The organism is Mycobacterium sp. 1245801.1, from assembly GCF_001673055.1.
Taxonomy (GTDB): Bacteria; Actinomycetota; Actinomycetes; order Mycobacteriales; family Mycobacteriaceae; genus Mycobacterium; species Mycobacterium europaeum_A.
On record NZ_LZKY01000006.1, the window covers coordinates 57672 to 110883 of the forward strand.

The following is a 53212-nucleotide window of genomic DNA, read 5'->3' on the forward strand; positions in this document are numbered from 1 at the left end:
CATCGAGGTAATCGGTGGACGCTTCGTATTCCACCTCGCAAGCAATCAGATCACTCAGCGATCCAAAGAAGACGGGGGGAATCGGTGCCCCCGAAGCCAGGGCGTTGTAGACCTCTCCGATCCGATGACAAATAAGGGCAAGGCCGATTCCATCCGCCACTATGTGGTGGCAGCAGACGAAAAGATAAAACTCATCCGGCCGCGTTTGCAATAACGCAAATTTGAACAGCGGGCCATCAAGCGGCATCACCGTGCTCTGAATCGAGGCTGCCAGCCGATAGGCTTCCTGGACCGGGTCCTGCGAGCCCATGTGCTCATAGCAGGCGAGCTCGACATCCGGGTAATCGACCGCCTGTTGGAAGACCTGGCCATCCACCTGGAAGAAGGCAGCTCTGATCGGTTCGGCCTCGCGCACCACTTGCCGGATCGTGTGCTCAAGCAGCCACGGGTCGACCGTGCCCTCAATTCGCAGAAGATAGCCCAGCTGCCACCTCGCACCTTGGTGGTCCGTTTGCTGCGCAAGCCAAATGTCTAGCTGTCCGCGCGTCAGCGGGAATGGGCCACCGTCAGGTTCCGTCAGTTGTTCGCGCCCAACCTGCAGCGCCCGGTCATCAATCGTCATCGGATTTCCTTCGCGGTTTACTCGCCAGAACCCCGGCGCTCTGTCGCCAGCCTGGTTCGTAGAGTCTTCGGCCGGATATCGGGCCAGTTCTGTTCGATGTAATCCAGGCACGCAGTGCGATCCGCTTCGCCGTAAACCATCTGCCAGCCGGCCGGAATGTCGGCGAATGCCGGCCACAGGCTGTGTTGCTCTTCGTCATTGATCAGCACGAGAAAGCTGCCATTGTCGTCATCGAACGGATTGATACTCACTAGTCCTCCAAGTTCTCGAATTGCGCACTTGCTGGTCCCGACCGGGAGCTCGGGGGCTTAACCGAGCAACGGTCTACACATGATCGGGAGCGTATGGGTTTGAATCATGTTGTAAGGCTTATCAAGCCGGGTAGCGTAGTAACTGCACACACATAGAGTGGTCAGCGCACGCCAACGCAGCAGCTTGCGTAGTGGCAGACAAATGTTCACCAAAGATGCACGTGTCAGCGTGGGATTTATTCTGCAACAGCGTTTTCCGTCGCGGCCGCGGGTCTGGGCTGTCAGCAAACACCCGGTACCGATTAGATGGCCACAGAGGACTACCTGACGCCGACTAGACAGCCGTGCGCCGAGTCCGACATGCGCGGATACAGCCACCCCCACCCGGGGGCCGGGTCGAGACCTGTGTCGAGCGCTCCCTATCTAGGCTGATGTACGCATTGAAACTGCCATCGCGCCGATACCGGCGGGTGATGCCGTCACGCGCTGAAGACGATATCGGTTCTGTTCTCCGTCGGGACACTCTGGCAATCAACAGATTTCGGTGTCAAAGACCCGAGAAAAGTCGAGAGAGGCGGAATTTCGTCGGCGGCGCATTCGACGCTGATCACCGACGGCCCGTCGACCTCTAGCGCTGAATGCATGGCGGCGCTCAAGCTGTTGACGTCATCGACATCGACCGATGGAAGGTCCGGAAACATCGCGGCGAGACCGGCCCCCAGCCGACTCGTTGTGAAGGTGTTGTAACTATGCCGATTCCCGTAGAACAACTTTTCGCTCATCGCGCACATGGCGTGGGCGTTGTTGTTGAACAAGACGAACGTCACCGGTAGCCCGTACTGCACAGCGGTATGCACCTCCATGCCGTGTGTGAAGAAGGCACCGTCCCCGGCTATCACCACGACGCGCTCGTGCCGCGGCCCGAATCTTCTACGGCCGAAGGCCATTCCGATCCCGGCGCCAAAGCTGTAGCCCATGCCGGGGGCGACGGCGAACCGGCCCCCGCGGCGAACCGGCAGATAGTGGACGGCCGCCGCGCCGCTATTGCCGACGTCGACGACAACATCGACCCCGTCGGGCAACACGCGGTCGAGCATGCTCATCGCGTCGCGATAGCGCACCCCGGGACCGTCGAAGTTCGGCGGATTCAACTCGCTGCTCGACACCGCGTCGGGAACTCGAATTCCGGTCGGCCGCTCGCGCCCGGTCAGCGCGCTCGTCAGCATATGCAGCGATGCCTGCAGATCGTCGGTGTGGACGTGGGTGCATGCGACGTATGGCGGTACCGATCCGATTGAGAGGGTGGGCACCGCGGCCAGCGCATCGTCCAAACCTGCGCGCGCTGTCACAGGCAACCGCGTGCCCACCACCAGGCACAACGCGCTGCCGGCCACCGCTTTCGCCACACCCGGGTGGCCCATGACACCGGTGACGCCAAGCGCCGAAGACAACCCAAAACCCGGTGTGCCGGCGGCATCCTTGGCGTGAGGCACGCACGCCACCCGGGCGCGGAGCACCGCCCGCAACGACGCCAGTTCGGCTCGCGCATCGTCACGGACCACCTGTTCACCGGCGATGATTGTCACCGGCCCCCTCACCCGGCGCAGCATTTCCACGATCAGACGCGGATCACCGATGTCCCGTGGACTATCAATTCCGCGGCCGGGCATGAAGCCGTGGATGCACACGTCAGCTTGCTGAACGTCTTTGGGCAGCAACAACACCGCAGGGCCGCCCGCTCGCGCCGCCGCCACGGCGGCGGGCAGCGCCGAGGCGATGTCCGCGGGGGCCCGCACCCGTCGGCAGAACACCGACACCTCGGAGAACAGCGCCTCGGCATTCAGTGAACCGTTGCGGCCGCTCGTGTCCTGAAAGCTGCCACAACCATCCATCGCGGTGGCCGGCTGACCCACCAACGCCAACAGCGGCACGCGGCTGGTCGACGATTCCTCGAGGCAGGCGACAAGGTTCAGCGCGCCCACGCCGGAGGCCGCCACCACGCCCAAGCCACCGCCGCTGCGCCTATATCCGTCGGCCATCGCCGCGGCCGAGAATTCGTGTTTGGCCAACACCGCGCCGACGTCCGAGTGTGAGAATGCGGCGTCGTACAGGTCTTCGATGTTGCCGCCGTCGACGCCGAATATGTAGTCGACTCCGATTGACGCGAGATACCCGACGATGTGGTCGACCACCCGGTGGCTGTGAGACATGATTTCAACCTCTTAGAAACGGCGTAGGTGTGTTGCGTGCTCGCCCCAGCCCGATGGAGGAAGTTACAAGTGGGTGTGCGTCCGGGCTGCAGGCCCGCGCTCGCGGAGATGAGAGCCGCTCGCGTGCACCATGCGGCAGTGAGCAGCATCGGTACGGTTGCGGCAACCCCGCCGCGGACCCCAACATCCGTCCGGTGTAACGACTTTCGCGGGTTTTGTGACATCCTGTAGCAATCGACAACCACAGGAGTCCAACCGGCCATGCCCGCCACGCATGATGTCATGTGCGCGAGCTTATGTTTGCTCGAACAACCCACACGAACCGATTCAATCGACTCAAGTGGTACGCGCGCACAGATCGAGTGGTACCCCGGCAGGTAGTGCGCGACGGCTCGGTCGCGGCCGGCTTGACCGGTGGTCACAGAGTGCTCGGACCGTCGCCCGCCAGCGGAAAGATGGATTGCCTGCGCCGAACCCACCGCGTGCAGCGCCCGCGCTATCGGCTTGCGCGGGAGACTCTTTCGGATTGTGAACGATGCGGGCCGGTGCCGGAGGCCTGCGCGAACTACACAGCAGCCGCGGGGTTGGCTACCGGTGGGCCGATCCGAACGTCCGAATGGCATGTCGGTCAAGACGCGTCTCGGCTCATGAGGCGGATGAGCTCGTCGCGATTGTTGATGCCCAGTTTGGTGAATAGACGGTACAAGTGTCCCTCGACCGTTCGTACCGAGATCACCAGCCGGTCGGCGATCTGCCGGTTGGACAGCCCGGCCGCGACCAGCAGCACGATCTGACGCTCACGGCCGCTGAAGGGCAGGGGACGTGCCGCGGCCTCGAGGGCGGGGGTACGCAGCCCGCATTGGCTGGCCAAAGCATGCGCCCACGTCGACGACTCGACCTCCCTGCGACGGTCACCCGCGCGGGCGTACTCGCCGGCGGCCTGAGCCGATGCGTCGGCGGCAAAAGCCAAACCGCCGAGGTCAGCGAACCGATGTGCCGCGGCATCGAGCAGATCGCCGTCGTGTTGCGCCAGTCCGCGGGCATGGTCGGCGACCGCCCGCGCCGAGGGCGTGTTCAGCGTCTCGACGAGCTCCGCCACGCGCGCGGCCTGCGAACGGTCGCCGAAGCGCACCGCGGCATGGCGTGCCCGAATCTCCGCCACGTGCATCCCGGCCTCTCGTGCGATTTCGGCTGCTTGCAGCGCGTGCGTCTGGGCGGCCGCTGGGTCGCCGGCGGCCGCCCGTTCCCAGGCCCGGGCGAGCTCGAGCTCGGGCAAGAACACCGCGACATGCGGGCCGTAGGCCTTCTCCGCACGCCGTAACGCCGCTGCGGCCGCCGCGCTCTCGCCGCGCGCCCCTTCCGCCTGCGCGTGCAGGGCGGCCACCACCAGCAACCAGGGCGACGGAAAACCTTGGGACAGTTCGGAGATCGAGCGGTCGAGGGTGGCGCAGGCTGTCGGTAGCTCACCGCGCGTGACCTGTAGGAGCCCCAACATGGCGTCGACCATGGCCTCGGCCGCCGGGATGCCGATCGCCATCGCGGCATAGCGCTTGTAGATCCGCTCGGCCGCGGGATAGTCGCCGGAGGCGGTCGCGACCATGACCTCGGCCACCCCGATGGCGAACCGTTGTGATCCCGCCTTGCAGAGCGCCGCCGCCCGTAGGCCCGCCTCGGCTATTCGGCCGACTTCAGAGAATCGTCCGACGGCCATCAAGGCGCCACATGTCGCGATGGCCGCCCACACGGTCGCCATCGGTATGACATCGGACTCGCATAGTCCCGGCCCCAGTTCGAGCGTCGTCGCAACGTCACCGCAGAAGAACCCGATGGAAACCTCCAAGGCATTGATCAGATGGATGCCCCCCTCGGACGCAACGCGCTGTTTCACATCGCTCAGTACGCGCCGCGCTGTTTCCGCGTCACCGCACCCCCATGCCAAGTTGGCGGCCCGCAGACACGCCCACCGCGCGATCATCCACTCGTCACCATCGATGTCGACGTCGAGCAGGATGGCTTCGGCTTCCTCGCCGCGCCCTTGCCAACTCACCGCCTCGGCAAGCACCAACGCGGCCGGCAGGCCACCACCACGATCGACCGCGAACCTCGCCAGCTCCTCGCCCAGCGCCACGTTCGACATCGCCAGCGCGTCGGCGGCCGCCTTGACGGCCACATCCAGGTCGGGCTCGAGGTCGCTGCGCATCATGAACCTGGCCAACTGGATCCGGCCCCGTAGGTCGGGCAATTGCGAGCGCCGCCCCGTTGTCCGCAGGTGCCTTCGAAGAGTTTTGGCCAGTAGACCGTTGATTTGCCGCGAGCGCACCATCCCGGCGCGCCGGATCGCAGCTTCACCGAGCATGGGGTGATTCAGTTGCGCCAGGGTGTGGGATCCGTCGGCGACCAACTGGATCAGACCACGGCGCTCCAGGTTCGCCATCGCGTCGGCATCGCAGATTTCGCGCAGGATCTCCAACTCCAGCAACTCGGCGGTGGCCAGAATCTCCACCACCTCCAGCTCCGCCGGACTCAGCGATTGCAGTCGAAACTCCAACGCGTCGTGCAGCTCCCGGTCGGCGCGCAACGGGCCCCGGAGTTGCCAACCCTCCTCGGTGTGAACCAGCGCACCGCTCTCCCGCCCGGCGGCCAGAAAACCACGCAGCAGCAGTAGATTTCCCGAGCTGCGTTCGAACAACTCGTCGACCAGTCCGGGCTCGACCGGACCCCCCAACACCGCGCCCGCCAATAGGGCGGTCTGCTCGCGGGTGAACGGATCGATGTGCACCGTCAGCAATATGCGTTCTTTCAGCAACGCGGTCACCGCATCCGAGACCGGTTCGCCGGACCGGATCGTCACGATCAACCGCGCACTGCGGCCGGCCGCCAGCTGATTGACCAGGGTGGCCGACAACGGATCGAGCAGCTGCGCGTCGTCGACCACCACCACCAAGTTCTTGTCCTGGCCCAAGGTGTTGTGCGCAGCGGCCAGCATGATCGCCGGTTCATGTCCCACTCCGAGACTCACCACGCGAGAAAAGGCGCCCAGCGGCAGAGCGCAACCAGTTTGCGTGCCCAGCGCGAATCGCACCGTGCGGCCGGCCGACTCGAGCGTCTTCGCCAGCATGCGAGCCAGCGTCGACTTGCCCACTCCGCTGTCGCCGACCAAGGCCACTCCGTTGAAGTCCCCGTTGCTGAGCGCCGCCAGTGACCGCCGAAACTCGGCGTCGCGGCCCACGATGGGCCACGTCGATTCATTCGCCCGGTGCGTCAAAATTTCCCCACTCCCGCCGACGCCGGCGACAAGCGCTCGTCGACTACCGCGAGCCAGCGCCGTTCTCGTCTGCCCGACAAGACGGCCCGAGCTCGCCGTTCGCTACATGAAGGCCGAACTCGCTGCCGCCAGATAAAGCCTGAAAGCGTCAAGCGGCGCCGAGGTCCCGCCCACGCGGCCCGATGCGAGTCGGCCCTCGACTGTGAGCGGCTCCCGTGGCAAAACCGTCACCGCGGGTCCGGACGGGTCAACATCGTGGTCAACGATCGCGACTTTGCGCTTCCGAATGCCTCTCATGGGCGGGAGCGTATGGCCCCTCAAGCAGGCATCATTGGAATCCACAGCTAAGTCGAGTGGTGAGCGCGCAGAGATAGAGTGGCGGGACGCCGAACTTCATAGGGTACCTATGAAGAGTCAGCCCGTCCGGGGGTGGTCGCGGCTCCCGTAGCCCAGGGACTCGTCGTCACGAAGTGACAACTCCCCTCGTTTGGGCGGCTCCTGCCGGGTAAGGCAGATGAGTTGGTCGCGATTGTTGATGCCGAGCTTGGTGAAGATCCGGTACAGGTGTCCTTCCACCGTGCGTACCGAGATGACCAGCCGGTCGGCGATCTGCCGGTTGGACAGCCCGGCGGCGACCAGCATGACGATCTGGCGTTCACGGCCGCTGAACGGCAGCGGGCGAGCCGACGCGTCGACCGACGGGGTGCGCAAACCGCATTGGCTGGCCAGCGCGTGTGCGCGGGTGGACGAATCGAATCCCTTCGCGCGGTCGCCCCGGCGGGTGTGTTCGGCGGCGGCCTGGGCCGATGCGTCGGCGGCGAGAGCCAACGCGCCGAGGTCGGCGAACCGGTGTGCCGCGGCATCGAGCAAATTGCCGTCGTGCCGTGCCAGCCCGCGGGCATGATCGGCGACCGCCCCGGCCAACGGCGTGTCCAGTATGCGCGCCAGCTGCTCCAGCCGCGCCACCTGCGAACGATCGCCGAACCGCACGGCGGCATGGCGCGCCTGCATTTCGACCGCGTGCATCCCGGCCACTCGCGCGTTTTGCGCCGCGCGCAACGCATGCGTCTGGGCGGCCGTGGTGTCACCGGCGGACACCCGCTCCCAGGCCCGGGCAAGCTCGAGTTCGGGCAAGAACACCGCGATATGCGGTCCGTAGGCTTTCTCCGCGCGGCGCAGCGCCGCCGCTGCCGCGGCACTGTCGCCCCGCGCACCCTCGGCCTGGGCATGGCGGGCGGCCACCAGTGCCAACCACGGCGACGGAAAACCCTCGGTGAACACCGCCCCCGATTTGACGAACGCGGCGCACGCCGACGCGAGCTCGCCGCGCGCGAGATGCACGAGTCCCAGCATCGCGTCCACCATGGCCTCGGCTTCCGGAAGGCCGGTGGCCATCGCCGCGTAACGCTTGTAGCTGCGTTCGGCCATGCGATCGTTGCCGGTGGCGGTCGCGGCGATGACCTCCGTCATCCCGATGTTGAACTGATGCGGCCCCAGTCCGCACAGTGCGGCCGCGCGCAGCCCGACGTCGGCGACGCGGCTTACCTCCGACGGTCGACCGGCCACGGCCAGGGCACCGCAGGTGGGGAAAGCAGCCCACACCGTCGCGATCGGTAATAGATCGGATTCGCAGAGCGCCGGCCCAAGTGCGATGGTCGTCTCGACGTCGCCGCGGAAGTAGCCCATCGACAACTCCAGCGCGTCGATCAGCTGCACACCCGCCTCGGCCGCCACCCGCTTCTTCACGTCATCGAGCGCCCGGGTGGCGGCTTCGACGTCGGCGCAGCCCCAGTACAGGTTGGCAGCGCGCAGACAGCCCCACCGCGCTATCAGCCATTCGTCGCCGCCGTCGGGTTCGGCATCGACGAGCACGGTATCGGCCTCCTCGCCGCGGCCCTGCCAACTCACCGCCTCGGCAAGCACCAACGCGGCGGGCAGACCGCCGCCCCGATCGACGGCGAACCTCGCCAGCTCCTCGCCCAGCACCACATTCGACATCGACAACGCGTCCACCGCGGCCGCGGTGACGACCTCGAGGTCGGGCTCCATGTCGCTGCGCATCATGAACTGCGCCAGTCGGATTCGGCCCTGTAACCCGGGCAACTTCAGCACGCCGTCCCCGGCCCGCTCGTGCTTTTGCAGGGCCCGCACCAATTTGCCGTTGACCTGCCGCGAGCGCACCATTCCGGCGTGCCGGGTAGCCGCTTCACCGAGCATGGGTTGGTTCAACTGCGCCACCGCGTGCGACCCGTCGGCGACCAACTGGATCAGACCACGGCGCTCCAGGCTCGCCACCGCCTCCGGATCGCAGATATCCCGCAGCACCTCCCATTTCAGCCGTTCGGCGGTGGCCAGGATCTCGACCACCTCCAACTCATCCGGACTCAGTGATTGCAGCCGGAACTCCAACACATCGTGCAGTTCGCGATCGGCGCGCAGCGGTCCCCGAAGTCGCCAGCCCTCTTCCGTGCGAACCAGCGCCCCAGTCTCTTGCCCCGCCGCGAGAAAACCGCGCAGTAGCAACGGATTTCCCGCGCTGCGCTCGAACAACTCGTCGACCAACTGGAAATCGACCGGACCGCCCAGAACCGCGCGGGCCAATAGGGCCGTCTGCTCGCGGGTGAACGGATCGACGTGAACGGTCAGCAAGATGCGTTCCTTGAGCAGCGCGGTCACCGCATCCGAGACCGGTTCGCCGGACCGGATCGTCACGATCAACCGTGCGCTGCGACCGGCCGCCAGCTGATTGACCAAGGTGGCCGACAACGGATCGAGCAGCTGCGCGTCGTCGACCACCACCACCAAGTTCTTCTCTTGAGCCAGCGTCTTGTGCGCTGCGGCCAGCATGACGGCCGGTTCGTGGGTAACCCCGAGGCTGACCGAGCGCGAAAACGCGCCCAGCGGCACCGCGTAGCCCGTTTGGGTCCCGAGCGCGAACCGCACTGTCCGGCCTGCCGATTCGACCGTCTTGGCCAGCATGCGCGCCAGCGTCGACTTGCCCACCCCGCTGTCACCGACCAACGCCACCCCGTGGACATCCCCGCTACTCAGGGCCGCCAGCGATCGCCGCAACTCCACATCTCGCCCCACAATGGGCCACGTCGACCCGACTTCCCCCGACACTTGTAAACCCTAATTTTTAGCGAGCGAGCACAGACACCTTGGCGTTTGGCAAAGCCAGGAAGGTAGCCAGTGGGCAGCGTTCCAAATTCCAGATGGGCCGGCGACCGGCCCAATCGGTAACGGCCACATGACGCTCCTGTGGCCGACGATGATCACGACGCAGCGGCCGACGGGGGTGACCGTCTATCGACAGTCGCGCGGGCTCGCTCGTCATGTGCACCGGACTCATCCCTTCTGCAGTCCAGTAAGTATTGAAAATGCTACCCCGATTTGCACCTAACAGCAAATTATTCCGACCCGCTGCGATTCGACGCATGTGTAAATTAATACCCAGGTTATACAGGTGTTTCATAGGTACGCACGTCGGATCCCAGGTAAGTTCATAGCAAACATCACTACACTGCACGGCTCGCCGCCGGCCGGCAATGGCGCCGCTGCGCAGAACAAATCTTTGGCTTCAAATCGTGGCGTTGGCTAACACCAACAGCGGGCGTCGTCGCAGGTGAGGATTCACCTACAAGTGGCGCTTCTGCATCTGGATAGGGCCGTGTTACCCGATGGCGACAATGGCCATCAAACCGGAATTCGAGTTTGCTGTGCTGGGCGGCGATCTCCCGCCCTCGTGGTGAATTGCGCGGCGCATTGTTTCGCCGACAAAAAAGGCCTGTTAAGGCAGGATGGCCACGGCGAGACATCCCGGGCCGCCCCGCGCGAAGCCGGACCCGGCGCTCTGGCGTCCGCCCCTCGTCGTTCACCAGCAAAGCCGCGCCCGGACGCGCAGCGCGCGGCATGTCGATCGCCCTATCGGAAGGAAAAGGCGCCGCGCCGCACCGTACACCACAGTACACGCCGGAAATTCAACCGTACGCTGAAGAAAATGTAAACCCGCGCGCCGCCCCCTGTGCATAACGAGGTGAAGCGCTTCACCATCCACAGACACCGAGGTCACAGCCGCGCACCGGAGCGTCTTCGCGAGTAGTGTTTCGAGGCCGTCGAGAAGGGCCTACCTGTAACATGAGTACACACCGCGAGAGATCTGATGAAACGAGAGTGCATTGGCAGCCGATGGCGCCCCAGCCAAAGGGTCCGACGACGGCGTGTTGGCAGCCCGCCTGAACAAGCTGTTCGAACTCATGCGCAAGGCGGGCACGCCTCCGCTGTCCAACGCCGCGGCCGCCGCGGCGATCACCGATAAAACCGGCGTCCCGATCAGCCCGGCTTACCTCTGGCAACTCAGAAGCGGCATAAAGACGAACCCCACTGTCGCGCACCTGAGGGCGATCGCCGATTTTTTTGGGGTGCCGCCGTCATACCTGATCGATCGCGGCACCGACCCGGCGATCGACGCGCAACTGAATCTTCTGCAGGCGTTACGTGATAACGGCGTGCGCGATCTTGCGGCTCGCGCCTCGGGGCTCACCCCCCAGGCCCTCAACAGCCTGGCGGCGATCGTCGACCACCTCCGCGAGCTTGAACGGCTGCCCCCGATTTCCTCCCAGAGAGATGACCAACCCGATGGCGGCCTCGAACGCTGAGATACTCGCGCTGACGCGCGAGCTGCCGATCCCGGTGCCCTGGGACCGGAACGTCTTCATCGAGAACCTGGGCCAGCTGCGCGGTCGGCCGATCAGGCTGGTCCCGACGGACACCGCGGCGCTGGCAGACAGCCCCTGCGGAATCTGGCTGGCCTGCGACGACGAAGACCTGATCCTGCACGAGGCCGGCACCACCGACTACCACATCGACCAGATCGTGGGCCACGAGATCGGACACATCTTGCTGGGCCACGGCCGAAGTGGCGGTCACAGCTTCGAAGAGGCACCGGAATACAAGGTGTGCCGGCAAGCCTTGCCCGACATCGATCCCGCCACGGTGCGCGCGATATTGGGACGCGGCGACTACGCCAGTGATCAGGAGCGCGACGCCGAGATGTTCGCTTCCCTGTTGCTGATCGCCGCCGCGGAGGCCGCCGAACGTCGCTCGATGATGCGCAGCGCCTTCTTTCGTCGCCAATGACGTCCACCATCCCGGGTATCGTCGCGTGGCCCGTGATCGCGATCATGGCGATGCTTCTTGCTGCCCGGTTCCGGTGGTGCAGGGCCAACCTGTACCAGACCTACTTCAACAACGTGATGGCCTGGCTGCTGCTGGCGCAGCTGTTGCGCGAGCGCCGCGTGCAAGCGGTGTTGTCGAAGAGCGCCCTCATGAACGTGACAACCGCCCAGCAATTGTCCTGCGTTGCAATGATTTTGGCGTGCGGTGAATTCATCGGTTTCACCATGCTGTGGAACCGGATCTCACCGGAGGCAACGCGTCGCAGTCACCGCTATTACCGCCTGGCCGCGATCGCGCTGTCCGCGGCCTTCCTGGCCACGGGCACGCGTGCTCGCGTGGCAGGCCAGCCGTTCGAGGTGTCCGGCGGCTGGGATGCGGTGTTGGCGTTGAGCCTGTACCTGACCATCATCGTCATCTTGGTGGTGCGGTTGCTGTGGATGTTCGGCTCGGAGTTGCTAAGGGCCACCGACACTCGCGAATTGCTGCTCGCGGCCGCCGGGGTGCTCGCGGTTGTGCTGACGGTCGCGGCCTGCCTGGAGGCGCTGGTGCTGGCGGTGAGCGACCAGCTCGGCTGGAGCAATACCGTGGCATTCCGGGTGCGGGTGCACGGATTCGAATTTTTGTGGATGGCCGTCATCGTCTATCTCTTCGGCGCGGTTCCGCTCGCCGTGCGCCTGCATTCCTACCTCGGACTCGACCGCGTCAGCCGCACCTGGAGAGGTCTGCAGCCGCTGCGGCTCAGCATGACAGCCGTGGTCCCGGAAAGCAGTTTCAACCTCGAACACGACGACCTCGAACACGACGACCGGCGGTTTCGAAAGTCGACGCTGCAGCTGCACCAGACGGTCATCGAAATCCGCGATGCGATCCTGCAGCTGCGCCACTATGTCCGTGCCACCGCTCCAGACGAGCTGGCCCGATTCTTCCAGACATACTCCGTGCCGGCCGACGAACGCGATTCGGCGACAAACGCTTTCGAGCTGGCGCACGCCGCCAAGGCCAAGGCCGCGGGAGACCGACCCGAGACACCCGACCAAGCCGTGGTGGTCAATTCCCGGTCAACGAGCCTCTACGAGGAAGCGGCCGATCTGTCGGCACTGGCGAAATGGTGGCCGGCCGCCTTGGCGGCGACCGAACAGGTCATTCCCGAGGGACCCAAGACGGGAAGCGGCCTGCCGGCGTGACCGAGCGCATGCTCTCGCTAGACCGCCACGCCCAATAGCGCATCGATCGCCGTCGCCACCCGCCTGGGCGCCTCGGCGTCGTGGCCACCGTATTCCAGCGCGTCGGTGACCCAACCATCAAGGGCGGCAAGGGCTTTGGGCGTGTTGAGGTCGTCGGCCAGATATTGGCGCACCCGCGCGATCGCGTCGCTGGCGTCCGGCCCGACGGCCAGCCCCGTAGCGCTACGCCAGCGGTGCAGCCGGGCGACGGCGTCGTCGAGCACCTGGTCGCTCCAATACCGGTCCCCGCGGTAGTGCCCGGCGAGCAGCCCCAAGCGGATGGCCGCAGGCTCGACACCCTGCGCGCGCAGCGCAGACACCAGGACCAGGTTGCCCCGGCTCTTGGACATCTTGTGCCCGTCCCAGCCGATCATCCCGGCGTGGACGTAGTGGCGGGCGAATCTCCGCTCGCCGCGCACACATTCGGCGTGCGCGGCGGTGAATTCGTGATGCGGGAAGATCAGGTCGCTGCCCCCGCCCTGAATGTCCAGGCCGCTGCCGATGCGGCTGAGCGCGATCGCCGCGCACTCGACGTGCCAGCCGGGACGGCCCGGACCGAACGGCGAGTGCCAGCTGGGCTCCCCCGGCCGCTCGGCCCGCCACAGCAGCGCGTCGAGCTGGTCTGTTTTGCCGGGCCGTTGCGGGTCGCCGCCGCGCTCGGCGAACAGCCGCAGCATGGTGTCGCGGTCATAGCCGGATTCGTAGCCGAACTGCATCGTGGCGTCGGCGCGGTAGTAGATGTCCGGGTATTCGCCGTCCACGACGTAGGCCGCTCCGGACGCCAGCATCTTCTCGACGAGTTCGACGACCTCGGCGATGGCCTCGGTCGCCCCGACGTATTCGCGGGGGGCCAGGATGCGCAGCGCCGCCATGTCTTCGCGGAACAGCGACACCTCACGCGCGGCCAGCTCGCGCCAGTCGATGCCGTCGCGCTCGGCGCGCTCCAGCAGCGGATCGTCGACGTCGGTGACGTTCTGCACGTAGTGGACGTCGTGCCCGAGATCGAGCCACTGCCGATGGATCAGGTCGAACGCCAGATAGGTTGCCGCGTGGCCCAGATGGGTCGCGTCGTACGGGGTGATGCCGCAGACATACATCGTGGCGGTCGAGCCGGCCGCCACGGGACGCACTTGCCGGTCGGACGTGTCATACAGCCGAAGCTCCGGGCCGCGCCCCGCCAACACGGGGACCTCTGGGGAAGACCACGACTGCATGGCAATCAGCCTAAGCGCGCCGACGATGCGGCCCGCGCGGCGGGCCGGGAAGGCGGCGCGCGACGAAAAACACGCGATGAAAGGAGCCGCTCTGGCATCCCTGCGGCACCAGGAAGGGCAGCTTCATCGAAAACATGGTGCGGATGCTCTCGGCGAACGACTTGCGGCGCCGGCTCGGCTGCTGACGGCCTAACGGCCTACGTGCCGCGGATGGCGCTCAACAGGATGGGCGCCAGCTCGGCGCGACACATCACGAAGTCGGGCAGGTACGGGTCGAGCTGGTTGTAGCGCATCGGCGATCCGTCGAGCCGCGACGCGTGCATGCCGGCGGCCATCACCACCCCGGCCGGGGCCGCCGAATCCCACTCCCACTGGCCGCCCGCGTGCACGTAGGCGTCGACCTGCCCGTCGATGATGGCCATCGCCTTGGCACCGGCCGAACCGATCGCGACGGGCTGAATGGGCAACGTCTGGCGCATCCGGTGCAGGACCGCGGGGGGCCGGGTGGCGCTGACGGCGATGCGGATGGTGTCGCTGACGCCGACGCGCGCGGCGTCGGCGGTCACGGTGTCGCTGCGGTAGACGATGTTGCCGCGGGCCGGCAACGACACCGCCGCGTCGGTGATTTCGCGCTGGCCGTTACTGGGGCGCTGCCACAGCGCGATGTGTACCGCCCAGTCGTCGCGGCCCGGCGTGGAGAACTCCCGGGTGCCGTCCAGTGGGTCGATGATCCACACGCGGTCATGGTTGAGGCGGGACAGGTCGTCGTAGGCCTCCTCGCTGAGCACCGCGTCGTCGGGCCGCTCCGCGTGCAGCCGCCGCAGGATCAAGGCGTTCGCCAGGCTGTCACCGGCATCACCCAGCGCCCAGGGATACCCGAAGCCGACTTCGTCGCGGACCTTCAGCAGCAACTCCCCGGCTTCGGCGGCGAGATCGGCGGCCAGGGCGGCATCGGTTATCTCGTCGGCGGTTATCTCGTCGGCGGGGCTCACCGCTTCAGTATCGCCGACGGCGTACCGCGGCCTTCACCGATGGCTGCGCCGCGCTTGCGATCACCGCTAGAAAGCCGGCCAGGGAATGGGGCGATGCCGGTTCGGCCCGGGCATCACCGGACGGTCCAGCAGCGCGTGGGCGCGCCTGCGCAGCGCTGCGACTTCGGCCCGGGTGATGTGCTCGGCCAGTTCGTCACCGAACTGATCCTCGAGCGCGTCCGCCAGGCCGGCCACGGCTTCCAAGGTGTGATCGTCGATCGGCTTGCCGGCCCATCCCCACAGCACCGTGCGCAGCTTGTCCTCGACGTGCAGGCACACGCCGTGGTCGACCCCGAAGATGTGGCCGTCGAGGTCGCGCAGCACATGGCCGCCCTTGCGGTCGGCGTTGTTGACCAGCACATCGAACACCGCCATCCGCCACAGGCGAATGTCGTCGGCGTGCATCAGGACGACCTCGTCGCCCGCATAATCGAGGGCGCGCAGCACCGGCAGGTAACCGGGCTGCTTGCTGCCGGCGGGAAACAGGTCGACCAGGTCCGGCCCCGGCCGCGGCTCGGTGTCCACCGCGTCGCCGGGTTGCTGCACCCATTGCTGCAGCATGCCCGGGCCCGCTGGTCCGTGCCGAATGATGGTGTAGGGCACGATATTCCAGCCGAGCTTCGCCGACACCAGATACGCCGCCCGTTCGCGGCCGGCCAGCGTCCCGTCGGGAAAATCCCACAGCGGCGCCTCCCCCGCGACGGGTTTGTAGACGCAGTGCACGCTGGACTCGCCAAGCGTCGATTCGCAGAGAAAGGTGCCGTTGCTGGCCGAGCGGATCCGTCCGATGACCGTCAGCTCGCCGTCGCGCAACACCTCACGGTCGTCAGACCTCGGGGTCATCGTCAGGCCCGAGCAGCGCACTGCGCCGATATCCGTTGGCGCGCGCGCAGATATGGCCCTCCGGGTCCAGTGGTTCGTCGCACAGCGGACACGGCGGCCGTCCCGCGGAGATGACGCGATTGGAGCGGGTGGCGAACTGGCGCGCCGACTCCGGCGTCAAGAACACGCGGACCGCGTCGGGACCCTCCTCGGTGTCGTCGAGCACCACCGACGCGTCGAACTCGGCGTCGGTGACCGCCAGCAGCTCGACCACCACCGTCTGGGCCTCCGAATCCCAGCCCAGGCCCATGGTTCCGACCCGGAACTCGGCGTCGACGGGGGTGACCAACGGATCGAGGTCCTCGATCTCGGCGGGCTCGGGGGGAACCGGCGTGCCGAACCTGCGGTTCACCTCCAGCAGCAGCGCACCGATGCGCTCGGAGAGCACCGCCACCTGCTGTTTCTCCAATATCACCGACACCACTCGGGCGTCGTGCACAGCCTGGATGTAAAACGTGCGATTTCCGGGCTGGCCAACGGTCCCGGCCACGAAGCGGTCGGGTGTGCGGAAAACATGAATTGCGCGGGCCATGGCACTTCCCAAAATACCGGCAGTTGCCGTCGCCGTGCGATCCGATGGACCCACCCGCCGAATTAATCCGCGGAACCGCCGACCACCGCGTCGCTGGACGGCACTCCCGCACCCGGCCGCTGTGCTTCTCCGTTGGATTTGGGGTCGGTGTCGGGCGTCGTGTCGTGCTTCGAGCCTTCCTTAGCCTCTTCCTTCGCCGGAGGGCCGGCGCGCAAGGATGCCGCCAGCCGCGCACCGGTGTGGTTGACATGCAACACAAACGGACGCAACTCGGTGTACCGGATCACACTCACCGACGCCGGGTCGGCGGTGACGCGTTGGAAGCCGTCCAGGTGGATGCCGTACGCGTCGGCAATGACGGCCTTGATGACATCACCGTGAGTGCAAGCGACCCACAGCACGTCGCCGCCGCTGTCTGCACCGGCCTCGGCGGCCAGGCGGCGGTCGTGCTCGCGCACGGCGGCCACCGCCCGGGCCTGCACCTGCGCCAGGCCCTCGCCGCCGGGGAACACCGCCGCGCTGGGGTGAGCCTGCACGACCTTCCACAGCGGCTCGCTGACCAGGTCGCCGATCTTGCGGCCCGTCCATTCGCCGTAGTCCACCTCGGCAAGCCGGTCGTCGACGAGCGGCGTCAGGCACAGCGCGTCGGCCAACGGTTCGAGGGTGCGCCGGCAGCGCAGCAGCGGCGAGCTGACCAGCGCCCGGATCGGCAGCTCGCCGATCCGATCGATGAGCCCCTCGGCCTGTTCACGGCCCTTGTCATCGAGGTCGACGCCCTCGGAGCGACCGGCGAGAACGCCCGCCGTGTTCGAACTCGAGCGGCCGTGCCGTAAGAGGATGACGGTCATATCGACCACGACGGTACCCGCTGGCCGGGTCACCGCTAGCGCGAAACGGGCACCGCATGCGCGATGGAGTCGCGCACCGCAGCGCTCAGGCTGCGCTCGTCGGTCAGGTCGATGTCGACCACGTCGCGGACCGCCGTGGCGACCACCTCATCGGCCTGCGGCACGGGCCCCGCCAGCCGCGGCCGGTAAACCTCGACGACCAGGGATCGGTTCTCGATGTGGAACGAAAAGCTCCGTCCATCACCGACTTGTCCGTATCCGCTTGCGGCAATGCCTGTCGACATGTCCTCGACAGCAAACTCTTTCTGCGTCAAATGACGGTCAGCGGTGACGGCCATGAGCTGACCATACCTCGCCGGTAGGGTCGGATGCAGGCGGCATGGCCCGGTGGAGGCGAAAGCGTTTCATAGAATCTGTGTTCCGCGTGCTTCTCGCCGCCAGACCACGAGGGAAATGAATTGCTGCCACTACCGTCGCGCCGGAAACGGGCAGTTCGGGGCGGTTTGACGAGTCTCGCGGTTTTGCTGCTGGCGATAGCCGGATGTTCGTCCAATTCGCTCGGTGGCGCTCCGCGCACCATCGAACCGGCACGCGCCGCCGTGTCGCCGCCCGCGTCACAGCAGCCCGCCGGCGCCGTGCGGCCGCTGCCCGGTCACGCCGCGGCGGCGGTCTTCGACGACGGCACGCATCAGCTGGTGGTCCTGACCCCGGGGGCCGACGCGGCCTCCCCCGCCAGCGTCACCGTCTTCGGTGATGCGCAGGTCACGCCCCGTGTCGTCGAGTTGCCGGGACCGGCCACCGCCTTGGCCGACGACGGCCACGGAACCGCCTACCTCGCCGCCCGCGGCGGCTACTTCACGGTCGAGCTGTCCACCGGCCGGGCGACTCAGGTGGCCGTCGCCGACGCTTCCCAGACCGATTTCACCGCGGTGGCCCAGCGCGCCGACGGCAAGCTGGTGCTGGGCAGCGCCGACGGCGCCGTCTACACCCTTGCCTCCCCGACGCCCGGCGCGGTCACCAGCGCGACCGTCGCCAACCGCAACAAGATCTTTGCGCGCGTCGATGCCCTTGCCACACAAGGCAATACGACGGTGGTGCTGGACCGCGGCCAGACGTCGGTGACGACGATGGGCGCCGACGGTCATGCCGAGCAGGCGCTGCGCGCGGGCCGGGGCGCCACCACCATGGCCACCGATCCGGCGGGCCGGCTGCTGGTCGCCGACACCCGCGGTGGCCAGCTGCTGGTGTACAGCGTGGACCCGTTGATTCTGCGGCAGGCCTACCCGGTTGCGCAGGCGCCGTACGGCCTGGCCGGCTCCCGCGCGTTAGCCTGGGTTTCGCAGACCGTTTCCAATATCGTCATTGGTTACGATCTGTCCACCGGAATTCCCGTCGAAAAGGTGCGTTACCCGACCGTGCAGCAACCGAACTCGCTGGCCATCGACGAAGCGTCAGGCACCCTGTACGTGGTGTCGGGTTCCGGTGCGGGAGTTCAGGTCATCGAGCACGCGGCGGGTACGCGTTGACCGCGGCGCGGCGCAGCCGCCTGCCCGCGGGATGGGACACCGAGATGTCCGACGAATACGAATGGGCGCCGCTGCGTCTGCCGCCGGACGTGACCCGGGTCAGTGCGTCCACCCGATTGTCCATCGAGGCCGAATACCGCGGCTGGGAGTTGACCAGGGTGCGGCTTTACACCGACGGTAGCAGACGAGTGTTGTTGCGCCGCAAGAAGTCTCGCATCGAGGGCGCGGCTTCCGAGGGGCGACGGCCCGACCAGCCGGAACTGTGACGGCCGCCCGGCCACGCGAGGGCGGACACCGGATGTACGGCGTGGCGCGACGGCTGCTTTTCGTGATCCCGCCCGAGCGGATTCACACGCTGGTGTTCGCCTTGCTGCGTGGTGTCACCTCGGTCGGCTGGACACGGCGGTTGCTGCACCGGCTGCTGGCCCCGACGGATCCGGCACTGGCGAGCACGGTGTTCGGGGTGCGCTTCGCCGGGCCACTGGGACTGGCCGCCGGCTTCGACAAGGACGGCCTGGGGCTGCTCACGTGGGGGGCGCTCGGATTCGGGCACGCGGAGGTCGGGACGGTCACGGCCCGCCCACAGCCGGGCAACCCGGCCCCCCGGATGTTTCGGCTGCCGGCCGACCGGGCCCTGCTCAATCGGATGGGCTTCAACAACCTCGGTGCCGGCGCGCTGGCGATGCGCCTCGCGCGGCAGCGGCCCGAGGTGCCGATCGGGGTCAACATCGGCAAGACGAAGCTGACGCCGGCCGCCGCGGCCGTCGACGATTACCGGGCGAGCGCCCGGCTGGTCGGCCCCCTGGCGTCCTACCTGGTGGTGAACGTCAGCTCGCCGAACACCCCCGGGTTGCGTGATCTACAGGCCGTCGACACGCTGCGGCCCATCCTTTCGGCGGTGCTCGCCGAGACGTCCAAACCGGTGCTGGTGAAGATCGCGCCGGACCTTTCCGATGCCGACGTGGACGAAATCGCGGACCTGGCAGTGGAACTGGGCCTGGCCGGCATCGTGGCCACCAACACCACGGTGTCACGGCAGGGTCTGCGGACGCCCGGGGTCGACGAGCTGGGTCCGGGTGGCATCTCCGGGCCGCCGGTGGCACGCCGCGCGGTCGAGGTGCTGCGCCGGCTTTACGGCCGGGTCGGTGACCGCCTGGTGCTGATCAGTGTGGGGGGCATCGAGACAGCGGACGACGCCTGGGAGCGGATCACCGCGGGCGCATCGCTGCTGCAGGGTTACACCGGCTTCATCTACGGAGGAGGCTTGTGGGCCAAGCAGATTCACGATGGCATCGCGCAGCGGCTACGCGACGGCGGCTTCGCGTCGCTCAGCGATGCCGTCGGCTCGGCGGCCCCCCCGCCGGATTGAGTCGGGCCGCGCGGTCGGGCAGAAGCTCATCGGCCTAGCAATTGCATTTTCATCGGACCCGCTTGACGCCTGGCTAGGCTGACTACCAGTTCGGCATAAGGAGCGGCTGATGATTACGTTGGACCGCTTGGTGAACGTGCTGGGTGGTTATGGGGTCCGCTTGCGGTGGTCGTCGGTGCCCAGGTCGACCGAACTGCGCAGCGTGGTGATCCACGAAGCCGCGCCGGATCGTGTGGTAGTAGGCGATGTATTGCTGGCCATCGGCGCGGGCTCCGTTCGCGAAGCGGTGCGGTGGCCGGCTTCGGCGCGCGCCGTCGTGGTGTTGGTACGCGACGGTGAGCCGATCGCGCTCGACAGAGAGGCGTTCGACAGCGAGGCCGAGGTCGGCGCCGTCCTGGTGGTTGACGAGGCGGTCACCTGGAGCGAGGTGAGTGCGGTCGTCTACGGTCTCGTGCTGGAGGGCCGCGAGACCGAATCCGGTCGTGGCCCAACGGATTTGTTCGCGCTGGCCGATAGCCTGGCGGATGCTGTCGGCAGTTCAGTCGTCATTCACGACGCGCTGTTGCGAGTGTTGGCGTATTCGAAACTGCAGCAGCACGCTGACCCGGCGCGGGTGCAGACCATCCTGGAACGACAGACGCCCGAGCAGCTGCGCGAATCGTTCGATGCGCGGGGCGTATTCGCACACCTGGGGGCCTCCGACGAACCGCTGTTCGTCCCCGAGGATCCCGAACACGGTTTGATCGGGCGTGAAGTGGTGGCGGTGCGCTCCGCGGGAGAGCTGATCGGGTCGGTATGGGTGGCGTGTTCGGCGCCTCTCGACGAAGCGGCGCGCACCGCCTTGGCCGCGGGTGCGCACACCGTAGCCCTGCATCTTCTCCGGTCCCGCGCGAGCGCGGATTTGGAACGTCAAGTCGAATCCGAACTCGTGCTTCGGCTGCTGGAGGGCACTGCTGATGCAGCCATGGTGGCGAGCAGGCTGGGTCTGCCGCACGATGGCCTGAGAGTCATTGCGCTGCAGGCGTTTATCGCCGATGAACGCGATGCCGCTTTGTTGTTGTCGTTCGAGCGTGCTACCACCGGATTCGGCTGGTCACGGCCGGGGCGCAGCGCTTTGGCGGGCAAAATCGTGTACACGCTGCTGCCCGCCGAGCAAGCGGCGACGGCGCGACGCTGGGTAACCGGTCTGCGGGCGGCCCTGCCCGAACAGGTGACGGTGTTGGCCGGTGTAAGTGGCGCGGCTGAGGTGACAGACCTTGCCGCTGCACGCCAGGAAGCCGAGGAATGTCTTGCGCTGCATGAGATATCATCCGGGGCCGCGCCTCCGGTCTATGACGAGTCATGGGCTGACATCCTGCTGCAGCGGTTGCGCGCCGCGGCGCGCTCAGGCCGTTCCCCATCCCGTGGGCCGGTGGCCGAGCTGGGCCGTCATGACCGTGCCCACGGGACCGACTACGTCGCCACGCTGCGAGCATGGCTGGAGGCCCAGGGCGACCCGGCCGAGGCCGGAGAACGGCTCGGAGTGCACGAAAACACCGTGCGTTACCGGCTGCGCAAGATGGCCGAGATCACCACTTTGCCGTTAGACGATGCCAGAAAGCGGCTGGCGATGATGATCGAACTCGCGGCTATCGACACCGATTGACCACGCGCTGTCGGAACCCGACAAAGTGGGTCGGCGACATTGTCCGGCTGCGGCAAAGCTTGCGGCGAACATCCGCACCATCATGAAGGTTGCCCAGTCAGTGGCCAGGCTTGACTCACGATTGGTTTCCGCCCGCATTGCGCGACCTCAAGCCTGGGTCGAACCCTCCGATAGGAAATGCGATGTCCACCCCAGAGCCCGATCATCAACGGATGGCCAACCGCCGACCAGACGATGACGCCGCGATGGAAACATTCACCCTGCCCGTGCCCCGAAGGCTATTGGCGCGACTGTTTGGTCGTAACCCGCTGATACGCAAGACAGACCGAGTGGAGGCACTGATTCTGGTACTAGCCGTTGCGATGTCGTTGATCGCCGTACCCATCGGTGCCGCCGTGGGCACGGTGGTCCATGATTCTCGAAGCCGTCTCTATGCCGAGCAGGTCCAAACTCGCCGCCCGGTGACCGCGACTGTCACCGGGGAGAGTCAGCGTCGCAACCTTGACAGCCCGACAGTGACGGTTCCCGCTCGATGGTTCGCCGCCGGGACCGAACGCACCGGCGACGTTACCGCGCCGCTGAAAGCCAAACCCGGGGACGAGATCGAGATCTGGGTCGACGACCGGGGCCTTCCGGTGGCAAGACCGGTAAACACCGCCCGCAACGACGCGCTGGTCTTTGCAGTAGCGACCTGGTGGGGGGTGAGCCTCTTGGCAGTCGCCCTGTTCGCCCGCGCGCGCATCACCCTTGACCGACTCCGCTACGCCCGATGGCAGCAGAGCTTCGACCGCCTGGTCGAACGACGATAAGCAGCGCGCCCCACTCTATTCCGACCCAGCCCCGCGGGGGTTGAGTTTTGGTATTTAGCAGCGCGCTCCCCTGTGGTGTGTTGGGACGCTACCAGCCACAGCGTTGTCGGGGCCTGACAATGCCGCGCACCGCGGTTGTCGGTGTCCGGCAAGCACCCTCGTACCGATGCAGGCACCATGGAATTAGAGCGCTACACGAAAAACTTTGAACCGCATCAAAATCTCGCCCACCACGGGCCTCCGAGTCGTCAGTGGCGGCTGCCCACTTCGGCCCGCCCCTGACGACGCTCCCCTACAAACGAAGGGACACCGCTGAAATGACCAGCTCCGAACCCATCTGGATGACACGACAGCAATACACCCGTCTGCGGAACAGACTCAACGCGTTGCGCTCGGGGCTCATCGTTGAAACTCCCGACGACATAATGGACTTCGACGCGAATCGCGTAGCGCGACAACGACGCATCCGCGAGATTCAAAAGCTGTTGTCCAAGGCGGTCGTTGACGAGAATCCGGCCAGTGACTCCATGGCCGAACCCGGCATGGTTCTGACCATCCGTTACGGCGTCACCGGCGAGACCGAGACTTTTCTGCTCGGCAGACGCGGCAGCGAGGGCGCCAATATCAAGGTCTACTCGATGGCGTCGCCCTTGGGCCGCGCGATAGCCGGCGCGCGTCCCGGCGACCAGCGCATCTACTCAATTCCCGATGAGACGGGACGACTGGTGACGCTACTCAAGGCCGTGCCCTATGACATGTATCTGGCGGAAGGTAGCCGCGGAAAACCAACCGCATCAACGACGTTCGCATCACAAAGGGCAGCGGCCCGGACTCGCACTACGGCATAACGAGAATGACAAATATGATTAGCACGCAACGTATCCCGCTAGGCGTCGCGATCGCATGATGCCCGGATGTGTTGAACTACGGCCGGTTACACCAGTTCTCGACGCCCCGCTGATCCAGGGATGATCACATGATCTTCGAAGTGATCGACCCGGTCGCAATCATGTTTCTGTTGCTGGCGGGTTTGGGTCTAATCATGGCCGTCGCGTACGGACGCATGTAAGTCGCCGCCTTAAGCCGCCCCCACTGAGTTGTCGTTCTCGCCGTCTTCTCCCTCGCTCAGCAATTCCTCCGGGTGATGGAACGTGTTGGTCCGCGGTTGCCGCCGATCGAGATGCGGCGGGGGTATCCATTCGGTGTCGCCGTTCGCCCGTTTTCGGGTGGTCCAGCCCTTCTCGAGAAGCCGGTGGTGCGGTCCGCAGGCCAAGGTGAGTTGGTCGATGTCGGTGCGGTATGTCTTGGCCCAATCTTCGACGTGGTGCACTTCGCAGTAATAACCGGGCACGTCGCAGCCGGGATGGGAACACCCTCGATCCTTGGCGTACAGCACGATTCGCTGGCCGGGTGATGCCAGTCGCTTGGTGTGATACAGCGCCAGCGCCTTGCCCTTGTCGAAGATCGCCAGGTAATGGTGGGCGTGCCGGGCCAGGCGGATCACATCCGACATCGGCAGCAGGGTGCCGCCGCCCGTCAAGCCCGTTCCGGCGGCGGCTTCGAGTTCCCTGAGCGTGGTGGTCACGACGATGCTGGCGGGTAATCCGTTGTGCTGACCCAACTCTCCGCTGGCCAGCGCAGCTCGCAACGCCGCGTTGAGCCCGTCGTGATTGCGCTGACCGGCGGTGCGGGTGTCATGTTGCACAGCCTCTTCCGGCGGGGCGCCGTCCACTATCGGCGTGTCGTCGTCGGGATTGCACATGCCCGGCGCGGCCAGCTTGGCCAGCACCGCCTCCCAGCTGGCTCTGGCTTCGGGCGTCAGCCATCCACTCAGGCGCGACATGCCGTCGGGTTGCTGATTGCCGAGTACGAGCCCGCGCATTCGTGCTCGATCCTCGTCGGTGTAGTTGCCGTCGGGATTGAGGCAGTCCATCAGGCGGCGGGCGAGCTTGGCGAGCTGATCGGGCCGGAATTCGCGCGCCTTGGCTGCCAGCTGCCGCTCGGCGTGCTCACGCGTTTCGATGTCGACGGACTCGGGCAGCTGGTGGGAAAGCCGACGGATCACCGCCACGTGGTCTTGCCCGATCGCCCCGTCGCGCTGGGCCGCCGCAGTGGCCGGCAACGCCGGAGCCAACGGCTCACCCGTCAGCGCCCGGCGGGGGCCCAGATCGGCGGCCTCAGCGATCCGGTGGCCGGCCTCGGCGCGGGTGATGTGCAGCCGATCGGCCAACACCCAGGACAGCTTGCCGCCAAACTCCGTTGAATCCCCTTGCTCACCAAGCTGATTGATGAGCTGATGACTTGGCGTTCGAAGCTTGCGTGTTACGCGTTCGAGTGTCTCCAAGATTCCGAGGCGTTCCGGGTTGGTCAAAGCCTCGTAGGAATGCTCCTGAAAGCGAGCGGCCGCAGCGCACAATGCCTCAACGTCGTCCTGAAGCTGCTCGCGGTTGGTCAAAGTCATGGGCGCGTCCCACCCAGCCGTGCGAAAGGGCTTCGCAGCTCATATATGAGGGCATCCAGCCGGCCGATAAAACACGCGTATCTCTCCAGCGCGTCAACCAGCTCGGCAGGCGTCAGAGCCTCCCAGGAAAGCGCCTGGAAGCGCGAGACGGCCGCGCTCAACGCGTCAACGTCGGCCTGAATCTTTTCCCATGCACTCGAACACATGTTCGAATGCTACGACAGCCCACCGACAAAACGCGCCGCCGAGAAACCACCGGGACGAAACTGCGTACGTGACTTGGGATGCCGCGCGGCCGGAGCGTGCCTGGCGCCGGAGCCCTACCAGCGCCGGGAACCTTCCCGCGCGGAACGCCGTTGGCCGTAAGGCCCGCCCCTACTTCTGTTCGTAGGTTGCGTGGATGACCGCTCGCGCGATGGCGTGCTGGAACAGATTGAACCCGAGGAAGGCTGGGCTGGCGTCCTCGGGCAGATCCAGCTTCTCGGTGTCCACGGCGTGCACGGCGATGTAGTACCGGTGCGGGCCATGGCCCGCCGGCGGCGCGGCCCCGATGTAGCGGCGCTGCCCGGCGTCGTTCACCAGCGTCAGCGCATCGCCGGGCAGGTTGCTGCCGTCGCCGGCGCCAGCGGGCAGCTCGGTGACGTCGGCCGGCAGGTTGGCCACCGCCCAGTGCCAGAACCCGGAGGCCGTCGGGGCGTCGGGGTCGTAGACCGTGACGGCGAAGCTGCGGGTCTCGTCCGGGAAGCCCGACCAGCTCAGCTGGGGGCTGACGTCTTCGCCGCCCGCGCCCATGATTCCGCTGACTTGCGGCTTGGCCAGCGGTTGGCCGTCGGTGACCGACTGGGAGGTCAGCGTGAAGGTCGGCAGCTTGGGCAACGATGCGTACGGGTCGGGAGCAGTGCTCATGGCGGTCCTCTCGTGTGATCGGCTTGCGTCTGATCTAGCAGTGGGTCAGGAAGTGGGCCAGCACGTCGGTGCCGAACCGCAGCGCATCGATGGGTACCCGCTCATCCACGCCGTGGAACAACGCCGTGAAATCCAAGTCCGGCGGCAACCGCAGCGGGCTGAAGCCGAAACAGCGAATACCCAAGCGCGCAAACGACTTTGCATCGGTGCCGCCGGAAAGCATATACGGCACGGTACGGGCGCCCGGGTCGAACGCCAGCACGGCGGCGTTCATGGCATCGACGAGGTCGCCGTCGAAGCTGGTCTCATAGGACGACAGATCCTGGATCCACTCGCGCGTCACGTCCGGTCCCAGCAGCTCGTCGACCTCGGCCAAGAACGCCTCCCTGCGGCCCGGCAATATCCGGCAGTCCACCACCGCCTCCGCGACGGCCGGTACGACGTTGGCCTTGTACCCCGCCTTGAGCATGGTGGGGTTCACGGTGTCGTGCAGCACGGCCTTGAGCATGCGGGCCATCGGGCCCAGCTTGTCGATCGCCCCGCGCAGGTCCCCCGATTCGGTGTCGAAGGTGAGGCCGGTCTCCTCGCTGACCGCGGCGAGAAACTGCGCGACGGCGTCGTTCAGCACGAGCGGAAACTGGTGGCGGCCCAGGCGGGCAACGGCCTCGGCGACGGCGGTGACGGCGTTCTGGTCGTGCACCATCGACCCGTGTCCGGCCGGCCCCCGGGCGGTCAGCTTCATCCAGGACAGCCCCTTTTCGGCCGTCTCGATCAGATAGAGCCGACGTTCGCCCCCGTCCTTGCGCGGCACCGTCAGCGAGAAGCCGCCCACCTCACCGATCGCCTCGCTGATGCCGGTGAAGAGCTCGGGGCGATTGTCGACCAGCCACTGCGCGCCGAAGGTCCCGCCGTGTTCTTCGTCGGCGATGAACGCGAAGACCAGGTCGCGCGGCGGCACGATGCCCGCCCGCTTCAAGTGGCGGGCCACCACGATCATCATGCCGACCATGTCCTTCATGTCGACCGCGCCGCGACCCCAGACGAAGCCGTCTTTGACCGCGCCGGAGAACGGGTGCACGCTCCATTCGGTCGGCTCGGCCGGCACCACGTCCAGATGCCCGTGAATCAGCAGGGCGCCACGCGAGGAGTCCGCTCCCGGCAGCCGGGCGAACACGTTGCCGCGGCCCGGGGCGCCGGATTCGACGTAGTGCGGCGCGTAGCCGACCTCGGCGAGCTGCTCGGCCACCCACTGCGCGCAGTCGGCCTCTCCCTTGGTCGTCTCCGGTTCGCCGGTGTTGGTGGTGTCGAACCGGATCAACTTGCTGACAACCTCGACCACGTCGTCGCTCGGGTTGGTTGGCCCCTCGGTCGCCCCGCTCTGAATGGTCACAACCACCTTTCCTACCATTGCCGAGGCCGGACGGCTCGATGCCGATCGTCGACACGTCTCGAGGAGCTGGATTGGGTTCGCGGCCCGCGATCCGATAGCCTTAGCTGCCAACCCATGCTGGTTTGGCCTTGTCCGAGTGGCGGAATGGCAGACGCGCTAGCTTGAGGTGCTAGTGCCCTACTAATGGGCGTGGGGGTTCAAGTCCCCCCTCGGACACGCGACTGAGGCGAGCGAAATGGACGCTTGCGTTCATTTCCGAGCCGATGGAGTGTGTTGAGCCGCGCAGCGGCGCGCACACGCGACTGAGCCGAGTGAAATGGATGCTCGCATTCATTCCTGAGGCGATGGAGTGTGTTGAGCGGCGAAGCCGCGAGCACACGTCCGGCGACCCGACTGAGCCGAGCGAAATGGATGCTCGCATTCATTCCTGAGGCGATGGAGTGTGTTGAGCCGCGAAGCGGCGATCACGCCCGTACCTGGTCACGCCGCCTGGGTGGCGCGGTCTCATCTCGCGCATCCTCCCCTTTGCGACCGCACGTAGCCTGGAAGCAGGCCCAGTAGCCGGGAGTGTGAACGCATGAACCGATCGAGTGGCTTTGTCCGGCGGACATCGCCGAAGACGTTCGTCGACCGACGCGAGGCCGGACGCGCGCTGGGACTGCAGCTGGCGGCCTATCGCGGCCGCGGTGACGTGCTGGTATTCGGTCTGGCGCGTGGCGGCGTGCCGGTGGCCTGGGAGATCGCCGCGGCCCTCGGTGCTCCGCTCGACGTCTTTCTGGTCCGCAAGCTCGGGGTGCCGCAGTGGTCGGAGCTGGCGATGGGCGCCTTGGCCAGCGGTGGCGGCGTGGTGATGAACGACGATGTGGTGGCCAGCCTGCACATCACCGACGAGCAGGTCCGCGAGGTGATCGACAGCGAGGCGGCCGAGCTGCTGCGGCGCGAACACGCCTACCGGGGCGGTCGCCCGATGGCCGACCTGCGCGACAGGATCGTCGTCCTGGTTGACGACGGAATCGCAACGGGCGCAAGCATGCTCGCCGCCGTGCGCGCCATCCGGGCCGCCGGGCCGAAATCGATCGTGATCGCCGTGCCGGTGGGTCCGGAGTCGACCTGCCGCGACCTCGCGCGGGAAGCCGATGACGTGGTGTGCCTGACGATGCCGCCCGGATTCGAAGCGGTCGGACAGGTCTACGACGACTTCCACCAGATCAGCGACGACGAGGTGCGCGAGCTGCTGGGCACGGCTACCGACTGAGCGCCGAGCCGTCGAGGCAAAGAATTACTTGGCGGGCTCGTCGCCGTGGCCCTCGGCCGGGACCCTGGACTCCTCGGTCGGCGCGGTCTCCCCCGTCGCCGTTTCGCCCTCGCCCGGGACCTCCTCGGGGTAGTCGACGTAGCCCTCCTCGTCGACCTGCGCCTCGTCGGGGTGCTGGGCTTCGTCGCCGCCCAGGTCGCGCCGCTGGCGTTCCCGCAGCGCGTCGAGGATCAACAACACCACGCCCACCACGCTGGCGGCGATGCAGACCCAGGCCACCAGCTCGTTGCTGGTGACGACCGCGAACACCAACGCGACGAGCCCGATCAGGGCCAATACCAGCGCAATGATGAGCATCAGTCATCCTCCAAGCGACGAGCGGGACCGCGGTTTCATGACCTAGTGTGCCAACCCCGAAGCTCGGCGAGCGACCGGCACGCCCGAACGGCTAGTTGTTGCCCCGGTTGAACTGGTCGAAGCTGCCCGCGTCGGCGCTGGAGTCCACGGGTGCCGCGGATCCGCGCTGGCCGAGTTCTTCCAGCTGGGACTCCAGGTAGGTCTTGAGCCGGGTCCGGTACTCGCGTTCGAACGTGCGCAGCTGCTCGAGGCGGCCTTCCAGGACGGTGCGCTGCTGGTTGATGGTGCCCATGATCTCGGAATGCTTGCGCTCGGCGTCGGCCTGCAGGGCGTCGGCCTTCTCCTGGGCCTGCCGCAACTGGGTCTCCGAACGGGTCTGCGCGTCGGCGAGCATCGCGTCGGCGCGCTGCCGGGCCTCGGTGACGGTGGTCTCGGCGGTGCTGCGCGCCTCGCTGAGAATCTGGTCGGCATTGGCGCGGGCGTCGGCCAGCATCTTCTCCGACTCGGCCTTGGCGGTCGTGGTCAGGCGGTCGGCGGTGTCCTGCGCCAGCGTCAGCACCCGAGCGGCCTTCATGGCCTGTTCCTCGTTGTTGGCCGCGGCGGTCGGGGCTGCGGCCGGCGCCGGCTTGACCGGTTCCGGTTCGGGGACCGGCTCACGCACAGGAATGGCCTGGGTGGGGGCGGCGGCCGCGGCCGGAGTGGCCGAGCCACCGCCGGAGGCCAGCTCGTGGTCCAGCTCCTCGATTCGTTGGCGCAGATCGCTGTTCTCTTCGATGAGCCGCGTCAGCTCGGCTTCCACCAGATCGAGGAAGGCATCCACCTCGTCTTCGTTGTAGCCCCGCTTGCCGATCGGTGGCTTACTGAACGCCACATTGTGGACGTCGGCTGGTGTAAGCGGCATTGTTTCGTCCCCTCAAGTTCCTTCTCGAACGTTCTGAAAAGTGTAGAACGCAGTGGTAGCCGTAGTGCAACTGCCGTCCATCCTGTCACACCAGGCGCGACCGTTGCTGATTAGCCCAATAAATAAGGACCAATTTCAAACATTGAGGGCAATAAAATCCGAAACCTTAGAAATTTTAAATCGGGGGAACCAAACCGACGCTAAAACGTGTCCGAACCGTCTCCGGGGCGGAATGCGTTAGCTCCGACGGTCCGCCCGGCGGGCCTCCGGGCGCCCTATGCGGCGGCGCCGAAGGCCAGTTGCATGCCGATGAACGCGACGAGCAACAGCACCATGATCGACAGGTCGAAGCGGACCGCTCCGATGGTGAGTTGCGGGATGAGCCGGCGCAGCAATTTCACCGGCGGATCGGTGATCGACAGGATGATCTCGAGCACCACGACGGTGATGCCGGTGGGATGCCAATCCCGGCTGAACGAGCGGATGAACTCGACGACGACCCGAGCGATGAGCAGCAGCCAGAAGATGAACAGCGCAAACCCGAGGATCTGAAAGAACAACACCAACTGAAGTGCCCCGACCTTACCCATGAGATGACAAGCGATGCTCAGCGATGGCCAAGCGCCGCGGACCAGCGCGGCGCCTGCCAGCCTACCGACTCCGAGTAAGAGCCCCTATCTCACGTCACCCTTGCGGTGGCTCGGGTGACCGAGCCGCCGCTGCGGATCGGGGCGGCGGATGCGCCTATTGGTAAGCGTAGAAACCGGTTTCGGCGATCCGGCGGCGCTCCTCCGGGGACACGTCGACGTCGGCGGGCGACAGCAGGAACACCTTGGTGGCGACTTTGTCGAACGAGCCGCGCAAGGCGAAGGCCAAGCCGGCCGCGAAGTCGACGAGCCGCTTGGCGTCGGCGTTGTCCATCGACACCAGGTCCATGATCACCGGGGTGCCGTCGCGGAAACGCTCGCCGATGGTGCGGGCCTCGCTGTAGTCCTTGGGCCGCAGCGTGGTGATCTTCGACAGCGGGTGGCCCTCTTCGAACATCATCGCCATCCGGCGCGGGTCCATCGCCAGCGCGCCGCGGGTGGAGTTGCGCAACCACGACCCGAAGCGCGGGCCGCCGCCGCGCTCGGCGCGGTCGAACTCGCGGGGGTGGACGGCGCCGTAGCGCGGCTCGTCCCCGTAGCCGCCGCGGTAGCCGGCGGGCGGCGGGTAGTCGGCGGGTTCGCGGCGCGGATCGTCGTAGTCGTCTTGCTCGTAGCGACCGTATCCGTCGTCAAATCGCGGGCGCGGGAAACCACGGGACGGCGCGTGGTCGTCGTAATACTCGTCCTCGTAGTCGTCCATTGGGGCCATACCGAAATAGGCCTTGACTTTGTGCAGTGTGCTCATTGCGTTGACCCTTCTAGCCCCTGGGAGTACTGGTGTTAGTGATAAAGCTGTTACTGCAGTGACTACTTACGGTGACGGTAACCGCCGCGGGCCCATTAGCGCGGTACCGACACGCACACACGTCGAACCGTGTTTGACGGCGATTTCGAAGTCGTTCGACATGCCGGCGGACAGCCCGACGGCGTTGCGGTGGGATTCGAGAACCCGTCGATGCTCGGATCGGAGCCGGTCAAAGGCCTCTTCGGGGTCCGAGTCCAGCGGCGGAATCCCCATCAGCCCCACCAGGTCCAGGTTCTTGGACTCCTCGACCTGGTCGCACACCTGATCGACGGCTCCCGGCCGGGATATGTCGACGCCACCGCGAGACTCGTCGCCGTCGAGGCTGACTTGGACATAGATCCGCATCGGGAAGGTGCGACGGCCGTCGGAAAGCGCCGCGGCCACCCCCTTGTCCAGCGCGGTCACCAGATGAGCGCTGTCGACGGAGTGAGCGGTGTGCGCCCAGCGCGCCACCGACCGTGCCTTGTTCCGCTGGATGTGACCGACCATGTGCCAGCTTGGATTTCCCACGCCCGCCCGCGCGGACGCCGCCAGCAGCCGGGTGACTTCGGCCACTTTCGCCGTCGCCTCCTGGTCCCGCGATTCGCCGACGGCGCGACAACCCAATCGGGACAAAGTCACAACGTCGGTTGCTGGAAAGTATTTGGTAATCGGCAGAACTTCGATTTCGCCGACGTTGCGGCCCGCCGCTTCCGCTGCGGCGGCCAGGCGCGAGCGCACCGACGCCAACGCGTGGGTCAATTCCGATTCGCGGTCGCTTCGACTGTTCGGGGCCGCCATCGCAATCACTCCATCCAGACCAGTGAGGCCAGCCGCCCGGTCGGCGCGTCCCGGCGGTGACTGAACAAGGCCGGGTCGTCCACCGTGCAGCGCGGATCGATGTCGATGGCCGTCACGCCTAAATTCCTTAGCTGCCAAGCGATTCCGGCACGCAGATCCAGCCCGGGCGTGCCCGCCCCGGTGGTGGTCCGGCTGCCCGGCAACGCCGCCTCGACCTCGTCGGCCATCGCCGCGGGCACTTCGTAATTGCGGCCGCTGACCGCCGGACCCAGGAGCGCCGAAATGTCTTCGGGCCGCGCGCCGAGCTCCACCATCGTCTCCAGCGTGCGGGCCACCACCCCGCGCTGTGCGCCGACCCGACCGGCGTGCACCGCCGCGGCCACACCGGCACGCGCGTCGGCCAGCAACACCGGAACGCAATCGGCGGTCACCACCGCCAGCGCGAGACGCGCGGTGCGGGTCACCAACGCGTCCGTGTCGTCGACCGCGGTGTCGCGCGCCCCGTCGACCACCTCGACCCGATCGCCGTGGACCTGGTTCATCCACACCACCCGAGCGCCGCGCAGCCCGATGGCCGCGGCCAGCCGGGCGCGGTTGTCGGCCACCGCCGCGGGGTCGTCCCCGACGTGGTCGCCGAGGTTGAAGCTGTCGAAGGGCGGCTTCGAGACACCACCGGCGCGGGTGGTGGTCACCCGTCGAATGCGAACGCTCACGTGACCAGTATCGGAGATGCCCTGTCTAACAGGCGGCCCCGACCGTCGCGGCCGGGGATCCAGGGTCACCGGCATATCTCAGCGACGCATGAAGGGCGGCACGTCGACGTCGTCGTCATCGCCGCCGATATTCAAGGTCGAGCCGTTGGTGTGAACCGGCACGCTGACCGCGTCGACCGGTTCGAACAACGTCGAGGTGAGCTTGCCCGCCTTTGCCGACTCGATCCGGTGCGCACCGCCCTTTTCCTCCTTGTCGGCGCTGCCGCCGATGACGGGTTTGCGGCCGGCGCCGGCGGCATCGAAGCCCGCGGCGATGACGGTGACGCGCACCTCGTCGCCCAGCGAGTCGTCGATCACGGTGCCGAAGATGATGTTGGCGTCCTGGTGGGCGGCGTCCTGCACCAGCGAGGCCGCCTCGTTGATCTCGAACAGGCCCAGGTCGCTGCCGCCGGCAATCGACATCAGCACGCCGTGCGCGCCCTCCATCGAGGCTTCCAGCAGCGGCGAGTTGATGGCGATCTCGGCGGCCTTGAGCGAGCGGCCCTCGCCGCGGGCGGAGCCGATACCCATCAGGGCCGTGCCCGCGCCGGACATGATGCCCTTGACGTCGGCGAAGTCCACGTTGATCAGGCCCGGGGTGGTGATCAGGTCGGTGATGCCCTGCACACCGTTGAGCAGCACCTCGTCGGCGCTGCGGAAGGCGTCCATCAGCGAGACCGCGGCGTCGCCCATCTGCAGCAGCCGGTCGTTGGGGATCACGATCAGCGTGTCGCAGCTCTCGCGCAGCGCCGAGATGCCGCTCTCGGCCTGGTTGCCGCGCCGCTTGCCCTCGAACGAGAACGGGCGGGTGACCACGCCGACGGTCAGCGCGCCCAGCTTGCGCGCGATGCTGGCGACGACGGGCGCGCCGCCGGTGCCGGTTCCGCCGCCCTCGCCGGCGGTGACGAACACCATGTCCGCGCCGCGCAGCAGCTCCTCGATCTCGTCCTTGGCGTCCTCGGCGGCCTTGCGGCCGACCTCCGGGTCCGCCCCGGCGCCCAGGCCACGCGTGGATTCGCGCCCGACGTCGAGTTTGACGTCGGCATCACTCATCAACAGCGCCTGCGCGTCGGTGTTGATGGCGATGAACTCCACGCCTTTGAGGCCTTGTTCGATCATCCGGTTGACGGCGTTGACGCCGCCGCCACCGATACCCACGACCTTGATCACGGCCAGGTAGTTGTGCGGGGGGGTCATCATTCGTCTTCCTCCCTGATGGGCTTGGCTCAGCTCTCCCGGCGGTGGGCTCCTCCGGACGTCGCGGCCCCTCCCTGGCAAACCCTCAACCTCAACCATAGAGTTAGAGTTATGTCAAGTAGTGGCGCGCAACCAGAACGGTATGGGTAGGGCGCGCCCTAACCCCGCAGGCGCGCCGACACGCGCCCCGCAAATTTTGGGCAATTTTGGTGCGTCGCGGCGGCGTGAGCGCTGCTCGACGGCGGATCGGGGCGGACGACGTGACGAAGATCGCTACTTGACCGTCGGCAGGTCCGGGCTGGACACGTCGTAGGTCTTGCCGGGCTGCGTCAACAGCGCGGCCAGCTTCTCGGCCTTCTCGTCGGTGCGGTCGGTAGTGCCCCAGATCACCACCCGGCCGTCGCCGAGTGTCAGGGTGATCGAGGCGACCGAGGGCGCCGCGATCCGGCCGACCTGGCCTCCGACCTCGGGCCGCAGCGCGGTCAGCACCTGCAGGGCGGCCTTGGTGGCCGGGTCGTTCGGACCCGGGTCGGCGACGTCGAGGTACGGCAGGGCCGGGGGCGGCGGGCCGGTCGCGAAGTCCACGCCGTCGCGGTCGAACAGATGCGGGCCGTCGGGAAAGTCCTTGACCGCCACCGGAACTCGCTCCACGATGGTGATCCGCAGCGCCGACGGGTACTGGCGCTGCACCCGCGCGCTGGCCACCCGCCGGATCGCCGCCACCCGGTCGGCCACCTGGCTGGTGTTGATCTGCAGCAGCGGCGTTCCGGGCCGCACGTGCGCCGCCTCCAGGACCTCTTCCCGGGTGACCACCCCGGTGCCGACGACCACGATGTTGCGGGCCGACATCGCCGGCGTGAAGTAGAGGATCAAGGCCAGCCCGATGCCGACGACCACCAGCAGGATGGTCGCCAGCAGCATCTTCAGGCCCCGAACGACCCCGCGCGCAACGGGTTTGGGCTCGGTGACCAGCCGCCCGCTGGCCCGGCGCTTGGCCTCGCGGCGCGCCTCTTCGATGGCGGTGGCGCGGGCCTGCGCGGCGCGGCGTTCGGCGCGTTCCCGGCGGGCACGCCGGCGTGGTCCCTCGACCTCGGCCTGATCGGGCTGGGGGCCGGCGTCACCCCGCTCCGCGCCTGTACCGGTGACGAGCGGTTCGGTGACCGCGATGTCGTCGGCGCCGGACGGCTGACCGGCGGCCCGTGCCCCGGCCACGTCGGTCGGGACCGGGTCGTCCGGCTCCGTCATCGCAACGCCCCGGGGGCGCCGCGGTTGGCCCGCACCCGCAACGCCGTCACGATCTCGGGCCCGAGCAGGGTCACGTCGCCGGCTCCCATGGTCACGATGACGTCGCCGGGCGCGGCGACCGCGGCCACCTGCTCGGCGGCCGCGGAGAAGTGCGGCAGGTAGCGCACCGGCACGCTGACATGCTCGGCGACACTGGCGCCGCTGACACCGGCCAGCGGTTGTTCGCGCGCGCCGTAGACGTCGAGAACGAACACCTGGTCCGCCGCGTCCAGCGCCCGCCCGAACTCTTCGGCGAAAGCCTTTGTCCGCGAATACAAATGGGGTTGGAACACCGCGATACTGCGGCCGTCACCGCTTTGCTCGAGCAGGGTGCGGACCGCCGCCAGCGTGGCGACGATCTCGGTGGGGTGGTGGGCGTAGTCGTCGAACACCCGCACCGAGGCCGCGCTGCCCACCAGTTCGAACCGGCGGCGCACGCCCTCGAAGCCGGCTAGGCCGTCCAGCACGGCGTCGGCCGGGGCGCCGATCTCGAGCGCCGCCAGCAGCGCACCCATCGCGTTGAGCGCCATGTGGCGGCCGGGCACCGACAACCGCATCACCCGCGGGTGCTGCTCCGGGTCGAGTTCGGGGGCCAGCCGGATCTGCGCGACGGCCTCGGTGCCCTGCTGCTGCCACGAGAGCAACGTCGCGGCCAGCTCCTCGCCCGGGCGCGATGACCCGTCCTGCGACACCGATCCGTACCGCAGCACCCGGATGCCCAGCTCGGCCGTACGTCTGGCCAGCGCCTGTGCCCCCGGATCATCGACGCACACCACCAGCGCGCCGCCGGGGGCCAGTCGCTCCACGAAGGCGTCGAACACGGCGACATAGGCGTCGGCGCTGCCGTAGAAGTCCAGGTGGTCGGTCTCGATGTTGGTGACCACGGCGACGTTGGGCGTGTACTCGAGCAGCGAGCCGTCGCTTTCGTCGGCCTCGGCGACGAAGCAGTCGCCGCTGCCGTGGTGGGCGTTGGTGCCGGCCTCCCCCATCTCGCCGCCGACCGCGAAGGACGGGTCGCGTCCGCAGTGCTGCAGCGCCACGATGAGCATCGACGTCGTCGTCGTCTTGCCGTGCGTGCCGGTGACCATCAGCGTGGTGCGCCCGTCCATCAGCTTGGCCAGCACGGCCGGCCGCAGGATCACCGGGATGCCGCGCCGGCGGGCCTCGACCAGCTCCGGGTTGGTCTTCGGGATGGCGGCGTGGGTGGTGATGACGGCGGTGACGCCGCCGGGCAACAGGTCCAGCGCGGCGGCGTCATGCCCGATGTTGATCTGCGCGCCGCGGGCGCGCAGCGCGTGGATGCCGCGTGACTCCTTGGCGTCCGAACCGGATACCAGCCCGCCGCGGTCGAGCAGGATGCGCGCGATGCCCGACATGCCGGCTCCCCCGATGCCGACCATGTGCACGCGCTGCAGCTCGGGCGGCAGCTGCGGGGTGTTCACCGGGTTCTCCCGGCCCACCGGCCACTCTGGCGGCCGAGCTGCGCCTTCCTGGCGATGTCCAGCGCCGCCTGGGCCACCCGCCGGGCCGCGTCGGGGTGTCCGACCAGCGCGGCGGCGGTGGTCATGGCCGCCAGCCGCGGCGGGTCGCCCATGAGCCCCGCCACCTCGCGGGCCACCAGCTCGGGCGTCAGGTCGGCGTCCGCGACGATCATGCCGCCACCGGCGTTGACCACCGGCAGCGCGTTGAGCCGCTGCTCGCCGTTGCCGATCGGCAGGGGCACGTAGATGGCCGGCAGGCCGACCGCCGACACCTCGGCGACCGTCATCGCACCGGATCGGCAGATCACCAGGTCGGCGGCCGAATAGGCCAGGTCCATCCGGTCCAGGTAGGGCACCGCCACGTAGGGCGGGTCACCGGGGTCGGGTTCGCGCAACTCCAGCGTGTTCTTGGGGCCGTGCGCATGGAGGACCGCCACGCCGGCGGCGGCGAACTCGGCGGCCGCGCCCGAAACGGCCCGGTTCAGCGAGGCCGCGCCCTGCGAGCCGCCGAACACCAGCAGCACCCGGGCGTCGTCGGCGAAGCCGAAGTGCCTGCGCGCCTGCGCACGCAGCGCCGCGCGGTCCAGCGAGGTGATGGCCATGCGCACCGGCACCCCGACCACCTCGGCGCGCGGCAGGCCGCAATCGGCCACCGCGGACAGCACCCGCTCGGCGCTGCGGGCGCCGACCCGGTTGGCCAGCCCGGCGCTGGCATTGGCCTCGTGGATCACCACCGGGATCCGCGGCTTGCGCGGCGAGACACCGCGGGCGGCGAGATAGGCCGGCAGGGCCACGTATCCCCCGAAGCCGATGATCACGTCGGCGTCGACCGCCCTGAGCACGGCGCGGGTCTCGCGAACGGCCCGCCACACCCGCGAGGGCAGCCGCGCCAAGTCGCCGCTGGGCTTGCGCGGCAGCGGCACCGGCGTGATCAGCTCGAGGTCATAGCCGCGCTCGGGCACCAGCCTGGTTTCCAGCCCGCGCGCGGTGCCCAGCGCGGTGATGCGGACCTGCGGATCGAGCGCGCTGAGCGCGTCCGCGACGGCCATCGCCGGCTCGACGTGACCGGCGGTTCCCCCACCGGCCAGCACGACCGACAGGGGCTTTTCGGGCGTAAAAGAGGGCAACGCGGCACCGGCGGGCAAGGGGTTTGCCCCCCGCCCGCCGGTCGGCTTGTTGACCGTGTCGTTCACCCGTAACGCTGACCTTCCAGTGCGCGTGCGCGTCGTGGCTGACGCTGGCCTGCCGCCTGGCTGACGCGGCGCTGGCCAGATCCATGATGCCTGGCCCGCGATCGGGCGGTACCTCCAGTCTGGCGAGCCGGCCGGCCGGCCGTTCTCGGCAGCGCCGGCCGCTGCGGACCCTCTACCTTCGGGGAGGCCTTGCGGGCGGGCTTGCGGCCGGGCGCCCCGGCGGCCTTGCGTGGGGCTTCGCCCGATTGCGAGGCGGCCTTCGGGCGGGCCCGCTTGCGGTCGCGGAACGCCTCCAGGCGCGTCGGCGAGTAGGGCTCGGGCAGCGGCAGCCGCAGGATCCGGTTCACCTTGTCGTCGCGGCCGGCCCGCAGAGCGGCCACCGCTTCCGGCTCGTGACGGGCAGCGTTGGCCATGATGCCGATCATGAAAAGTGTTGCCGCGGTGGACGTTCCACCGGCGGAAATGAGTGGCAGCTGAATGCCGGTCACCGGCAGGATGCCGATGACGTAGCCGATGTTGATGAACGCCTGCCCCAGCACCCACATCGTCGTGGTGGCCGTCAGCAGCCGCAGGAACGGATCGGCCGAGCGGCGCGCGATCCGCATCCCGGTGTAGGCGAACAGCCCGAACAGCACCAGCAGCGCGAAGGCGCCGATGAAGCCGAGCTCCTCGCCGATGATCGCGAAGATGAAGTCGTTGTGAGCGTTGGGCAGGTAGTTCCACTTGGCCACGCCCTGGCCCAGGCCGTCGCCGAAGATGCCGCCGTGCGCGAGCGCGAACTTCGCCTGCCGGGCCTGGTAGCCGGTGTCCTGCGGGTCGTTCTCCGGGTTGATCCAGGACCGTACCCGGTCCGACCGGTAGCCGGCCGACATGGCCAGGATCGCGCCGGCCACGAACACGGCCAGCAACGAGGTGACGAACACGCGCAGCGGCAGGCCGGCGTACCACAACAGGGCCAGCAGGATGATGCCCAGCGACACCGTCTGCCCGAGGTCGGGCTGCGCCACGATCAGCGCGAGCGCGATCACCGCCGCCGGCACCAGGGGGATCAGCAATTCCCGCAGGGTCGCCCGCTCCAGGCGGCGGGCGGCCAGCATGTGGGCGCCCCAGATGGCGAAGGCGATCTTGGCCAGCTCGGAGGGCTGCATCGAGAAACCCGCGACCACGAACCATTTACGAGATCCGTTGGCCAGGTTGCCGATACCGGGAACGAGCACCAGCACCAGCAGGATGACGGTGACGACGTAACCGGTGAATGCGACCCGCCGGATGAACCGCACCGACATCCGCAGGGAGGCGTAGCAGGCGATGAGCCCGACCACGGTCCACAACACCTGCTTGCCGAAGATCACCCAGGCCGACCCGTCGGCGTCGTAGGACCGCACGCCCGACGCCGAGAGCACCATGATCAGCCCGAGCGTCGTCAGTAGCCCCGCCACGGCGATGATCAGGTGAAACGACGTCATGGGCCGGCCCAGCCAGGCGCCGAACCTGCCGTGCGCACCGCCGTCTTTGGCGGGCTTGTCCTTCGTCTGCGGCGCGTCGGCCTTCTTGTCGGCCTTCCTGTCGGCCTTCTTGTCGGTCTCGGCTGCCGGGGCGTCGGCGGCATCGGCGTCGGCATCGTCGGCCGCATGGGCCTCGGCCGCGGCCGTCTCGGTGGTGTCTTTACCCCGGCGCAGCCGCCGGGTCAGTGCGTTATCCACGCCCGCCCTACCGGAGCGCCGCATGCACGGCGGCGGCGAAGGCGTCGCCACGGTCGGCGTAACCCGCGAATTGGTCGAACGATGCGCCCGCCGGAGCCAGCAGGACGGTGTCACCGGGCTTGGCTACGGTACGAGCCGCGGCGACCGCCGCGTTCATGACCGCCGTGCCCACGTTGTCCCCGGGATGTTGCTTGTCGCCGAATTGTTTCACTTCTGTCACATCTGCCCCAAAAACCACAGCAGTCGCATCCATATCAGCATCCTCGCCTGTCACAACGTGCAGGACGGGGACATCCGGCGCGTGTCGCGATAACGCCTCTGCAACCAATTGCCGATCTCGGCCGATGAGCACCGCCGCGACCAGCCGCGACGCCATCCTGGAGACCTCGGCGTCGACCGACGCGCCCTTGAGCAGGCCGCCGGCGATCCACACGACCCGGGGGTAGGCGAGCACGGACGCCTCGGCGGCGTGCGGGTTGGTGGCCTTGGAGTCGTCGACGTAGGTGATTCCGTCGGCGACGGCCACGACCTCGGCCCGGTGCCGGCCCACCCGAAACGTGGCGATCGCGGCCGCGATCGCCTCGGCCGGCACGTCGACGCTGCGCGCCAGCGCCGCGGCGGCCAGCGCGTCGAGCACCCCGACCGGCCCCGGCACCGGGATGGAGTCGACCGGCAGCAGCGCCAGGTCGTCGGCGAACGCGCGGTCCACCAACTGGCCGTCGCGCACGCCCAGCTCCCCCGCGGCCGGTTCACCCAGCCGGAAGCCGACGCGCACCGGCGCCGCGGCGGTGTCCAGCAGCGCCGCCGCCCGGCGGTCGTCCAGGCCCACCACCGCCACCCGGCCATCGAGCACCCGCGCCTTCGTCGCGGCGTAGGCGGCCATGCTGCCGTGCCAGTCGAGGTGGTCCTCGGCGATGTTGAGCACCGCGCCGGCCTCGGGCTTCAGCGAAGGCGCCCAATGCAATTGGAAGCTGGACAGCTCGACGGCCAGCACCTCGGCGGGTTGCTCCAGGACGTCGAGCACCGGGTCGCCGATGTTGCCGCACAGCAGGCTGCGCCGCCCGCCGGCGGTCAGCATGGCGTGCAGCATCGACGTCGTGGTCGTTTTGCCGTTGGTCCCGGTGACCACCAGCCAGCGCCGCGGCGGCCCGTACCGGCCCGCGGCGTCGAGCCGCCAGGCCAGCTCCACGTCGCCCCAGATCGGCACCCCGGCGGCCGCGGCGGCCACCAGCAGCGGCGTCGTCGGCGAGAAGCCGGGACTGGTGACCACCAGCGCGAAGCGGGAGATCTGCTCGGTGGCCGTCGCGGTGGACGCGGTCGCCACGCCGGCGTCGGCGTAGCCGCGCAGCGTGGCCGGGTCGTCGTCGCACACCGTGGGCACCGCGCCGAACCGGGTCAGCACCGCCAGCGCGGCCCTGCCCGTGACCCGGCCGCCGGCGACCAGCACCGGCGCGCCCGGCGCCAGGGGGTCTTGCACTGGATCAGAGCCGCTCATCAGGCACCGATCGCGCCCAGCCACTCACCGTAGAACAGGGCCACGCCCAGGCCGCAGGCGATCGCGGTGAGCAGCCAGAAGCGGATGATGACCGTGGTTTCGGCCCAGCCGGCCAGTTCGAAATGGTGATGAAAGGGTGCCATCCGGAACACCCGGCGCCCGGTGGTCCGAAAGGTCAGGATCTGCAACACGACCGAGCTGACCTCGGCGACGAACAGCGAACCCAGCACGACGGCGAGGATCTCGGTGCGGCTGGTCACCGAGATACCCGCGATGATGCCGCCCAACGCCAGCGATCCGGTGTCGCCCATGAAGATCTTGGCGGGCGCGGCGTTCCACCACAGAAAGCCGATGCAGGCGCCCGCGGTGGCGGCCGCGACCAGCGCCAGGTCCAGCGGATCGCGCACGTTGTAGCAACCCAGCCCCGGCGCAGTGACGCAGGCGTTGCGGTACTGCCAGAAGGTGATCAGCACGTAGGCGGCGGTGACCATCGCCATGCAACCGGCGGCCAGCCCGTCCAGGCCGTCGGTGAAGTTCACCGCGTTGGACCACGCGCTGACGACGATCACGCAGAACAACACAAACAGCCCCGGCGCCAGGGTGACGGTGGCGATCTCGCGCACGTAGGACAGGTCGGCGCTGGCCGGGGTCAGGCCGTTGTTATTGCGGAACCGCAGCGCCAGCACGCCGAACAGCACCGCGGCGGCGACCTGCCCGATCGTCTTGGCAGTCTTGTTCAGGCCGAGGTTGCGCGACCGGCGGATCTTGATCAGGTCGTCGAGGAATCCGACGACGCCGAGCACGGTGGCCAGCCCGAGCACCAGCAGGCCCGACACGGTGATGCCTTCACCGTCGAAGGCCAGCCCGGCCAGGTGGGTGCCCAAATAGCCCGCCCAGATGCCGGCCAGGATCGCCACGCCGCCCATCGACGGCGTGCCCCGTTTGGCGTGGTGGGTGGGCGGGCCGTCCTCGCGGGTGTGGTGGCCGAAACCCTGCCGGGTGAACAACCGGATCAGGGCCGGGGTCAACAGGATCGACACGGTCAGCGCGACGGCCACCGCGATCAGGATCTGCCTCATGCGCGCGTCCCGCGGTCGTCCGAGCCTTCTGCTGGTGACGACCCGCTTCGCCCGGCTTCGCCGCCCTCGCGATCGTCACGGCTCGATGGTGACGACCCGCTTCGCCCGGCTTCGCCGCCCTCGCGATCGTCACGGGCCAGCACGTCCGCCAGCGCGCCCAGCCCGGCCGAGTTCGACGCCTTCACCAGCACCACGTCGCCGGGTTGCAGCTCGGCTCGCAGCAACTCCAGGGCGGCGTCGCTGTCGGCGACGTTGACGGCCCCCTTATCGGCGGCGCCCCACGAACCCTCCATGACCGCTCCGTGGTGCATGGCGCTCATCGACCTCCCACTTCCCACGACAACGAGTCGAGACACATCTAAGCGCACGGCCAGCCGGCCGACGCGATCGTGCTCGAGGATGGCGTCCTCGCCGAGCTCGGCCATCTCGCCGAGCACCGCCCAGCTCCTGCGCTTTTCGGCGGGGCCGCCCTCGCCCCCGCCGTGGGCGATCCACGCCAGCGCCTGCAACCCGGCCCGCATGGAATCGGGGTTGGCGTTGTAGGCATCGTCGATCACGGTAACGCCGTCTTCGCGGGTGGTGACGTGCATCCGGTGCCGCGACACCGGGCCCGCCCCGGCCAGGGCGGCCGCCACCTGTTCGAGGTCGGCGCCGCATTCCAGGGCGACCGCGGCGGCGCTCAGCGCGTTGCCGACCTGGTGATCGCCGTAGACGCCGAGCTGCACCGCCACCTGCGCCACCCCGGCGGCGTCGCGCCGGTGCAGCGTGAACCGCGGCCTGGCCAGCTCGTCGAGCGACACCGGCCCGGCCCACAGGTCGCTGGGGCCCGCGTTGGTGTGCTCGGCGCGGCTGACCCGGACCACCCGGGCCGCGGTCACGTCGGCCATGGCCGCCACGGCCGGATCGTCGGCGTTCAAGATCACCACGCCGGAAGCTGGAACAGATTGTGGCAGTTCGGATTTCGTTTGGGCAATGGCCTCGCGCGAGCCGAACTCGCCGAGGTGAGCGGTGCCGACGTTGAGCACCACGCCGATGGAGGGCGTGGCGATGTCGGCCAGCGCGGCGATGTTGCCGGGGTGGCGGGCCGACATCTCCAGAACCAAATAGTCGGTGTCGGCCGTCGCGCGCAGCACCGTCCAGGGGTGGCCCAGCTCGTTGTTGAAGGACCCGGGCGGGGCCACCACCTGACCCAGCGGCGCCAGCACGGCGGCCACCAGGTCCTTGGTCGAGGTCTTTCCCGACGACCCGGTGATGCCGACGATCGTCAGCCCGCCCGCCACCAGTTCGGCGGCCACCGCCATGGCCAGCCTGGCCAGCGCGGCCAGCACCGCGGCACCCGAGCCGTCCGGGTCGTGCTCGAGGACCCCGGCCCGCGATCCCGAAACCCCCGCGGGTGCGACGACGATGGCGGGGACCCCGACCGGCCGCGCTGCCAGCACCGCGACCGCGCCGGCCGCCACCGCCGAGGCCGCATGGTCGTGCCCGTCCGAGCGTGCGCCGGGCAGCGCCAGGAACAGCCCGCCCGGCCCGACGGCACGCGAGTCGAACTCCACCGTCCCGGTGACGTGGCGGTGCGCGGCGTCCTCGGGCGAGATGTCGGACAGGGTGCCCCCGACGATGTCGGCGATCTGGGCGACGGTCAGGTCGATCATGCGCGATCCTCCAACGCCCGCGCCAACTCGACGCGGTCGTCGAAGGGGCGGACCACGTCACCGGCGCGCTGCCCGGTTTCGTGGCCCTTGCCGGCGATCAGCACCACGTCGCCGGGCCTGGCCCAGCCGACCGCGTGCCGGATCGCCTCGCGCCGGTCGGCGATCTCGACAACTTCTGTCGCGCAGCCACTTTCGGTCACCCCGGCCAGGATCTCCCGGCGAATCGCCGACGGGTCTTCGCCGCGCGGATTGTCGTCCGTGACGACCACCAGATCGGCCAGCTCGGCGGCCGTCGCGCCCATCGGCGCCCGCTTGCCCGGGTCGCGCTCGCCGCCGGCGCCGAACACCACCGCCACCCGGCGACCCGGACGCGCCAGCGTGCTCAGCACCGCGCGCAGAGCGCCTGGCTTGTGGGCGTAGTCGACCAGCGCCAAAAACTCCTGGCCGGCGTCGATCTGTTCCATGCGCCCCGGCACGCGGGTCTGCCGCAGCCCCGGCGCCGCCTGCTCCGGCGTCACCCCGACCGCATCCAGAAGGGCCAGCGCCACAAGGCAATTGGCGATGTTGTAGTGGCCGGGCAGCGGGACCCCGACCTGGTACCGCGCGCCGGCGGGGTCGATGACGGAGAACTGTTGTCCCCCGGCGCCCAACGGGGCGACGTCGACGGCGCGCCAATTCGCCGGCCGGCCCTCGGCGCTGACGGTGACGGCGTCGCCGGCTCGATCCGCCATGGCCCGCCCGGCCTCGTCGTCGACGCACACCACCGCGCGGCGCGCCCGCAGCGGCGAATTCGGCTCGAACAACAGGGCTTTGGTGTTGAAGTAGTCTTCCATGGTCGGGTGAAAGTCAAGGTGATCGCGGGACAGGTTGGTGAAACCGCCTACCGCAAAACCGGTTCCGTCCACCCGGCCCAGCGCCAGCGCGTGGCTGGAGACCTCCATGACCACGGTGTCGACACCCTGCTCGGCCATGGCCGCCAGCATCGCCTGCAGCGCGGGCGCCTCCGGGGTGGTCAACGCGCTGGGGATGTCGGCGCCGTCGATGCGAATGCCGATGGTGCCGATCAGCCCGCACCTGCGCCCGGCGGCCCGCAGGCCGGATTCGACCAGGTAGGTGGTGGTGGTCTTGCCGGAGGTGCCGGTGATGCCGATAACGGCCAGCCGCTGCGACGGGTTCCCGTACACCGTGGCGGCCAGGCCGCCGAGCACGCCGCGGGGGTCGGGGTGCACCAGCGTCGGCACGGGCGGGGCGCCGGCGGCGCTCATCTCCGCGACCCCGGCGGCATCGGTGAGCACGGCGATCGCGCCGCGTTCGATCGCCTCCGCGGCATAGCGGGCCCCGTGCGTGGTCAGGCCGGGCAACGCGGCGAACAGGTCACCGGGCAGCACGTCCTGGGCGCGCAGCGTCACGCCGGTGATCGCCACGTCGGGCACGACGGCGCCCTGACCTGCGACGTCGGCCGGGACCGCTCCCACCTGCTCGGCGAGCGCGGGCAACCGCACGCCGGCGACGGCGCTGGGGCGTAACCCAGTGGGCAGCACCACTTCTTCTCACACCTCCCTCCGACGCCGCGCGATCCTCATGATCGGCCATGACACCCTACCTAGCCGCGACCGGCCACGAGGCGATGCGCGCGCCGACGGAAGGTCCGGCTCGGCCCTGGCGAGGTCGCTAGGGCTAGGTGGCCTGCAGCGTCAGCGGCGGCCCGGGGTCGGGCGACAGCGGCACGTTCTCGCGCTGCATCAGCCAGCCGGCGATGTTGTGGAACAGCGGGGCCGCCGAGTGGCCCGGCGTCCCGTCGGCGTTGCGCTCGGGGTTGTCCATCATGATGCCGATGACGTACCGGGGATTGTCGACGGTCGCCATCCCCGCGAACGTGATCCAGTAGACGTTGTCGAAGTAGCAGCCGCAGGCCGGGTTGATCTGCTGGGCGGTACCCGTCTTGCCGGCCATCTGGTAGCCCGTCACCGCGCCGGCGGAACCGGTGCCCTGCTGGTAGCCCATCGGGTCCTTTTGCACGACGGCGCGCAGCATGTTGCGCACGGTCTGCGCCGTCTGCGGCGACACCACCCGCACGCCGTCCGGACGCGGCTCCTCGGTGCGGGTGCCGTCGGGGGCGATGGTGGCCTTGATGATTCGCGGCGGTATCCGCAATCCGTCGTTGGCGATCGCCTGGTACATGCCGGTCATCTGCAGCAGCGTCATCGAAAGACCTTGGCCGATAGGCAGGTTCGAGAAGGTGCTGCCCGACCACTGGTCGATCGGCGGCACCAGCCCGGCGCTCTCACCCGGCAGGCCCACGTTGGTGCGCTGGCCCAGACCGAATTTGCGGACCATGTCGTAGAAGCGCTCCGGGCCGACGCGCTGCGCGAGCATCAAAGTGCCGACGTTGGAGGACTTTCCGAACACACCGGTGGTGGTGTAGGGCATCACGCCGTGGTCCCACGCGTCGTGGATGGACACCCCGCCCATCTGGAGGGTGCCGGGGACCTGCAGCACCTCATCGGGATTGGACAGGCCGTACTCGATGACCGACGAGGCGGTGATCACCTTGTTCACCGAGCCGGGCTCGAACGGCGAGGACACGGCCAGATTGCCCAGCTGTTTGTCGCCTTGGCGCCCGATGTCCTGCGAGGGGTCGAACGTGTTGTCGTTGGCCATGGCCAGCACTTCGCCGGTCTTGGCGTCCAGCACGACGGCCGAAACATTGTGCGCGCCAGAGACATTCTTGGCCTGCTGGACCTGCTGCTGGACGTAGAACTGGATGTCGTCGTCGAGGGTCAGCTGGACCATCGAACCGTTGACCGCCCGGTGCCGGTTGCGGTAGCTGCCCGGGATGACCACGCCGTCGGATCCGCGGTCATAGGTGACCGCGCCGTCGGTGCCCGACAGCACCGAATCCATGGCCTCTTCCAGCCCCAGCAGGCCGTGCCCGTCCCAGTCGATGCCGCCGACGATGTTGGCCGCCAGCGATCCGCCCGGATACTGGCGCAGATCCTGGCGCTCGGAACCGACCTCGGGGTACTTGTCCGAGATCGCGCTGGCGACAGCGGGATCGACGGCGCGCGCCAGATAGACGAAGTTGTCGTCGGTCTGCAGCTTCTTCAACACGGTCGCCGAGTCCGGCTTGTTGCCCAGGCGGCTGGAAACCTCCTTGGCGATGTCGCGCAACCGCTGCTGCGGATCGGGAGCGGTCGAGTTCTTGGCTTTGGCCTCCTCGAGCTGCTTACGAATCCGTTTCGGCTGAAAGGTCAGCGCACGCGACTCGATGGTGAAGGCAAGCTGGTCTTTGCGACGGTCGATGATGCTGCCGCGCACCGCCTTTTCCACATCGGTGACCTTGAGCTGGCCGGCGGCCTGGGCCCGCAGCGACGGGGCGTTGGTCACCTGCAGGACGAACAGCTGGGCGGCGGCCACCAGCATCAGCACCAGGATGACCACGTTGCCCGCGCGGTGCCGGAAGACGAACGACCCGCCGCGGCTGGTCAATTGCACGATCTGACGGGTGCGGCGCTCCCGCGCCGAGTGCCCCGCCGCCACCGCCTCGGGCCGTTGCGCGGCCCCGGCACCCTTGGCCTGCTTGGCTTTCCGGAATCGCTTCGGCTCCCGAACGTCGCGGCCGGTGTCGGCCTGCTGCGGTTTCAGGCGGCGCTTGGGTTGCCGGACGCCCTTGCCCGCCAAGTCCTTACGGGGACCCCGCGTCGGGCGCGCCGACTGCGACCGGCGGGCCCGCGGGGATTCACCGCGGCTCACCTGGGGGCACCTGGCGCCGCGCCGGCCGCGGGCCCGGGCAGGCCGTTGACCGGGGCGGCGGGGACCGCCGGTTGAGCCGGCGCGGCCGGGCGGCCCAACTGCACCGGGATCGGAATCTCGGCGGGCAACGGTGCGGGCATCTGGCCGGGAGCCGGAATCGGCAACCCGCCCAGGGGAATCGACACCTCGGGGGGCGCCGGAGCGGTCGCCGGTCCGGCCGGCATGGGCAGTCCCGGCGTCGGCATCGCCGGCAGCATGCCGGGCAGTGCGCCGGTGACCGGGGCAGCGGGCATGCCGGGCAATGCACCCGTCGCCGGTCCGCCTGGCATGCCGGGCAGCGTACCCGTGGGGGGCACACCGGGCGCGGCAGGCGCGCCGGGCACCGGGGGCGCCGCCGGCGGCAGGTGCTGACCGCCCACCGTCGACGCGCCGTCGGGCGCGCGCAGCAGCGCTTCGGGCCCGGACCGGGCCGGGACGGGGCCGCCGGGGGCCGGTTCCATCCGAATCGAGACCTCCGGAGGAGCGGCCGGCGGCTTCGGGGGCTGGGGCGCCTCGTCGGGCAGCTTGGCGTTCAGCGGCGGCGGCGGAACGCCGTCGGCCGGCTTCGGCGTGCCGACCACCACCCAGTTCCCGGACGGATCCTGCACCAGGTGCGCGGTGTCCCGGCTCGGGATCATGCCTTGCTTGCGGGCCGCCTCCGCCAGCGCCGGGGCGGCCTCCGCCTCGCGCACGTCGCGCTCCAGCGCCTCCTTCTGTTGCTGCAGCAACCGGGTGCGCTCCCGGGCGTGACTCAACTTGTACGAGCGTTCCGCGGAGTCGGTGGACAGCCACAGCGTGAGCCCCAGCCCGATGCCCAGCGCACCGATGATAAGCACGACGAACGGGACCTTGCTGGCCAGGGTGCGCGGCCGCAGGTCGATCGAGGCCAGCCGGGCGGCCAACCGCTCGGTCAGGCGAGGCCGAACAACCTTGGGGGCCTTGGCCTTGCGCGCCTTGGCCCGCGCCTTGGCCTGGCTAGTGCTTTTGGCCCGGGCCGGCCGCTCCACCGGCCGGGCGATGGGGCTGGTCTGCGGTGCTGACTTGGGCGCGCGGGCCTCACGGGCCGGCGCCGAGGTGCGGCCGCTTCGGGCGCGCCGCGCCGATCCGGACTCGGCCGCGCGGGTCCGCCGGGCAGCGCCGTCGCGCCCGCCCCGGCGATCGCTGCCGCCGCGCCGCTTCGACGTCTCGCGCTCTGCTCTCATGCGTCGCCTCTCCCGCTAGCCTGCTGTGACTGCATTCGTTGCAGCGCCCGCAATCGCACTGCGGCACTGCGTGGATTGCGTTCGATCTCGGTGGCGTCGGCCCGATCGGCGCCGTGCGTCAGGGACTGGAATCGCGGCTCGTGGCCGGGGAGTTCGACCGGCAGGTCCACCGGGGTGCGGGACGCGACCGCCTGGGCAAAGAGCCGCTTGACGATCCGGTCCTCCAGCGATTGGTAGGCCATCACCACGATGCGCCCGCCCACGTCGAGGGCGTCCAGGGCGGCCGGTAGCGCGTTGCGCAGCGTGTCCAGTTCGTCGTTGACCGCGACCCGCAGCGCCTGAAAGGTGCGCTTGGCCGGGTGTCCGCCGGTGCGCCGGGCCGCGGCCGGAATCGCTTCGTAGAGCAGGGCCACCAGGTCCGCGGTCGACCTGAACGGCTCGCGGGCCCGGCGGCGCACGATGTGCGCGGCGATGCGGCGCGCGAACCGCTCCTCGCCGTAGCGGTGCAAGATCCTCGCCAGCTCCGCCTCGTCATAGGTGTTGACGATGTCGGCCGCGGTCAGCGGCGACGAGGGGTCCATCCGCATGTCCAGCGGCGCGTCCTGGGCATAGGCGAAGCCGCGCTCGGTGCGATCGAGCTGCATGGACGACACCCCGAGGTCGAACAGCATCCCGTCCACGGATTCGATTGCCGCATAACCGGATTCATCCAGCGCCGTGGCGACGTCGTCGTAGCGGGTGTGCACCAGCGTGAGGCGGTCGGCGAAGCGCGCCAGCCGCGCCCGGGCGATGTCCAGCGCGCTGGGATCGCGATCGAGCCCGATCAGCCGCAGGCCCGGCAGGTCGGTGAGGAACCGCTCCGCATGCCCGCCCGCGCCGAGGGTGGCATCGACCAGCGTCGCCCCCGACCCGTCGGGGTGGTGGCGGGTCAGCGCGGGCGTGAGCAGTTCGACGCAGCGTTCCAGCAGGACGGGGACATGCCCGTAATCGTCGGGACTCGAATTGTCAGCCACCGCAACGCCTCCACGAATCTGCCGGCATCCGTCGGCCGCCCGCACCCCCGACAGGCGGGTCCTCGCGCCGCGTCGGGTCTGTGCCGCCCGGACGGGCCTTGGCAGGCGCTCGGGAAGAGGGGCGGCCCCTGCACCGAGGTCTCTGACCGAAGCCGCGAACCTGGCGTTGGGGAAGTACGCCAGGGTCGGTTCGGGCAGAGGCCACGGTGCACGGGCATGCGCCTCAGATGATGTCGCCGAGTGCTTCATCGCTGGCCGCGGAGAAGTTCTCTTCGTGGGTCTGCTGGTAGTCCTGCCATGCCTGCGCATCCCAGATCTCGAGGTTGTCGATCGCGCCGATCACCACGCAGTCCTTGGAAAGGTTGGCGTAGCGCCGGTGGTCGGCCGATAACGTGATCCGGCCCTGCGCATCGGGATGCTGTTCGTCGGTGCCGGCGGCGAGATTGCGGAGAAACGCCCGGGCGTCGGGGTTGCTCCGCGACGCCTTGCTCGCGCGGCGGGCCAGTTGCTCGAATTCCGCCCGCGGGTAGACGGCGAGGCTGTGGTCCTGGCTCTTGGTGACCATCAACCCCCCTGCCAGTGCGTCGCGGAACTTGGCGGGCAGCGTGAGCCGCCCCTTGTCGTCGAGTTTGGGCGTGTAGGTGCCGAGAAACACCAGCTCACCTCCCCTATGGGGTCACCCAAACACTGCAGCCACCATACCCCACAATCCCCCACTACGCCCCATTCTTAGGGTGTCGCCGCGGCGTTTTCAGGGTTATCCGTCGTCAGGACGCCGTCAAAGCCGCGCAAAGGGTGTGTCGCGCCCCGCCCGGGGTGGCTGTCGCGCTCTGGATCGCGGCCCGATTACCAGGCGAAATACCGTCGGTGGGGCGTTGTGGGGGACTTTAGTGGGGCGTGGTGGGGCATCGATACCGAGACGCGCTGCGGTTAGGCCTCGATCGAGCAGCAAAACGGCATCGACGGTTGCGCGGAGGCCGGATGCCCGGCCGATGGCGCCCGGCCCCGGAAAAAACGAATCGGGGCAGCCGATGGCTACCCCGAGTGTGTGTGGATGCGGTTAGTCGTCGAAACGACGGCGGAACCGGTCCTCCATGCGGCTGGTGAACGAGCCCCCGCTCTTATTGCGGCGTTGACGCAGCGACGTGGCCGCCGGGCCGGAATGGTCGGGCCTGCCAGACAACCGGGGGCCGGTGATCGCGAAGATCACTCCGCCGAACATGACGATGAACCCGAAGACGCTGAGGATCGGGAAGTTTCCGATCATCGTCGCCTTGAACGCCACCCCGGAGACCAGCATCGCGAGACCGATGACGAACAGCGCCACGCCCTGCAACCGCCGGCGGGCGGTCGGTGCGCGAAAACCTCCACCGCGAACACTCGACGCGAATTTGGGGTCCTCGGCGTAGAGAGCGCTCTCGATCTGATCGAGCATCCGCTGCTCATGATCGGAGAGTGGCATTCGTCCCTCCTTGCCGACTGTTAGGCACGTGACTATCGGTAGCACGCGGATGCCCGTTGCGGGGGCAACTAATTGAAATGATACGAGGTCAATCTGCCCCATACCACTGGTTCGGCGCCGATTCTATCCCGGCCGCCCGCGGACGCCCCCGCAGACCGGAACTGCCGTGCGCTACAACCGGCTTCCCGAACCGCGGCCGTTCGTCGGTCCGGTGTCACGACCACTCGTCGGGCCGTCGCACGCGGGTCCGATAATGGGCGATAGCGGCCCGGCCCGCCGCGACCACATGCCGCCGACGCACCGCAGCGCCCCGCGCGCCGATGAGGAACCGATGAGGAGGAGACCGCGAGTTGGCGATATTTCTCATCGATCTGCTGCCCCACGACATGGAGCGTCGCCTCGGTGACGCCCTGGCGGTGTACGTCGATGCGATGCGCTACCCACGCGGCACCGAGAACCAGCGCGCCGCGATGTGGCTGGAACACATCCGGCGGCGGGGCTGGCAGGGGGCCGGCGTCGTCGAAACCGAGGAGGCCGAAGACGCAGGCGGGCAACCGCCCTCGGCCGAGGCCCTGGCCAGTGCCCCGTTGCTCGGGGTGGCCTACGGCTATCCCGGCGCGCCCGGGCAATGGTGGCAACAGCAGGTGGTGCTGGGCATGCAGCGCGGCGGCTCACCGCCGCAGGAGATCTCGCGGCTGATGAACAGCTACTTCGAGCTGACCGAGCTGCACATCCACCCCCGCGCCCAGGGCCGCGGGCTGGGCGAGGCGCTGGCCCGACGGCTGCTCGCCGGTCGCGCCGAACAGAATGTGCTGCTTTCCACGCCGGAAACCAATGGTGAGCCCAACCGCGCCTGGCGGTTGTATCGGCGCCTGGGCTTCACCGACGTCATTCGCGGCTACCACTTCGCCGGCGACCCGCGGGCTTTTGCGATCCTGGGCCGCAAGCTACCGCTATAGCCGGAGCCGGCCCGCGACCCGGCCCAGGTCGGAAGACGCCACCTCATTCGGGTGGCACATCGGATCTGGCACGATGACCTGGTGCGAGCCAGCTCTCCCCCGCCCCGCAGCCGAGGATCCCGAGCGTCTCGAACTCGACGGCGCCGCCTGACCGCCCTCGCGCTGCTGCTGCTGGTGGTGCCGTTGGCCACCGGGTGCCTGCGGGTCCGGGCCTCGCTCACCATCTCCCCCGACGACCTGGTGTCCGGCGAGATCGTCGCCGCCGCGAAACCCAAGACCCCCAAGGACACCGGCCCCCAACTGGACAGCAACAACCTGCCGTTCAGCCAGAAGGTGGCGGTGTCGAACTACGACAGCGACGGCTACGTCGGCTCGCAGGCGGTGTTCTCCGACCTGACGTTCGCGGAGTTGCCGCAGCTGGCCAACATGAACTCCGACGCCTCCGGGGTGAACCTGACGCTGCGCCGCAACGGCAACCTGGTGATCCTGGAGGGTCGGGCGGATCTGACCTCGCTGACCGATCCCGAGGCCGACGTCGAACTGACGGTCGCGTTCCCCGGGGTGGTGACCTCAACCAACGGTGACCGGGTCGAGCCCGACGTGGTGTCGTGGAAGCTCAAGCCCGGGGTGGTGACCACCATGACCGCCCAGGCCCGCTACACCGACCCCAACACCCGTTCCTTCACCGGTGCGGTGGTGTGGCTGTGCATCGCGTCGTTCGCGGCCGCCGGGGTGGTGGGACTGCTGGCCTGGGTCAGCCGGGACCGGTCACCGCGGTTGACGGCGCCGCGCGACCAGCCGCCGCCCAGCTAGCTACCCCTGCCGGCCCGGTGACCAGTAG

At 68.4% G+C, this 53212-nt stretch carries 45 protein-coding genes, 1 tRNA gene and 1 pseudogene (1 of these 47 running past the window's edge); 13 read left to right on the forward strand and 34 right to left on the reverse strand.

Annotated elements, in window-relative coordinates:
• The 5 genes from A5622_RS00350 to A5622_RS00370 form a co-directional block, all read right to left on the reverse strand.
• Positions 1-622: the beginning of a non-ribosomal peptide synthetase gene (locus A5622_RS00350; RefSeq protein WP_082994496.1), read on the reverse strand. Its footprint begins 17237 nt before the window's first position; the window shows 622 of its 17859 coding nt (coding positions 1-622); the start codon lies at positions 620-622; its stop codon lies off the left edge, out of view.
• 17 nt (positions 623-639) lie between these two features.
• Positions 640-873 carry an MbtH family protein gene (locus tag A5622_RS00355; protein WP_066867433.1) on the reverse strand — a complete coding sequence of 78 codons (234 nt, stop codon included), beginning with the start codon at positions 871-873 and terminating at the stop codon, positions 640-642.
• A gap of 479 nt (positions 874-1352) precedes the next feature.
• The gene (locus tag A5622_RS00360; RefSeq protein WP_066875944.1) at positions 1353-3083 is read right to left on the reverse strand and encodes a thiamine pyrophosphate-binding protein; all 1731 of its coding nucleotides are present in this window, start codon (positions 3081-3083) and stop codon (positions 1353-1355) included.
• 628 nt (positions 3084-3711) lie between these two features.
• Complete coding sequence (locus A5622_RS00365; protein ID WP_066867429.1) at positions 3712-6312, reverse strand: LuxR family transcriptional regulator; 2601 nt, start codon at positions 6310-6312, stop codon at positions 3712-3714.
• Positions 6313-6762: 450 nt separating this feature from the next.
• Positions 6763-9438, reverse strand: coding sequence for a LuxR family transcriptional regulator (locus A5622_RS00370; protein WP_232002786.1), 2676 nt, complete (start codon positions 9436-9438; stop codon positions 6763-6765).
• A gap of 1166 nt (positions 9439-10604) precedes the next feature.
• Here A5622_RS00370 and A5622_RS00375 point away from each other — a divergent pair.
• The 3 genes from A5622_RS00375 to A5622_RS00385 are packed head-to-tail and all read left to right on the forward strand — an operon-like array spanning position 10605 to position 12710.
• Complete coding sequence (locus A5622_RS00375; protein ID WP_231998269.1) at positions 10605-11006, forward strand: helix-turn-helix domain-containing protein; 402 nt, start codon at positions 10605-10607, stop codon at positions 11004-11006.
• Positions 10987-11487 carry a hypothetical protein gene (locus A5622_RS00380; protein WP_066876002.1) on the forward strand — a complete coding sequence of 167 codons (501 nt, stop codon included), beginning with the start codon at positions 10987-10989 and terminating at the stop codon, positions 11485-11487. The genes A5622_RS00375 and A5622_RS00380 overlap by 20 nt, the downstream gene beginning before the upstream one ends.
• A complete protein-coding gene (locus A5622_RS00385; RefSeq protein WP_066875947.1) occupies positions 11484-12710 on the forward strand; it encodes a DUF6545 domain-containing protein in 1227 nt (408 codons plus the stop codon). The genes A5622_RS00380 and A5622_RS00385 overlap by 4 nt, the downstream gene beginning before the upstream one ends.
• Before the next feature lie 17 nt (positions 12711-12727).
• Here the strand turns inward: A5622_RS00385 and mshC are convergent, their stop codons facing one another.
• The 6 genes from mshC to A5622_RS00415 all read right to left on the reverse strand — a co-directional run bounded on the left by mshC (position 12728) and on the right by A5622_RS00415 (position 17594).
• On the reverse strand, positions 12728-13963 hold the full coding sequence (gene mshC / locus A5622_RS00390) for a cysteine--1-D-myo-inosityl 2-amino-2-deoxy-alpha-D-glucopyranoside ligase (protein ID WP_066875949.1): 1236 nt from the start codon (positions 13961-13963) through the stop codon (positions 12728-12730).
• 197 nt (positions 13964-14160) lie between these two features.
• Positions 14161-14955, reverse strand: a complete 795-nt coding sequence (locus tag A5622_RS00395; RefSeq protein ID WP_066875951.1) for a 3'(2'),5'-bisphosphate nucleotidase CysQ — start codon at positions 14953-14955, stop codon at positions 14161-14163.
• Between the two features lie 66 nt (positions 14956-15021).
• The gene (locus tag A5622_RS00400; RefSeq protein ID WP_066875956.1) at positions 15022-15837 is read right to left on the reverse strand and encodes an SCO1664 family protein; all 816 of its coding nucleotides are present in this window, start codon (positions 15835-15837) and stop codon (positions 15022-15024) included.
• The gene (locus tag A5622_RS00405) at positions 15821-16408 is read right to left on the reverse strand and encodes a DUF3090 domain-containing protein (RefSeq protein WP_007770786.1); all 588 of its coding nucleotides are present in this window, start codon (positions 16406-16408) and stop codon (positions 15821-15823) included. The genes A5622_RS00400 and A5622_RS00405 overlap by 17 nt, the downstream gene beginning before the upstream one ends.
• 62 nt (positions 16409-16470) lie before the next feature.
• Positions 16471-17256: a histidine phosphatase family protein gene (locus A5622_RS00410; protein ID WP_066875958.1), complete on the reverse strand. Its 786-nt coding sequence runs from the start codon at positions 17254-17256 to the stop codon at positions 16471-16473.
• 35 nt (positions 17257-17291) lie between these two features.
• Positions 17292-17594, reverse strand: coding sequence for a hypothetical protein (locus A5622_RS00415; RefSeq protein ID WP_066873465.1), 303 nt, complete (start codon positions 17592-17594; stop codon positions 17292-17294).
• A gap of 165 nt (positions 17595-17759) precedes the next feature.
• Between A5622_RS00415 and A5622_RS00420 the strand changes: the two genes are divergently transcribed.
• The 6 genes from A5622_RS00420 (at position 17760) to A5622_RS00445 (ending at position 23453) form a co-directional block, all read left to right on the forward strand.
• On the forward strand, positions 17760-18782 hold the full coding sequence (locus tag A5622_RS00420; RefSeq protein ID WP_066875960.1) for a YncE family protein: 1023 nt from the start codon (positions 17760-17762) through the stop codon (positions 18780-18782).
• Positions 18779-19048: a DUF5703 family protein gene (locus A5622_RS00425; protein ID WP_066873471.1), complete on the forward strand. Its 270-nt coding sequence runs from the start codon at positions 18779-18781 to the stop codon at positions 19046-19048. Before A5622_RS00420 ends, A5622_RS00425 begins: the two co-directional genes overlap by 4 nt.
• A gap of 32 nt (positions 19049-19080) precedes the next feature.
• Complete coding sequence (locus tag A5622_RS00430; RefSeq protein ID WP_066875966.1) at positions 19081-20151, forward strand: quinone-dependent dihydroorotate dehydrogenase; 1071 nt, start codon at positions 19081-19083, stop codon at positions 20149-20151.
• A gap of 109 nt (positions 20152-20260) precedes the next feature.
• Positions 20261-21796, forward strand: a complete 1536-nt coding sequence (locus A5622_RS00435; protein WP_066875967.1) for a CdaR family transcriptional regulator — start codon at positions 20261-20263, stop codon at positions 21794-21796.
• A 182-nt stretch (positions 21797-21978) separates the two neighbouring features.
• On the forward strand, positions 21979-22605 hold the full coding sequence (locus tag A5622_RS00440) for a hypothetical protein (RefSeq protein ID WP_066875968.1): 627 nt from the start codon (positions 21979-21981) through the stop codon (positions 22603-22605).
• A 317-nt stretch (positions 22606-22922) separates the two neighbouring features.
• Positions 22923-23453, forward strand: coding sequence for a GreA/GreB family elongation factor (locus A5622_RS00445; protein WP_066875969.1), 531 nt, complete (start codon positions 22923-22925; stop codon positions 23451-23453).
• A gap of 230 nt (positions 23454-23683) precedes the next feature.
• Here A5622_RS00445 and A5622_RS00450 read toward each other — a convergent pair whose 3' ends face one another.
• The 3 genes from A5622_RS00450 to A5622_RS00465 all read right to left on the reverse strand — a co-directional run bounded on the left by A5622_RS00450 (position 23684) and on the right by A5622_RS00465 (position 27380).
• On the reverse strand, positions 23684-25066 hold the full coding sequence (locus tag A5622_RS00450; RefSeq protein ID WP_066875971.1) for an HNH endonuclease signature motif containing protein: 1383 nt from the start codon (positions 25064-25066) through the stop codon (positions 23684-23686).
• A 375-nt stretch (positions 25067-25441) separates the two neighbouring features.
• The gene (locus tag A5622_RS00460) at positions 25442-25972 is read right to left on the reverse strand and encodes a YbhB/YbcL family Raf kinase inhibitor-like protein (protein WP_066873491.1); all 531 of its coding nucleotides are present in this window, start codon (positions 25970-25972) and stop codon (positions 25442-25444) included.
• 34 nt (positions 25973-26006) lie between these two features.
• Positions 26007-27380: a M20/M25/M40 family metallo-hydrolase gene (locus A5622_RS00465; RefSeq protein ID WP_369829211.1), complete on the reverse strand. Its 1374-nt coding sequence runs from the start codon at positions 27378-27380 to the stop codon at positions 26007-26009.
• A gap of 112 nt (positions 27381-27492) precedes the next feature.
• Here A5622_RS00465 and A5622_RS00470 point away from each other — a divergent pair.
• Both A5622_RS00470 and A5622_RS00475 read left to right on the forward strand, forming a co-directional pair.
• A tRNA-Leu gene (locus tag A5622_RS00470) sits at positions 27493-27578 on the forward strand.
• A 361-nt stretch (positions 27579-27939) separates the two neighbouring features.
• Positions 27940-28617, forward strand: a pseudogene (locus tag A5622_RS00475) (phosphoribosyltransferase); the annotation flags it as partial.
• A gap of 24 nt (positions 28618-28641) precedes the next feature.
• On the opposite strand, the gene A5622_RS00480 reads toward A5622_RS00475, so the two are convergent.
• From A5622_RS00480 to A5622_RS00575, 20 genes are all read right to left on the reverse strand, one after another.
• A complete protein-coding gene (locus A5622_RS00480) occupies positions 28642-28974 on the reverse strand; it encodes a phage holin family protein (protein WP_066875974.1) in 333 nt (110 codons plus the stop codon).
• Between the two features lie 91 nt (positions 28975-29065).
• Positions 29066-29875, reverse strand: coding sequence for a DivIVA domain-containing protein (locus A5622_RS00485; RefSeq protein ID WP_066873501.1), 810 nt, complete (start codon positions 29873-29875; stop codon positions 29066-29068).
• A gap of 275 nt (positions 29876-30150) precedes the next feature.
• Entirely contained in the window at positions 30151-30441 is a 291-nt protein-coding gene (locus A5622_RS00490) for a YggT family protein (protein ID WP_007770770.1), read from the reverse strand.
• Positions 30442-30619: 178 nt separating this feature from the next.
• Positions 30620-31267: a cell division protein SepF gene (locus A5622_RS00495; RefSeq protein WP_066873504.1), complete on the reverse strand. Its 648-nt coding sequence runs from the start codon at positions 31265-31267 to the stop codon at positions 30620-30622.
• 66 nt (positions 31268-31333) lie between these two features.
• Positions 31334-32107, reverse strand: coding sequence for a YggS family pyridoxal phosphate-dependent enzyme (locus A5622_RS00500; protein ID WP_066876006.1), 774 nt, complete (start codon positions 32105-32107; stop codon positions 31334-31336).
• Between the two features lie 5 nt (positions 32108-32112).
• Positions 32113-32820, reverse strand: coding sequence for a peptidoglycan editing factor PgeF (gene pgeF / locus A5622_RS00505; RefSeq protein ID WP_066875975.1), 708 nt, complete (start codon positions 32818-32820; stop codon positions 32113-32115).
• Positions 32821-32898: 78 nt separating this feature from the next.
• Positions 32899-34056 carry a cell division protein FtsZ gene (gene ftsZ / locus A5622_RS00510; RefSeq protein ID WP_007770764.1) on the reverse strand — a complete coding sequence of 386 codons (1158 nt, stop codon included), beginning with the start codon at positions 34054-34056 and terminating at the stop codon, positions 32899-32901.
• Positions 34057-34329: 273 nt separating this feature from the next.
• Entirely contained in the window at positions 34330-35301 is a 972-nt protein-coding gene (locus A5622_RS00515) for a cell division protein FtsQ/DivIB (RefSeq protein WP_066875976.1), read from the reverse strand.
• Positions 35298-36782 (reverse strand): UDP-N-acetylmuramate--L-alanine ligase, encoded by a 1485-nt coding sequence (gene murC / locus A5622_RS00520; RefSeq protein ID WP_066876010.1) that lies wholly within the window; start codon positions 36780-36782, stop codon positions 35298-35300. The genes A5622_RS00515 and murC overlap by 4 nt, the downstream gene beginning before the upstream one ends.
• On the reverse strand, positions 36779-38014 hold the full coding sequence (gene murG / locus A5622_RS00525) for an undecaprenyldiphospho-muramoylpentapeptide beta-N-acetylglucosaminyltransferase (RefSeq protein ID WP_066875977.1): 1236 nt from the start codon (positions 38012-38014) through the stop codon (positions 36779-36781). The genes murC and murG overlap by 4 nt, the downstream gene beginning before the upstream one ends.
• Complete coding sequence (gene ftsW, locus A5622_RS00530; RefSeq protein WP_066876008.1) at positions 38011-39717, reverse strand: putative lipid II flippase FtsW; 1707 nt, start codon at positions 39715-39717, stop codon at positions 38011-38013. Before ftsW ends, murG begins: the two co-directional genes overlap by 4 nt.
• Positions 39718-39724: 7 nt before the next feature.
• A complete protein-coding gene (murD, locus tag A5622_RS00535) occupies positions 39725-41194 on the reverse strand; it encodes a UDP-N-acetylmuramoyl-L-alanine--D-glutamate ligase (protein ID WP_156752786.1) in 1470 nt (489 codons plus the stop codon).
• A gap of 17 nt (positions 41195-41211) precedes the next feature.
• The gene (gene mraY / locus A5622_RS00540; protein WP_066875979.1) at positions 41212-42291 is read right to left on the reverse strand and encodes a phospho-N-acetylmuramoyl-pentapeptide-transferase; all 1080 of its coding nucleotides are present in this window, start codon (positions 42289-42291) and stop codon (positions 41212-41214) included.
• Positions 42288-43943 (reverse strand): UDP-N-acetylmuramoyl-tripeptide--D-alanyl-D-alanine ligase, encoded by a 1656-nt coding sequence (gene murF / locus A5622_RS00545; protein WP_232002782.1) that lies wholly within the window; start codon positions 43941-43943, stop codon positions 42288-42290. Before murF ends, mraY begins: the two co-directional genes overlap by 4 nt.
• Positions 43940-45487: a UDP-N-acetylmuramoyl-L-alanyl-D-glutamate--2,6-diaminopimelate ligase gene (locus A5622_RS00550; protein WP_066875987.1), complete on the reverse strand. Its 1548-nt coding sequence runs from the start codon at positions 45485-45487 to the stop codon at positions 43940-43942. The genes murF and A5622_RS00550 overlap by 4 nt, the downstream gene beginning before the upstream one ends.
• A 133-nt stretch (positions 45488-45620) precedes the next feature.
• Positions 45621-47588, reverse strand: a complete 1968-nt coding sequence (locus tag A5622_RS00555; RefSeq protein ID WP_369806904.1) for a peptidoglycan D,D-transpeptidase FtsI family protein — start codon at positions 47586-47588, stop codon at positions 45621-45623.
• Between the two features lie 104 nt (positions 47589-47692).
• On the reverse strand, positions 47693-48937 hold the full coding sequence (locus A5622_RS00560) for a hypothetical protein (protein WP_066875991.1): 1245 nt from the start codon (positions 48935-48937) through the stop codon (positions 47693-47695).
• Complete coding sequence (gene rsmH / locus A5622_RS00565) at positions 48934-50199, reverse strand: 16S rRNA (cytosine(1402)-N(4))-methyltransferase RsmH (protein WP_156752781.1); 1266 nt, start codon at positions 50197-50199, stop codon at positions 48934-48936. Before rsmH ends, A5622_RS00560 begins: the two co-directional genes overlap by 4 nt.
• Positions 50174-50605: a division/cell wall cluster transcriptional repressor MraZ gene (gene mraZ / locus A5622_RS00570; RefSeq protein WP_066873398.1), complete on the reverse strand. Its 432-nt coding sequence runs from the start codon at positions 50603-50605 to the stop codon at positions 50174-50176. The genes rsmH and mraZ overlap by 26 nt, the downstream gene beginning before the upstream one ends.
• Positions 50606-51010: 405 nt before the next feature.
• Complete coding sequence (locus tag A5622_RS00575) at positions 51011-51412, reverse strand: DUF3040 domain-containing protein (RefSeq protein WP_066873395.1); 402 nt, start codon at positions 51410-51412, stop codon at positions 51011-51013.
• Between the two features lie 350 nt (positions 51413-51762).
• Between A5622_RS00575 and A5622_RS00580 the strand changes: the two genes are divergently transcribed.
• A complete protein-coding gene (locus tag A5622_RS00580; RefSeq protein ID WP_066875993.1) occupies positions 51763-52371 on the forward strand; it encodes an N-acetyltransferase in 609 nt (202 codons plus the stop codon).
• A gap of 81 nt (positions 52372-52452) precedes the next feature.
• Complete coding sequence (locus tag A5622_RS00585) at positions 52453-53184, forward strand: DUF3153 domain-containing protein (protein WP_082972542.1); 732 nt, start codon at positions 52453-52455, stop codon at positions 53182-53184.
• Positions 53185-53212: the final 28 nt, after the last annotated feature.

Bases quoted from the DNA above. Each gene is read 5' to 3' on its own strand.
- A5622_RS00360 (WP_066875944.1), bottom strand. From the start codon at position 3,083: ATGTCTCACAGCCACCGGGTGGTCGACCACATCGTCGGGTATCTCGCG.
- A5622_RS00375 (WP_231998269.1), top strand. From the start codon at position 10,605: ATGCGCAAGGCGGGCACGCCTCCGCTGTCCAACGCCGCGGCCGCCGCG.
- A5622_RS00380 (WP_066876002.1), top strand. From the start codon at position 10,987: ATGGCGGCCTCGAACGCTGAGATACTCGCGCTGACGCGCGAGCTGCCG.
- A5622_RS00385 (WP_066875947.1), top strand. From the start codon at position 11,484: ATGACGTCCACCATCCCGGGTATCGTCGCGTGGCCCGTGATCGCGATC.
- mshC (WP_066875949.1), bottom strand. From the start codon at position 13,963: ATGCAGTCGTGGTCTTCCCCAGAGGTCCCCGTGTTGGCGGGGCGCGGC.
- A5622_RS00400 (WP_066875956.1), bottom strand. From the start codon at position 15,837: ATGACCCCGAGGTCTGACGACCGTGAGGTGTTGCGCGACGGCGAGCTG.
- A5622_RS00405 (WP_007770786.1), bottom strand. From the start codon at position 16,408: ATGGCCCGCGCAATTCATGTTTTCCGCACACCCGACCGCTTCGTGGCC.
- A5622_RS00410 (WP_066875958.1), bottom strand. From the start codon at position 17,256: ATGACCGTCATCCTCTTACGGCACGGCCGCTCGAGTTCGAACACGGCG.
- A5622_RS00415 (WP_066873465.1), bottom strand. From the start codon at position 17,594: ATGGCCGTCACCGCTGACCGTCATTTGACGCAGAAAGAGTTTGCTGTC.
- A5622_RS00430 (WP_066875966.1), top strand. From the start codon at position 19,081: ATGTACGGCGTGGCGCGACGGCTGCTTTTCGTGATCCCGCCCGAGCGG.
- A5622_RS00435 (WP_066875967.1), top strand. From the start codon at position 20,261: ATGATTACGTTGGACCGCTTGGTGAACGTGCTGGGTGGTTATGGGGTC.
- A5622_RS00440 (WP_066875968.1), top strand. From the start codon at position 21,979: ATGTCCACCCCAGAGCCCGATCATCAACGGATGGCCAACCGCCGACCA.
- A5622_RS00445 (WP_066875969.1), top strand. From the start codon at position 22,923: ATGACCAGCTCCGAACCCATCTGGATGACACGACAGCAATACACCCGT.
- A5622_RS00450 (WP_066875971.1), bottom strand. From the start codon at position 25,066: ATGACTTTGACCAACCGCGAGCAGCTTCAGGACGACGTTGAGGCATTG.
- A5622_RS00460 (WP_066873491.1), bottom strand. From the start codon at position 25,972: ATGAGCACTGCTCCCGACCCGTACGCATCGTTGCCCAAGCTGCCGACC.
- A5622_RS00465 (WP_369829211.1), bottom strand. From the start codon at position 27,380: ATGGTAGGAAAGGTGGTTGTGACCATTCAGAGCGGGGCGACCGAGGGG.
- A5622_RS00480 (WP_066875974.1), bottom strand. From the start codon at position 28,974: ATGCTCATCATTGCGCTGGTATTGGCCCTGATCGGGCTCGTCGCGTTG.
- A5622_RS00485 (WP_066873501.1), bottom strand. From the start codon at position 29,875: ATGCCGCTTACACCAGCCGACGTCCACAATGTGGCGTTCAGTAAGCCA.
- A5622_RS00495 (WP_066873504.1), bottom strand. From the start codon at position 31,267: ATGAGCACACTGCACAAAGTCAAGGCCTATTTCGGTATGGCCCCAATG.
- A5622_RS00500 (WP_066876006.1), bottom strand. From the start codon at position 32,107: ATGGCGGCCCCGAACAGTCGAAGCGACCGCGAATCGGAATTGACCCAC.
- ftsZ (WP_007770764.1), bottom strand. From the start codon at position 34,056: ATGACCCCCCCGCACAACTACCTGGCCGTGATCAAGGTCGTGGGTATC.
- A5622_RS00515 (WP_066875976.1), bottom strand. From the start codon at position 35,301: ATGACGGAGCCGGACGACCCGGTCCCGACCGACGTGGCCGGGGCACGG.
- mraY (WP_066875979.1), bottom strand. From the start codon at position 42,291: ATGAGGCAGATCCTGATCGCGGTGGCCGTCGCGCTGACCGTGTCGATC.
- murF (WP_232002782.1), bottom strand. From the start codon at position 43,943: ATGATCGACCTGACCGTCGCCCAGATCGCCGACATCGTCGGGGGCACC.
- A5622_RS00560 (WP_066875991.1), bottom strand. From the start codon at position 48,937: ATGAGAGCAGAGCGCGAGACGTCGAAGCGGCGCGGCGGCAGCGATCGC.
- rsmH (WP_156752781.1), bottom strand. From the start codon at position 50,199: ATGAAGCACTCGGCGACATCATCTGAGGCGCATGCCCGTGCACCGTGG.
- A5622_RS00575 (WP_066873395.1), bottom strand. From the start codon at position 51,412: ATGCCACTCTCCGATCATGAGCAGCGGATGCTCGATCAGATCGAGAGC.